The sequence below is a fragment of the Shewanella sp. A32 genome, assembly GCF_029167175.1.
In the GTDB taxonomy this organism is placed as follows: Bacteria; Pseudomonadota; Gammaproteobacteria; order Enterobacterales; family Shewanellaceae; genus Shewanella; species Shewanella yunxiaonensis.
On sequence record NZ_JARFTS010000017.1, the window covers coordinates 1 to 57671 of the forward strand.

Annotated in this window: 49 protein-coding genes and 2 pseudogenes (1 of these 51 running past the window's edge); 33 read left to right on the top strand and 18 right to left on the bottom strand. The window is 49.3% G+C overall.

Annotation, left to right across the window (positions count from 1 at the left end; all coding sequences use genetic code 11):
- Nucleotides 1-107 precede the first annotated feature (107 nt).
- The gene (locus PY479_RS12350) at nucleotides 108-872 is read right to left on the bottom strand and encodes an SDR family NAD(P)-dependent oxidoreductase (protein WP_275483951.1); all 765 of its coding nucleotides are present in this window, start codon (nucleotides 870-872) and stop codon (nucleotides 108-110) included.
- Between the two features lie 233 nt (nucleotides 873-1105).
- Here PY479_RS12350 and metA point away from each other — a divergent pair, with 233 nt between their 5' ends.
- From metA to PY479_RS12400, 10 genes are all read left to right on the top strand, one after another.
- Entirely contained in the window at nucleotides 1106-2053 is a 948-nt protein-coding gene (gene metA, locus PY479_RS12355) for a homoserine O-succinyltransferase (protein ID WP_275483990.1), read from the top strand.
- Between the two features lie 232 nt (nucleotides 2054-2285).
- Nucleotides 2286-3473, top strand: coding sequence for a thiolase family protein (locus PY479_RS12360; RefSeq protein ID WP_275483952.1), 1188 nt, complete (start codon nucleotides 2286-2288; stop codon nucleotides 3471-3473).
- 27 nt (nucleotides 3474-3500) lie between these two features.
- Nucleotides 3501-4994: a CoA-acylating methylmalonate-semialdehyde dehydrogenase gene (locus PY479_RS12365; protein ID WP_275483953.1), complete on the top strand. Its 1494-nt coding sequence runs from the start codon at nucleotides 3501-3503 to the stop codon at nucleotides 4992-4994.
- Nucleotides 4995-5058: 64 nt separating this feature from the next.
- Nucleotides 5059-6216 carry an acyl-CoA dehydrogenase family protein gene (locus tag PY479_RS12370; RefSeq protein ID WP_275483954.1) on the top strand — a complete coding sequence of 386 codons (1158 nt, stop codon included), beginning with the start codon at nucleotides 5059-5061 and terminating at the stop codon, nucleotides 6214-6216.
- 11 nt (nucleotides 6217-6227) lie between these two features.
- Nucleotides 6228-7001: an enoyl-CoA hydratase gene (locus PY479_RS12375; RefSeq protein WP_212593783.1), complete on the top strand. Its 774-nt coding sequence runs from the start codon at nucleotides 6228-6230 to the stop codon at nucleotides 6999-7001.
- 11 nt (nucleotides 7002-7012) lie between these two features.
- On the top strand, nucleotides 7013-8122 hold the full coding sequence (locus tag PY479_RS12380) for an enoyl-CoA hydratase/isomerase family protein (RefSeq protein ID WP_275483955.1): 1110 nt from the start codon (nucleotides 7013-7015) through the stop codon (nucleotides 8120-8122).
- Nucleotides 8123-8150: 28 nt separating this feature from the next.
- Nucleotides 8151-9053, top strand: coding sequence for a 3-hydroxyisobutyrate dehydrogenase (gene mmsB, locus PY479_RS12385; protein WP_212593782.1), 903 nt, complete (start codon nucleotides 8151-8153; stop codon nucleotides 9051-9053).
- Nucleotides 9054-9069: 16 nt separating this feature from the next.
- A complete protein-coding gene (locus tag PY479_RS12390; protein WP_275483956.1) occupies nucleotides 9070-9825 on the top strand; it encodes an SDR family oxidoreductase in 756 nt (251 codons plus the stop codon).
- 205 nt (nucleotides 9826-10030) lie between these two features.
- Nucleotides 10031-10261 (top strand): hypothetical protein, encoded by a 231-nt coding sequence (locus tag PY479_RS12395; protein ID WP_212593780.1) that lies wholly within the window; start codon nucleotides 10031-10033, stop codon nucleotides 10259-10261.
- A 40-nt stretch (nucleotides 10262-10301) separates the two neighbouring features.
- The gene (locus tag PY479_RS12400; protein ID WP_275483957.1) at nucleotides 10302-12365 is read left to right on the top strand and encodes a S9 family peptidase; all 2064 of its coding nucleotides are present in this window, start codon (nucleotides 10302-10304) and stop codon (nucleotides 12363-12365) included.
- A gap of 2 nt (nucleotides 12366-12367) precedes the next feature.
- Here the strand turns inward: PY479_RS12400 and cueR are convergent, their stop codons facing one another.
- Nucleotides 12368-12769: a Cu(I)-responsive transcriptional regulator gene (gene cueR, locus PY479_RS12405; RefSeq protein WP_275483958.1), complete on the bottom strand. Its 402-nt coding sequence runs from the start codon at nucleotides 12767-12769 to the stop codon at nucleotides 12368-12370.
- Between the two features lie 141 nt (nucleotides 12770-12910).
- Between cueR and PY479_RS12410 the strand changes: the two are divergent.
- From PY479_RS12410 to PY479_RS12420, 3 genes and pseudogenes are all read left to right on the top strand, one after another.
- Nucleotides 12911-13696 (top strand): annotated as a pseudogene (locus PY479_RS12410) (cation transporter); the annotation flags it as partial.
- Between the two features lie 168 nt (nucleotides 13697-13864).
- The gene (locus PY479_RS12415) at nucleotides 13865-16072 is read left to right on the top strand and encodes a heavy metal translocating P-type ATPase (RefSeq protein ID WP_275483991.1); all 2208 of its coding nucleotides are present in this window, start codon (nucleotides 13865-13867) and stop codon (nucleotides 16070-16072) included.
- Between the two features lie 169 nt (nucleotides 16073-16241).
- Complete coding sequence (locus PY479_RS12420) at nucleotides 16242-17834, top strand: ABC-F family ATPase (RefSeq protein WP_212593776.1); 1593 nt, start codon at nucleotides 16242-16244, stop codon at nucleotides 17832-17834.
- A 57-nt stretch (nucleotides 17835-17891) separates the two neighbouring features.
- Here PY479_RS12420 and PY479_RS12425 read toward each other — a convergent pair whose 3' ends face one another.
- The 5 genes from PY479_RS12425 to PY479_RS12445 form a co-directional block, all read right to left on the bottom strand.
- Complete coding sequence (locus PY479_RS12425; RefSeq protein WP_275483959.1) at nucleotides 17892-18899, bottom strand: ArsA family ATPase; 1008 nt, start codon at nucleotides 18897-18899, stop codon at nucleotides 17892-17894.
- A gap of 20 nt (nucleotides 18900-18919) precedes the next feature.
- Nucleotides 18920-19192 (bottom strand): cory-CC-star protein, encoded by a 273-nt coding sequence (locus PY479_RS12430; RefSeq protein WP_275483960.1) that lies wholly within the window; start codon nucleotides 19190-19192, stop codon nucleotides 18920-18922.
- A 3-nt stretch (nucleotides 19193-19195) separates the two neighbouring features.
- The gene (locus PY479_RS12435) at nucleotides 19196-20875 is read right to left on the bottom strand and encodes a carbon starvation protein A (protein ID WP_275483961.1); all 1680 of its coding nucleotides are present in this window, start codon (nucleotides 20873-20875) and stop codon (nucleotides 19196-19198) included.
- A gap of 203 nt (nucleotides 20876-21078) precedes the next feature.
- The gene (locus PY479_RS12440; RefSeq protein WP_275483992.1) at nucleotides 21079-21894 is read right to left on the bottom strand and encodes a DUF2797 domain-containing protein; all 816 of its coding nucleotides are present in this window, start codon (nucleotides 21892-21894) and stop codon (nucleotides 21079-21081) included.
- Between the two features lie 85 nt (nucleotides 21895-21979).
- Nucleotides 21980-22483 (bottom strand): ACT domain-containing protein, encoded by a 504-nt coding sequence (locus PY479_RS12445; RefSeq protein WP_275483962.1) that lies wholly within the window; start codon nucleotides 22481-22483, stop codon nucleotides 21980-21982.
- A 188-nt stretch (nucleotides 22484-22671) separates the two neighbouring features.
- On the opposite strand from PY479_RS12445, the gene PY479_RS12450 reads away from it, so the two are divergent.
- The 14 genes and pseudogenes from PY479_RS12450 (at nucleotide 22672) to PY479_RS12515 (ending at nucleotide 39780) form a co-directional block, all read left to right on the top strand.
- Entirely contained in the window at nucleotides 22672-24924 is a 2253-nt protein-coding gene (locus PY479_RS12450) for an ABC transporter permease subunit (protein WP_275483963.1), read from the top strand.
- Nucleotides 24925-24968: 44 nt separating this feature from the next.
- Entirely contained in the window at nucleotides 24969-26624 is a 1656-nt protein-coding gene (gene pstA, locus PY479_RS12455; RefSeq protein WP_212593769.1) for a phosphate ABC transporter permease PstA, read from the top strand.
- Nucleotides 26625-26660: 36 nt separating this feature from the next.
- Complete coding sequence (pstB, locus tag PY479_RS12460) at nucleotides 26661-27482, top strand: phosphate ABC transporter ATP-binding protein PstB (RefSeq protein ID WP_212593768.1); 822 nt, start codon at nucleotides 26661-26663, stop codon at nucleotides 27480-27482.
- 28 nt (nucleotides 27483-27510) lie between these two features.
- Entirely contained in the window at nucleotides 27511-28212 is a 702-nt protein-coding gene (gene phoU, locus PY479_RS12465; protein WP_212593767.1) for a phosphate signaling complex protein PhoU, read from the top strand.
- Between the two features lie 200 nt (nucleotides 28213-28412).
- Entirely contained in the window at nucleotides 28413-29027 is a 615-nt protein-coding gene (locus PY479_RS12470; RefSeq protein WP_275483964.1) for a DUF502 domain-containing protein, read from the top strand.
- Nucleotides 29028-29342: 315 nt separating this feature from the next.
- Entirely contained in the window at nucleotides 29343-31307 is a 1965-nt protein-coding gene (gene betT, locus PY479_RS12475; RefSeq protein WP_275483965.1) for a choline BCCT transporter BetT, read from the top strand.
- Nucleotides 31308-31339: 32 nt separating this feature from the next.
- Entirely contained in the window at nucleotides 31340-31705 is a 366-nt protein-coding gene (locus PY479_RS12480; RefSeq protein ID WP_212593763.1) for a YajD family HNH nuclease, read from the top strand.
- A gap of 217 nt (nucleotides 31706-31922) precedes the next feature.
- The gene (locus PY479_RS12485) at nucleotides 31923-33479 is read left to right on the top strand and encodes an oligopeptide:H+ symporter (protein ID WP_275483966.1); all 1557 of its coding nucleotides are present in this window, start codon (nucleotides 31923-31925) and stop codon (nucleotides 33477-33479) included.
- Nucleotides 33480-33656: 177 nt separating this feature from the next.
- A pseudogene (locus PY479_RS12490) lies at nucleotides 33657-33839 on the top strand (transposase); the annotation flags it as partial.
- A gap of 211 nt (nucleotides 33840-34050) precedes the next feature.
- On the top strand, nucleotides 34051-35958 hold the full coding sequence (locus tag PY479_RS12495; RefSeq protein ID WP_275483967.1) for a TonB-dependent receptor: 1908 nt from the start codon (nucleotides 34051-34053) through the stop codon (nucleotides 35956-35958).
- 160 nt (nucleotides 35959-36118) lie between these two features.
- Nucleotides 36119-36775, top strand: a complete 657-nt coding sequence (locus PY479_RS12500) for a TetR/AcrR family transcriptional regulator (protein ID WP_275483968.1) — start codon at nucleotides 36119-36121, stop codon at nucleotides 36773-36775.
- Nucleotides 36772-37713 carry an HlyD family efflux transporter periplasmic adaptor subunit gene (locus PY479_RS12505; RefSeq protein WP_275483969.1) on the top strand — a complete coding sequence of 314 codons (942 nt, stop codon included), beginning with the start codon at nucleotides 36772-36774 and terminating at the stop codon, nucleotides 37711-37713. Before PY479_RS12500 ends, PY479_RS12505 begins: the two co-directional genes overlap by 4 nt.
- Nucleotides 37710-38660 (top strand): ABC transporter ATP-binding protein, encoded by a 951-nt coding sequence (locus PY479_RS12510; protein ID WP_275483970.1) that lies wholly within the window; start codon nucleotides 37710-37712, stop codon nucleotides 38658-38660. The genes PY479_RS12505 and PY479_RS12510 overlap by 4 nt, the downstream gene beginning before the upstream one ends.
- The gene (locus PY479_RS12515) at nucleotides 38650-39780 is read left to right on the top strand and encodes an ABC transporter permease (RefSeq protein ID WP_275483971.1); all 1131 of its coding nucleotides are present in this window, start codon (nucleotides 38650-38652) and stop codon (nucleotides 39778-39780) included. Before PY479_RS12510 ends, PY479_RS12515 begins: the two co-directional genes overlap by 11 nt.
- 111 nt (nucleotides 39781-39891) lie before the next feature.
- On the opposite strand, the gene PY479_RS12520 is transcribed toward PY479_RS12515, so the two are convergent.
- From PY479_RS12520 to PY479_RS12560, 9 genes are all read right to left on the bottom strand, one after another.
- Nucleotides 39892-40284, bottom strand: coding sequence for a hypothetical protein (locus PY479_RS12520; protein WP_275483972.1), 393 nt, complete (start codon nucleotides 40282-40284; stop codon nucleotides 39892-39894).
- Nucleotides 40285-40601: 317 nt separating this feature from the next.
- On the bottom strand, nucleotides 40602-42287 hold the full coding sequence (locus PY479_RS12525) for a glucan biosynthesis protein D (RefSeq protein ID WP_212596160.1): 1686 nt from the start codon (nucleotides 42285-42287) through the stop codon (nucleotides 40602-40604).
- Nucleotides 42288-42613: 326 nt separating this feature from the next.
- Complete coding sequence (locus tag PY479_RS12530) at nucleotides 42614-43039, bottom strand: Hsp20/alpha crystallin family protein (protein ID WP_275483973.1); 426 nt, start codon at nucleotides 43037-43039, stop codon at nucleotides 42614-42616.
- Nucleotides 43040-43252: 213 nt separating this feature from the next.
- Entirely contained in the window at nucleotides 43253-44056 is an 804-nt protein-coding gene (trpA, locus tag PY479_RS12535; RefSeq protein ID WP_212596162.1) for a tryptophan synthase subunit alpha, read from the bottom strand.
- 1 nt (nucleotide 44057) lies between these two features.
- Nucleotides 44058-45260, bottom strand: a complete 1203-nt coding sequence (trpB, locus tag PY479_RS12540) for a tryptophan synthase subunit beta (protein WP_275483974.1) — start codon at nucleotides 45258-45260, stop codon at nucleotides 44058-44060.
- A gap of 45 nt (nucleotides 45261-45305) precedes the next feature.
- A complete protein-coding gene (trpCF, locus tag PY479_RS12545; RefSeq protein ID WP_275483975.1) occupies nucleotides 45306-46700 on the bottom strand; it encodes a bifunctional indole-3-glycerol-phosphate synthase TrpC/phosphoribosylanthranilate isomerase TrpF in 1395 nt (464 codons plus the stop codon).
- Complete coding sequence (trpD, locus tag PY479_RS12550) at nucleotides 46693-47724, bottom strand: anthranilate phosphoribosyltransferase (RefSeq protein ID WP_212596165.1); 1032 nt, start codon at nucleotides 47722-47724, stop codon at nucleotides 46693-46695. Before trpD ends, trpCF begins: the two co-directional genes overlap by 8 nt.
- On the bottom strand, nucleotides 47717-48319 hold the full coding sequence (locus PY479_RS12555; protein ID WP_275483976.1) for an aminodeoxychorismate/anthranilate synthase component II: 603 nt from the start codon (nucleotides 48317-48319) through the stop codon (nucleotides 47717-47719). Before PY479_RS12555 ends, trpD begins: the two co-directional genes overlap by 8 nt.
- Nucleotides 48316-49875, bottom strand: coding sequence for an anthranilate synthase component 1 (locus PY479_RS12560; RefSeq protein WP_212596167.1), 1560 nt, complete (start codon nucleotides 49873-49875; stop codon nucleotides 48316-48318). Before PY479_RS12560 ends, PY479_RS12555 begins: the two co-directional genes overlap by 4 nt.
- Nucleotides 49876-50212: 337 nt before the next feature.
- Between PY479_RS12560 and PY479_RS12565 the strand changes: the two genes are divergently transcribed.
- Genes PY479_RS12565 through rluB form a run of 5 tightly spaced genes read left to right on the top strand, consistent with a single transcriptional unit; the run spans nucleotide 50213 to nucleotide 54007 of the window.
- Entirely contained in the window at nucleotides 50213-51073 is an 861-nt protein-coding gene (locus PY479_RS12565; protein WP_275483977.1) for a PHP domain-containing protein, read from the top strand.
- Nucleotides 51070-51690, top strand: a complete 621-nt coding sequence (locus PY479_RS12570; protein ID WP_212596169.1) for an L-threonylcarbamoyladenylate synthase — start codon at nucleotides 51070-51072, stop codon at nucleotides 51688-51690. The genes PY479_RS12565 and PY479_RS12570 overlap by 4 nt, the downstream gene beginning before the upstream one ends.
- 57 nt (nucleotides 51691-51747) lie before the next feature.
- On the top strand, nucleotides 51748-52539 hold the full coding sequence (locus PY479_RS12575) for a ScpA family protein (protein ID WP_275483978.1): 792 nt from the start codon (nucleotides 51748-51750) through the stop codon (nucleotides 52537-52539).
- 18 nt (nucleotides 52540-52557) lie between these two features.
- The gene (gene scpB, locus PY479_RS12580) at nucleotides 52558-53154 is read left to right on the top strand and encodes an SMC-Scp complex subunit ScpB (protein ID WP_275483979.1); all 597 of its coding nucleotides are present in this window, start codon (nucleotides 52558-52560) and stop codon (nucleotides 53152-53154) included.
- The gene (rluB, locus tag PY479_RS12585; RefSeq protein WP_212596172.1) at nucleotides 53147-54007 is read left to right on the top strand and encodes a 23S rRNA pseudouridine(2605) synthase RluB; all 861 of its coding nucleotides are present in this window, start codon (nucleotides 53147-53149) and stop codon (nucleotides 54005-54007) included. Before scpB ends, rluB begins: the two co-directional genes overlap by 8 nt.
- A 56-nt stretch (nucleotides 54008-54063) precedes the next feature.
- Here rluB and PY479_RS12590 read toward each other — a convergent pair whose 3' ends face one another.
- Both PY479_RS12590 and PY479_RS12595 read right to left on the bottom strand, forming a co-directional pair.
- Nucleotides 54064-54984, bottom strand: a complete 921-nt coding sequence (locus PY479_RS12590) for a M14 family metallocarboxypeptidase (RefSeq protein ID WP_275483980.1) — start codon at nucleotides 54982-54984, stop codon at nucleotides 54064-54066.
- Nucleotides 54985-55013: 29 nt separating this feature from the next.
- Entirely contained in the window at nucleotides 55014-55772 is a 759-nt protein-coding gene (locus PY479_RS12595) for a YciK family oxidoreductase (RefSeq protein ID WP_212596174.1), read from the bottom strand.
- Nucleotides 55773-56033: 261 nt separating this feature from the next.
- Here PY479_RS12595 and PY479_RS12600 point away from each other — a divergent pair, with 261 nt between their 5' ends.
- Nucleotides 56034-57671, top strand: partial view of a VolA/Pla-1 family phospholipase gene (locus PY479_RS12600; RefSeq protein WP_275483981.1) — the 5' portion only. Its footprint extends 828 nt past the window's final position; 1638 of the gene's 2466 nt are visible here — the first part of the coding sequence; the start codon lies at nucleotides 56034-56036; its stop codon lies off the right edge, out of view.

Genomic DNA, 57671 nt, shown 5'->3' on the forward strand with positions numbered 1-57671 from the left:
CCCAATCAGGTGCACAATAGAAAAGGCCAGCTACGGGAGCTGGCCTAAAAACTGTCAACCTATCTTAGGACGGGACATTAAACCACCTCCTAACGAGGTGGTGGTCGTTAATGTTGTTCTGTTGAAGAGACTTCTTTCGATTTTTTCTTTTTCCAGTGGCGCGTGTTGTAGATATATTCTGGTAGCAGCTTGGTGAGCCATGCCACCAGACGCCAACGCTTGGTGACATAAACACGGCGCTTACCCTTAAGCAGTGCATCCACCACTTGGCGTGCAACTTCATCGACGGGTGATAGCCATAGTCGGCTGCGTTGTAATGCAGCCTTGTCTAATAGTCCCAGTTGAATATCTGTGATGGTAATAGGGAGTTTTAACCGTTGGGCATGCATAGATAGCCCTTCCAGGTAATTTTGAGCGAAGGCTTTTGCAGCATGAAACGCTACACTGGGACCACCTCGCAGACCCGCAATGGAATTGATCGCCGCAATCTGTCCAACACCTTGCTTTTGGAATAACCGAAACGCGGTATTGCAGACGGCTGCAAACCCTCGAACATCGACCTCAATGATTTCCTGCTCTAACGCCCAAGGTAATTCAGGGTGATAGGAATTGAGTCCAGTGTTAACCAGAATTAGCCGCACGTCCGTCATCTCCCGCCATACGGCTTCAAGCTGCGGGATCAATATCTGTGGGTCTTCAATGGTGAAATCATACACTTTGGCCGGTGTCGGTAATTCCTCAGCGAATTCCCTTATAGATTCAGCGTCATGAGCCAATAACGCCAGTGCAACTCCTTCGGCGGATAATTGCCTGGCAATCTCTTTACTTAACATGGAACTGGCGCCAACAATAATGGCTGAAGTAGCGGACATAATGTGACTCTGCGGCAGAAAATGGGCTTTATGATAGGATGATAGTGACGCCTTCTCAAGATTTAATCATGGAAGTGTAGACATCCAGATGTCTTTATGTATGATCCTAATCATCAGTCCGTATTGCAGTTTCTCCATTCAGCGTTAGCTTTGCAGAAGAAAGTCAGCCAGTACGAATAATCAAGCGTAAACCAGAGAACCGAGAGTCTCTATCAAACAGTAAGAGGCGGATGATGCCCGTAAGAATTCCTGATAATTTACCTGCTGCCGATGTGCTTGAGTCTGAGAATATCTTTGTGATGTCTGAGAGCCGGGCGGCCATGCAGGACATCCGGCCAATGAAGGTGTTGATCCTCAACCTGATGCCCAACAAAATCGAAACTGAGACGCAACTGTTGCGTTTGCTCAGTAATACACCGCTGCAAGTTGATATCGATTTATTGCGTATCCATGATAAAGAGTCCAAACACACGCCAATGGATCACCTTAACACTTTCTATCGCGATTTTGAGGAAGTGAAAGAGCGTAACTTTGACGGTTTGATCATCACCGGTGCGCCACTGGGGAAATTGGACTTTGAAGAGGTCACTTACTGGGATCATATCAAAGAGGTGATCGATTGGTCACAGACGCATGTGACCTCCGTGTTGTTTCTGTGCTGGGCGGCTCATGCCGGATTATTTCATCTGTACGGGCTGAAACGTAAAATTCTCGATGTTAAGTGTTCCGGCGTGTTTGAACATTCTCGGGTAAAAGACCATATACCGTTACTGCGTGGGTTTGATGATGTGTTTTATGCGCCACATTCCCGCTATGCACAGATGGACGTGGCAGAATTAAAGGCCCATCCGCAATTGTCAGTCCTGGCGGAGTCTGAACAGGCCGGTGCTTATCTAGTGATCAGCAATGACCACCGTAATCTGTTTGTGACAGGGCATCCGGAATACCGTAAAGGCACTTTGCGCGACGAGTATTTCCGAGATTTAGCCGCCGGCATCAATCCGCAGATCCCGCAAAACTACTTCCGCAACGATGATCCCAATGCCGAACCCGTTGCTCGCTGGTTTGGTCACGGTAACCTGCTCATCAGTAATTGGCTCAACTATTACGTCTATCAGCTGACACCGTATGACTTGAGCGATCTCAGTGCGAAAACCCCCTGGGAACAGCGCAAAGCCTAAACGAAGCATGAGGCCACCGTTAACGGTGGCCTTTTGTTTATGTTGTCCACTCTCATCAATTGGTTCGCCATTGTCGGCTTTCCTGCGGCGATCCTCTCGCAAATTTTTCAGCGTGACCTAATATTAGACCAACGGCTAGTTGCTTTACGTTCGCGTAAACGTAATCTTGTAGCGTCGCTTAACGAAGAAGGCTTCTTTTGGGGAGAAGCCCATAATTATCAAGGGGGCGAAGATGGGCGTAGCAATCACTGATGAAGTAGTGATCGTCGCCGCACGGCGGACACCGATGGGCGGATTTTTGGGGAGCCTGGCATCGGTGCCCGCCCCACAGCTGGCTGCCACAGTGATAAGGGAATTATTACACAACACTCAGGTGCCACCTGAGCGAGTGGATGAAGTGTTGCTGGGGTGTGTGTTGCCGGCTGGCATCGGTCAGGCACCCGCTCGTCAGGCCGCTTTGGGGGCTGGGTTGCCGATGTCGGTCGGGGCAACCACTTTGAACAAAGTGTGTGGCTCGGGTATGAAGTCGGTGATGCTGGCGCACGATATGATCCGTGCAGGTAGCGCCAATATTATTATCGCTGGTGGCATGGAGAGCATGAGCCGGGCGCCTTATATGCTGGATAAAGCCCGTACCGGTCAACGAATGGGGCATGGTCGATTGGTTGATCACATGTTTATCGACGGCCTGGAAGATGCCTACACCGGCGGTTCAATGGGCAGTTTTGCGCAAAAAACAGCCGATGAATTTGGTTTGAGTCGCCGTGATATGGATAGTTGGGCGTTAACCTCGCTGGAACGCGCCAATTCCGCCACCGCCAGTGGGGCATTTGATGACGAAATGGTGCCAGTGACCATCAATGATCGTCGTGGAGATTATCAGGTTAATCTTGATGAGCAGCCGGGAAATGCTAAACCAGAAAAAATTCCCGCACTAAAACCGGCATTTGCACTGGATGGTACCATCACCGCCGCAAATTCCAGTTCTATCTCTGATGGTGCCGCTGCACTGATGTTGACAAGTCGCGCTCAGGCTCTGGCACTGGACTTACCGATTCTGGCAACCATTAAAGGACACTGTAGCCACGCCCAAGCGCCTGCACAGTTTACAACGGCACCGATCGGTGCGGTTAACAAGTTACTGCAAAAGCTGGATTGGTCATCTGCTGATGTTGACCTTTATGAAATCAATGAAGCCTTCGCCATGGTCACCATGTTGGCAATCAGTCAGTTAGGGTTGGACCCTGCAACAGTCAATGTCAATGGTGGTGCTTGTGCACTCGGTCACCCGATTGGCTGTTCCGGTGCCCGTATTCTGGTCACGCTGATTCACGCCCTGAAACACCGAGGTCTCAAGCGCGGCGTCGCCACTTTGTGTATCGGTGGTGGTGAGGCAACTGCTATTGCTGTCGAAGTTTAATGGCAGCTACCACAGGACTTATTTCTTATGACAACGCACGTAAAACATTTAATTGCCGGCGAGTTTACGGCTGGTAACGGTTCTCGTTGTATCAGTATTACTAATCCCGCCAATAATCAGGAGCTTGCTCAGCTAAACTGTGCAACCTACGCCGAGATTGAACAGGCGATTACCAGTGCTGCGGAGGCGTTTACCGCGTGGCGAAAAGTGGCAGTACCAGAGCGGGCTCGCTTGATGCTGCGTTATCAGCATCTGCTTAAGCAACACCATGATGAGCTGGCAACCATCCTGGCAAAGGAAACCGGTAAAACTTTTGCTGATGCGCGTGGTGATGTCTGGCGTGGCATTGAGGTTGTGGAACATGCCTGCAATATCCCATCGTTGCTGATGGGGGAGACGGTAGAGAATGTGGCGGGTGGTATCGACACCTATAGCATGATCCAGCCGTTGGGCGTTTGTGTAGGGATCACTCCATTTAACTTTCCGGCAATGATCCCATTGTGGATGTTCCCGCTTGCGATTGCTTGCGGTAATACCTTCATACTAAAACCTTCTGAACAGGACCCGATGACGGCTCAGCGCCTGGCGGAGTTGTTTGAGCAGGCCGGGGCTCCCAAAGGCGTGCTGCAATTGCTGCATGGCGATCGTGAGGTGGTGGATGCTTTGCTTTGTCATCCACATATTAAAGCAATTTCTTTTGTGGGCTCTGTGGCTGTTGGTCGTCATGTTTATCAGACCGGTACTCAACATCTGAAACGTGTTCAGGCGTTTGCGGGGGCCAAAAATCACTGCGTCATCATGCCTGATGCCAACAAGCAGCAGGTGATCAATCAGCTGGTAGGTGCGTCAGTCGGTGCTGCGGGTCAGCGCTGTATGGCAATTTCCGTGGCAGTATTTGTCGGCGCCGCCAAAGCCTGGTTACCAGAGCTTCGAGACGCTATGGCGAAAGTGCGGCCAGGACTGTGGGACGATACTGACGCCGGATTTGGACCACTGATCAGTCCGCAGGCCAAACAGCGGGTGCTGGGATTGATTGCGCAGGGCAAGGCCGAGGGGGCTGCGTGTCTGTTGGATGGCGCTGATGCCAGTGTCGCTGGTTATGAACAAGGTAACTGGGTTGGCCCGACACTCTTCAGCGGTGTTACCGAAGAGATGACGCTCTATCGGGAAGAAATCTTTGGACCAGTACTCAGCTGTATGGAGGCTGATTCTCTTGAACAGGCAATAGCCCTGGTAAATCGAAATCCCTATGGCAATGGCACCTCATTGTTTACTGCCAGCGGTGCGGCGGCGCGTAAATTTCAGCATGAAATTGAAGTGGGGCAAGTCGGCATCAATATTCCGATCCCCGTACCATTACCCTTTTTCTCATTCACTGGTTGGAAAGGTAGCTTTTTGGGCGACCAGCATGCATATGGCAAACAGGCCGTGCGCTTTTATACCGAAACCAAGACCATCACCAGTCGCTGGTTTGAAGATGACATTTCACACGCACCGAACATGACCATCAATCTTGGTTGATAGGTTTCGCGTAGCGATTATTCCTTGATACAGGGCGGTATTAAGTTGCCGCCGGGAGTTACCAATGGATTTTAATCTGAACGAAGATCAGCGCCAGTTTGTGGAATTGGCTCGGCAATTTGCCGCAGAGGAGCTGGCACCACACGCGGCACAATGGGATGCAGAACATTCTTTCCCCAAAGCCGTGATCCAGCGTGCCGGTGCGCTGGGTTTTTGTGGCTTATATGCTGCAGAAGAGTGTGGTGGCCTTGGTTTATCACGTCTGGATGCTGCATTGATCTTTGAACAACTGGCGCAGGGGTGTACCACCACTACCGCCATGATCACCATCCACAATATGGCGACCTGGATGCTCTGTTACTGGGGTAGCGCTGAACTGAAAAATCGTTGGGCGGAAAGTCTTACCTCGGGACAGCAGTTGGCCTCATATTGCCTTACAGAACCCGGCGCTGGCAGTGATGCCGCGTCTCTTACCTCCAGCGCCAAACGCGAAGGGAATGAGTATGTGTTGGATGGCACTAAATGCTTTATCTCTGGTGCCGGAGCGACAGAGTTACTGATCGTGATGGCTCGCACCGGTGATGCAGGCCCTAAAGGTATATCAGCTTTTGCCGTGCCTGCTGATGCTCAAGGCATCAGTTATGGTAAAGCTGAAGATAAACTGGGATGGAATGCGCAGCCAACGCGACAGATCAGTTTCGACCACGTTCGGATCCCGGCCAGTTATCTTTTAGGTGAGGAAGGTCAAGGCTTCACCATGGCGATGAAAGGCCTTGATGGCGGGCGGATCAATATTGCTGCTTGCTCGGTTGGCACTGCTGAAGCCGCACTGCAACAGGCGCTCAACTATATGCAGGAACGTCAGCAGTTCGGTAAACCGCTGGCAGCATTTCAGGCACTGCAATTCAAACTCGCCGATATGGCCACGGAACTGGTTGCCGCGCGGCAGATGATGTATCTCGCCGCGGTCAAATTGGATGAACAGGCAGTGGAAGCGACAACTTATTGCGCCATGGCAAAACGCTTTGCAACAGACGCCGGATTTGCCATTTGTGATAGTGCGCTGCAGATCCACGGTGGCTATGGTTATATCCGCGAATATCCGTTAGAGCGATATTTTCGTGATGTTCGTGTGCACCAGATCTTGGAAGGCACCAACGAAATTATGCGACTGATTATTGCCCGGCGTTTGCTGGAACAAAACAGTGTATTGGCTTTGTAACCGGAGAGCTTATGTTACCGTCAATTGTAGAAATTGAAGGCCATTGCGCCATTTTGACTATCAATAATCCGCCCGCAAACACCTGGACCTTAACCAGCTTGCGGCAACTGCGGGATACTATCGAACAGTTAAACCTCAAGCCGGAGATCCGTGCGCTGATTATTACCGGCGCTGGCACCAAATTTTTCTCCGCCGGCGCGGATCTGAAACAGTTTGCTGAGGGTGACAAAGCGCTGGCAGCAACAGTCGCTGCGGCGTTCGGGGCCGCCTTTGAAACCCTCAGCCAATTTCGCGGGGTGTCGATTGCTGCTATCAATGGTTATGCCATGGGCGGCGGTCTCGAAGTCGCTCTCGCCTGTGACATTCGCATTGCTGAAGAACAGGCACAACTGGCGTTACCTGAAGCCAGTGTGGGCTTGTTACCCTGTGCTGGCGGCACACAAAATCTGACCGCTTTGGTAGGCGAAGGCTGGGCCAAACGGATGATCCTTTGTGGTGAACGGCTCACTGCGGCGAAAGCGTTAGCAATCGGTTTGATTGAAGAAGTTGTTGCCAGCGGCAGTGCATTACAGCAGGCGCTCAAACTGGCCAGCCTGGTGGAGCATCAAAGTCCTGCCAGTGTTACTGCTTGCAAAAGGTTAATCCAATCAGGTCGTCATATGCCCAGAAGTCAGGCATTACCGTTGGAACGAGAACTGTTTGTGGCGCTGTTTGATACTGAAGATCAACAGGAGGGTGTCAACGCCTTCATAGAGAAGCGTCCGGCTCATTGGCACAATCAATAGGGAGAGTATTTGTGGAACAGGTGCTGTTTACCACCCTGAAAACTGTCAGTGGCAAGCTGCTTGGTATTGCCACATTAAATGCGGAGAAGTCACTTAATGCATTGACGCTCGCCATGGTGCGACTACTCGCCCAGCAATTGCGCCAATGGCAACAGCACTCGCAGATCGCTGCCGTCATTCTTGAGGCAAAAGGCGATAAAGCCTTTTGCGCCGGGGGTGATGTGCGGGCGATCTATTATGCCCAACAATGCCATCCCGGTAGTTTTACCTGCGAAGCTGAACGTTTTTTTGAAGAAGAATATCGACTGGACTATTTGATCCACACCTACGGCAAACCGGTGCTGCTGTGGGGCGATGGTATTGTGATGGGCGGTGGATTAGGACTGATGATGGGGGCAAGTCACCGCATTGTTACTGAGCGCTCGCGCATCGCCATGCCTGAAGTCACTATCGGTCTTTACCCGGATGTGGGCGCTAGTTATTTTCTGAGGCGGTTACCGGGTAAAACCGGACTGTTCCTTGGCCTCACAGCTTACAATCTTAATGCGGCCGATGCGCGATATTGCGGATTTGCTAATCATTTCCTGGCCTCCTCGGATAAACAGCGCTTGTTTGATGCCATGACGACTCTGAATTGGGGCGGCAATCACACACTCAATCATCAGAAACTTCACGATTTACTCACGATGTTAGCGGCAAATTGCAGTGAGCACTCCGGGAACAGTCGCCTGAAGGCTCATCAGTCGCTGCTTGATGAGCTGATGTCCGGAGAACTGCCGCAGATAGTGGAAAAAATGCAGCGGTTGGTGTCCGAGCTCACATGGCTAGATAAGGCTCGCAACACTATGCTCAGTGGCAGCCCTCTGAGCTGGGCATTGGCCTGGGAGCAAGCTCATCTCGGCAAATCGTTGACGTTGGCGGATTGTTTCCGGATGGAATTAGGTTGGAGCCTGAACTGCTGTGCTATCGGTGATTTTTGCGAAGGTGTAAGAGCACTGTTAGTCGACAAAGATCGCTCGCCACAATGGCGTTATGGCAAAGGTCAATTAGCACCGCCGGATGTGCTAGCCGCGCTGTTAGCCGATCCTTTTTCACACGATCATCCTCTTGCTGATCTTTAACTAATCTCTTTGAACAGGAGCACGCAATATGAGCACTGTAGCATTTGTCGGACTTGGCAACATGGGCCTGCCGATGGCTATCAATCTACTGCACAAGGGCTTTAAGGTCAGGGCGTTTGATTTGATTACCGAAGCGACGGAGGCTTTGGCAGAAAAAGGCGCAACGGCTTGCCACAGTGCCGTTGCGGCGGCGACTGGTGCCGATGTCGTGGTGTCAATGTTACCTGCGGGAAAGCATACGCGTGCATTGTATCTGGGGGATGGTGATAGCAAAGGGCTATTACAGACAGTCTCAGAAGACACCTTGCTGATTGACTGCTCAACCATTGATGCCGCGACGGCCAAGGAAGTTTCGCTGCAGGCAGAAGAACAGGGTTTTGATTTCGTGGATGCGCCGGTGTCCGGTGGAACGGCAGGTGCCGCCGCCGGGACCCTGACGTTTATCTGTGGGGGGAATGTTGGCGCTGTTGACCGCGCCAGACCAATTCTGGAAGCCATGGGTCGCAATATTTTTCATGCGGGTGGGCCAGGTAGTGGGCAGTTAGCGAAGATCTGTAACAATATGTTGCTGTCAGTGCTCATGGTCGGTACCAGTGAGGCCTTGAGTATGGGCATCGACAATGGTTTGGATCCCAAAGTGCTGTCGGATATTATGAAGGCGAGTAGTGGTGGTAACTGGACGCTGGAAAAGTACAATCCTTGCCCCGGTGTTATGCCTGATGTTCCGGCATCTAAAGACTATCAAGGCGGCTTTATGGTCGATCTGATGGTTAAAGATCTGGGATTAAGTCAGGAAACTGCGTTAAAAAGTTTATCGAGCACACCCATGGGGGCACTGGCACGTGCTCTGTTTGTTGCCCATGCTCGCAAGGGGAATGGTCGTCGCGATTTTTCCAGTATTTTTGAACAGTTCAACGATAAAAAAGCATAATCACAAGGAATTTTTGATGGAGATAAAAGGTAAGGTGGTGGCGATTACCGGAGGTGCGGGTGGCCTCGGATTTGCGATGGCACAACAACTGGCCGCCGCCGGTGCCAAGTTAGCCCTGATTGATGTGGACCAACAGAAACTGGAACAAGCATGCGCCATGTTGGGCGATACTGAAGTTCAGGGGTACGCGGTGGATATCACTGACGAAGAGGATGTGATTGCGACTTTTCGATTTATTCTGGAAGACTTTGGTCAGCTCAACGTATTGGTCAACAACGCTGGCATACTGCTGGACGGCATGCTACTCAAAGCAAAAGAAGGGCAGGTGACTGAGCGTATGTCTCTGGCGCAGTTTCAGGCGGTAATTAATGTTAACCTCAGCGGCAGTTTTTTATGTGGCCGGGAAGCCGCAGCTGCCATGATTGAATCCGCACAACCAGGACTCATTATCAATATCTCCAGCTTGGCTCGGCACGGTAATATCGGCCAGAGCAACTACGCTGCATCCAAAGCCGGTGTCGCATCCTTGGCGGTGGGGTGGGCGAAAGAGCTAGCACGTTATCAGATCAGAGCCGTAGCGATTGCCCCAGGTGTGATTGCGACTGAGATGACGGCAGCGATGAAACCAGACGCGCTGGCGCGATTGGAAAAAGCCGTGCCGGTAGGTCGCTTAGGTCTGGCCGATGAAGTCGCAGCCACCGTAAAATTTGTGATTGAAAATGACTATGTTAATGGCCGGGTCATTGAAATTGATGGCGGTCTGACGTTGTAAGTTTTAGTGCGCTGACGCCAGTCAAAATCCTGACTATTCCCATTCGTTACAGAATGTTCTAACGTGGGGAGTAATCAGGATTTTTTGTTGTTGTAAACTGTTTATTCCCAGCGAAGTAGCCGTCGCCGAAGTTGACATAAAGCCTGTCACACTGAACAATCTGCGCTTGTTCTAAGAACGGTTACTTTAGAGGTTAGGCTGGTCAATGCACAGGCTGGAAACTGGAATAAAGCGCTTCATGCTGGTGTTGGGCGGCTTAGGTGTGGTGGTGATTTATGGGGGCTTTTTTTACTTGCTTTTCAGCGGGCGTTCAACCGCTCCCATCAACTGGTACTACTTGTTATCGCCTTGGTTATGTGTGTTCTTTGGCTTATCGAAAGAACAGCAACATCGGGTGCTACAGTGGTTTTTAAATAAATTTAAAGGCAAAAAATAATTCTATCTATGCTGCTTTGCGGCAACATAAGGAAAGGGCAATGATGACCTTTGGCTCTGCGGTGAGAATTCTGAGTATGGCGGCATTATTGGCGTTACAGATATCTTGTAGCCCTCAGCCAGCGGTAGAAGTAAACACCAGTGCCCCAGAAGAACAACATACGATGAAAACTGCGGCCTATGGTACTTGGGAATCCCCGTTAACTGCTGATGATGTGTTTGGACAATCGGTGGTGCTTGGGCAAATGCAAAGTGTCGATGGTGCAATTTATTTCAGTGAGTCTGATCCTGCGCAAGCTGGGCAGATAGGCATTAAACGTCTTGACGATAATGATAAAGTTGTTGATGTCGTTCCGGCAGCATTTGGTGTCGGTTCACGGGTTCATGAATATGGCGGTGCGCCGTATTTGGCGATTGGTAATAGTGTGTTTGCCAGCAAAATGTCCGATCAGCTGTTTTATCGTATCGCGCCCGATCAACCTCCGTTAGCGTTGACACCTGCGGGTACTCGGCATGCAGACTGTATCTCCTATCCCAAAGGTTCCCGTATTATCTGTGTCCGTGAAGATCACCGTGGTGAAGGTGAAGCTAAGGCCAGTCTGGTCACTATCAATCTGAATTTCGCCGGTGACGGCGATACCTTCGTGGAGGGTCACGATTTTTTCAGCTCTCCGGCAATTAATGCGGATAACACACAGTTAGCGTGGGTAGCCTGGGACCATCCTAATATGCCATGGGATAACACACAGTTATGGGTAGGCGATCTCAACCGGAAAGGCCAGATTAGCAATATTCGACAAATTGCACCGCGACACCACGGGTCGCTGATGCAGCCAATGTATGCACCGGACGGCCAACTGTATTTTATTGCTGATTATGATAATTGGTGGAACCTCTATCGGGTAACTGCGGCGGGTGGCATTGAGCAAGTGACCCAACTCAAAGGTGAAATAGGGGGGCCTGCATGGCGCTTCGGTCAGCACGCTTATGCGTTTGAAAATGCCCATAGTGTCATTTTTAGTTATCACCAGGATGGCAAGGTCCATCTGATGCGTCAGGATCTGACCAGCGGTGTCAGCGAAGAGCTGGCGACTGATTTCGCCAGTGTTGGACAAGTCATCAGTGCTGACAAAGGTGTGTATTTTATGGGGGCAAAGTCGACACCGGAACATGGTATCTATAAGGTGTCTGGCCGTGGTACCGAATTAGTTTATGCCCCAGCTATCAAGGGATTAGAACCCGATTATATCTCGCGGCCGGTAGCGGTAAATTTTGATACCAACGAGCGACAGCAAGCTTACGGTTATTTCTATGCGCCGACTAATCCACAGTATGTCGCGCCCAAAGATACCAAACCGCCGTTGCTGATGATGTTACACGGCGGACCCACGGCAGCCGCCAGCAGTGCCTATAGCAGCGCTATTCAGTATTGGACAACGCGCGGATTTGCGGTGTTTGACCTCAACTATCGGGGCAGCACTGGGTATGGTCGGCAATACCGTAAAAGCCTTTACGGCAAATGGGGTGTGGCGGATGTCGATGATGCGGTCAATGCCGTGAAGTACCTGGTGGATGAAGGATGGGTTGACCCTGACAAGGTTGCGATTCGCGGTGGCAGTGCTGGAGGTTTCAGTGTGTTAGCAGCTCTGGCATTCCATGATACGTTTAAAGCTGGCACCAGTTACTTTGGTATCAGTGATATCGCGGTGCTGGCGCAGGAAACACATAAATTTGAATCCCATTATATTGATCAGTTAATCGGCCCGTATCCTGCTGCAAAGCAGATTTTTCATGATCGGTCACCGCTGTATCATCTCGAAGGGCTGAATGAGCCGCTGCTTTTATTGCAGGGACTGGATGACAAAGTCGTGCCTCCCAATCAATCTGAGCTGATATATCAGGCAGTGAAAGCCAAAGGGGTACCCACCGCGTTTATCGGGTTTGAGGGGGAAGGGCACGGCTTCCGTAAACCGGCAAATAACATTCGTTCATTGCAATCCGAATTATCTTTTTATGGGCAGGTGTTTGGTTTCACTCCGGCAGGCGGGTTACCCGTATTGCCTATAGATAATGCGGCTGCACTACCCAAAGCAACACAGCATTAATGTCAGTGGTGGCAACAAGATTTCCCAGAAAGTCCTTCAATGATGGGGCACTCCGGAGAATCGCCACCATGACATTGGTTCACCAACTCACTTAATTCTGCGTGCAGTGTTTGCAGGCTGGCCATTCGTTGCTCGAGTACTTTCAGATGTTCACTGGCGAGTCGTTTTACATCACTGGCACAGCGTTGTGGATCATGTTTCAGTAGTAGCAGATCTTTGCATTCTTCAATGCTAAAACCCAACTCGCGACAATGCTGCACAAACTGCAGCGATTCGATTTGCGCGTCACTGTATTCCCGGTAGCCATTGTCACCGCGTTCGGCCTGTACCAATCCGATATCGTGGTAATAACGGATGCTCTTGATACTTAATCCCGTCGCTTTGGCGACTTCACCGATTTTCATGGTATGACTCCTGTGATCCACTACTGAACTTTCGCAACATCTTTTGCTCGTCTGCTTGACTCTCCAGCTACTGGAGACTTTACCCTTTACAGTATCAGATTACCATGAGCAGTTTGCTGATGAGCTGCTTAGGAGAGGGACATGAAAGCTTATCAATTTCATATCGACAATATGCACTGTGGCGGTTGTGCCCGTAAAATCATGGCGTTATTCGCCGATGACATCGGCGTAAATGCGCAAACCGATGTTACGGAAAAATCACTGACATTAACGTTGGATGATAACGCTACGCTAACGGAGACCGAGGCAAAGCAACGTTTGCAGCAGGCAGAGTACCCGGCAGACACCGCCAGCAGCTGGCATGAATTTAAAGTTGCAGATATGACGTGTGGTCACTGTGAAGCCTCTATTCGGAAGGCATTAGCCGATGCTGATGAGGTAAAAGTTGATTTGCAAACCAAGCAGGTGTCGGTGCTAAGTCAACAGGATACACAGTTACTGATGGCAACCATATCCAATGCCGGTTTTACGCCCGAACCTTGGCAAAAATCAGAAAGCCATTGGCACGAGTTTAAGGTGGCGGATATGACCTGTGGCCATTGTGAAGCCACAATTCGCAAGGCGTTGGCCGATGCGGACGAGGTGAAGGTCGATTTACCTGCTAAGAAAGTGTCAGTGTTGAGTTCCCTGAACGAGCAAGCGCTAATGACACTCATCAGCGACGCAGGTTACACGCCTGATGTGTGGTCGGAACCGTGTACCAGCAGCTGGCATCAGTTTAAGGTGCCGGATATGACCTGCGGTCACTGTGAAGCCTCTATTCGCAAAGCGCTCGCAGATGCTGATGAGGTGAAAGTTGATCTGCAAACTAAGCAGGTGTCGGTACTGAGTCAACTTGATGATAGTAAGCTGTTAGCGGTCATTGAGGGGGCAGGTTACAACCCAGAACCATGGTCAATTGCGGAGGACCATGAGTCCCCAAAATCTGAAGGAGCCTCAGTCGTGGCTGCGGCTCCGCAGTCGAACCACAAAACTCAGGAAGAACCCTCTCACCAGTCAGCTGCCATTGCGCCGTCAGCCACTGAAGGTGTGTTGATGTTTGTGCCGGATATGAGCTGCGCCAGCTGCGTGGTAAAAATAGAAAAGGCATTTGCCAATGCGGGAGTTGACGCGCGTGTTAACCTGGCCGATAAACAGGTTAGCGCCGCAAAAGGTGTATCGGTTGCAGATGCCCAACAAATCCTGGCCAGTGCTGGCTACCGTGGTGAAGTGGTTGAAGACGCAGCCAACGCAATGGCGGATAAAGCCGCGCATGATGCCAAGGAATACCGTACGCGGATCATTCAGTCTGTCGTGACGCTTGGCGTCGGCATCCCGCTGATGATCTGGGGCATGAGCGGCGGCGACATGACAGTGCACAGCGATAGCTCGCGTTGGAACTGGGGCGCAGTATCGCTGTTGTGTTTACTGTTACTCATCAGTTGCGGTGGCCATTTTTACCAAGGCATGTGGCGTGCATTAAAAGCCAAAAGTGCCAATATGGATACCTTGATCGCGTTGGGAACCGGTTGCGCCTGGTTGTATTCTTCAGCGGTGGTGCTGTTCCCAAACTGGTTTCCTGAAGGGACTCGCCATGTTTATTTTGAAGCCAGCGTGATGATCATTGGTCTGATAAACCTGGGACATTCACTGGAATTGCGTGCCCGCGGAAAAACCAGTGAGGCGGTACAAAAATTGATTGGTCTGCAAGCCAATACCGCATTACTGATCACCGATGCGGGAGACCAGCAGACGCCGATAGCTGACCTAAAGCCCGGCGATGTATTGCGCTTGCGCCCCGGTGATCGGGTGGCATTAGATGGTGAAGTCGTTAGTGGTGAGTCACTGCTGGACGAATCAATGCTGACTGGCGAGCCCATGCCGGTAAGAAAAACGCGTGAGGATACTGTTAGTGCCGGTACTATTAATGGTGATGGCACATTAACTTACCGTGTGACGGTTGGACCGAAAGATACCCGTCTAGCGAAAATTATCGCCTTAGTACAGGAAGCACAAACCTCGAAGATGCCCATCGGCCGTCTGACAGACAAAATCGCCGGGGTGTTTGTGCCGGTGGTCGTTGTTATCGCCCTATTGGCCGCGGTGCTTTGGTACTTTTTCGGACCAGCACCTCAGCTGTCACATGCCTTAGTGGTCCTTACTAGTGTCCTCATCATTGCCTGTCCCTGCGCATTAGGTTTGGCAACGCCAATGTCAATTATGGTGGCAGTTGGCCGTGCGGCGCAGATGGGCGTATTGATCAAAAATGGCGAAGCATTGCAAACCGCCAGTAATGTCAGCTGTGTAGTGCTGGATAAAACGGGCACCATCACCGAAGGTAAACCGCAACTAGTTGCTATTCATGCCATAGATACTGATGAACTTGATGAAGCCCGTTTGCTTCAAGCAGTAGCAAGTTTAGAGCTGCAATCCGGTCATCCCCTGGCTCAGGCATTTCTCAACGCCGCGAAAGCCCGTGGGGTAGATGTGGTAGCGCCAGCAGCATTTGAATATCGTCAGGGACAGGGCATAGTCGGCACTATTGGTGATGATCATTGGCTGTTGGGTAACCGTAAACTGCTAACCGCCATGGATGTCACTGTCGATCAGACTGCTCAGCAGCAACTGGATAATGCTGCTACGTTAGGACAAACACCGGTGCTGGCGGCCAAAAATGGCAAGCTGGAGGCCATTTTGGCCATCAGTGACCCAATTCGGGGTGATGCCAAGGCGGCGTTAGCGGCTTTGCAACAGCAAGGTAAAAAACTGGTGTTGTTGTCGGGGGATAATCAACATACGGCCAACGCGGTAGCCAAACAGTTAGGTATTGAGCAGGTTATCGCGGGTGTTATGCCGGATGAAAAGCAGGCGTGGGTAAAAAAACTGCAACAGCAAGGTGAAGTGGTTGCCATGGTGGGCGATGGCATCAATGATGCGCCGGCGTTGGCGGCAGCCGATGTCGGTGTGGCGCTGGGAACCGGTACCGAAGTCGCGATTGAAAGTGCCGATCTGACATTGTTGACCCCACGACTGGAAAATTTAGCGCAGGCGTTTGCTTTATCTAAAGCGACCCTTAGCAACATCAAACAGAATCTGTTTGGTGCGTTTATTTACAACAGCTGTGGCATCCCTATTGCCGCAGGCGTGCTATATCCATTTTTTGGCGTGTTACTCAGTCCGGTAATCGCTGGTGCTGCCATGGCATTGTCGTCATTGACCGTCGTTACCAACGCTAATCGCTTACGCCATCAACGCCTGCAATAGCATAAAGCCCGCTGTCTAATTGGCGCAGCGGGCTTGCATTTCAAGCTAAACGTCATTGCACTGCGGTTGATAAATCTGCGAATGCTGTTTATAGTGACGCGCTTTATCCGGCTGTCCTCGAACAGTCTGGAATTTTTGTCCACTCAGCTACAGATTTGGAATTTCTGACGTGATCACAACCGCGAATATCACCATGCAGTTTGGCGTTAAGCCACTGTTTGAAAACATCTCCGTCAAATTCGGCGAAGGCAACCGCTATGGCCTGATTGGCGCCAATGGGTGCGGTAAGTCCACCTTCATGAAAATCCTTTCCGGTGAGCTGGAGCCAACGTCGGGCAACGTATCGCTGGACGCCAATGAACGTCTGGGCAAACTGAATCAGGATCAATTCGCTTACGAAGAATTCAGCGTCATTGATACAGTGATCATGGGCCATAAAGAATTATGGCAGGTGAAACAGGAGCGTGACCGCATCTATTCTTTGCCGGAAATGAGCGAAGAAGATGGCATTAAGGTCGCTGAACTGGAAATGGAGTTTGCTGAGATGGATGGTTACACCGCCGAGTCTCGTGCCGGCGAGTTGTTGCTAGGGGTTGGCATTCCGCTGGAACAGCATTTCGGCTTGATGAGTGCTGTGGCGCCCGGCTGGAAATTACGTGTGTTGTTGGCGCAGGCACTGTTTGCTGACCCAGATATTCTGTTGCTCGACGAACCGACCAACAACTTGGATATCGATACTATCCGCTGGTTGCAGGAAACGCTGAGTCAGCGTAACAGCACCATGATCATCATTTCTCACGACCGTTACTTCCTGAACTCGGTGTGTACTCACATGGCGGATTTGGACTACGGTGAGCTGCGGCTTTATCCGGGCAACTATGATGAGTATATGACGGCTGCATCCCAAGCCCGTGAGCGTTTGTTGGCGGAAAATGCCAAGAAAAAGACACAGATTGCTGAGTTGCAGACCTTCGTGGCCCGCTTCTCTGCTAACGCATCTAAGGCTAAACAAGCTACCTCTCGCGCCCGCCAGATCGATAAAATTAAGCTGGATGAAGTCAAGGCGTCTAGCCGTGTTAACCCCTATATCCGTTTTGAACAGGATAAGAAACTGTTCCGCAATGCATTGATCGTCGAAAACCTCAGTAATGGTTACGATCATCCATTGTTTAAAGATGTTAATTTGATTGCTGAAGTGGGTGAGCGCATCGCCATCCTAGGTGAAAACGGTGCGGGTAAAACTACCCTGGTGCGCACCCTGATCCATGAATTGCCACAAAAAGAGGGCACTATTCAGTGGTCTGAAAACAGCAGTATTGGCTATTACGCGCAGGATCATGCGGATGATTTCGAAAACGAGATGAATCTGTTTGACTGGATGAGTCAGTGGCGCCGTGAAGGTGATGATGACCAGGCAGTACGTGCCGTGTTAGGGCGTATGTTATTCAGTGCTGATGATATTAAAAAGTCAGTGAAAGTGTTGTCCGGTGGTGAGCAGGGCCGTATGTTGTTCGGCAAGCTGATGCTGCAGAAACCGAATATTCTGGTAATGGACGAACCGACCAACCACCTGGATATGGAATCCATCGAGTCACTTAACAACGCCTTGGAAATGTACGAAGGTACGCTGTTCTTCGTCTCCCATGACCGTGCATTTGTATCATCATTGGCAAACCGTATCATTGAAATTTCTGGCCGTGGTGTGACCGATTTTAAAGGTACTTACGATGAGTTCCTGGCGAGCAAAGGCATCGAAAACTGATAGATAATGTCATTAAAAAGCCCTCATCAGCGGGCTTTTTAATGCGTGAATCTCCCTTTACAAGCCGGATAGTTCCAGCCATTTGGCCATCTGTTCCAGACCTTTCAGTCCTTCGATATCTGTCGGTTGCAGTTGCAGTTTAAATAGCGGCAGCTGACTGAAGCGTTGATCAATTTCCTGTAGATGTTTACGTTCCTGTGCCCGTCGCTGTGCCAGGAAACTGCCATCAGCACTATCAGGCAAGATACGGTTAACCACCAACCCCGCTAATGGCAGCTTTTCAGCGAGTAAACTCTCTACTGCACGACTGGTTTCTAGAATTGGCAGCTTTTCTGGTGTCAGCACAAACAGCAGCGCAGTACGCTTTTTATCCTGCAAAATTTCCCGGGTACGTTGCAATAATCGTTGCCGGGTTAACAGCGTTTCCGCAATCTCTTTGTTACGCGGGTCCATGCCAGCTGTGGCATATTCAGCCGGATCTTCAAAAGGATTATCGATATCGCGGCCAGCTTTTGGCGTAAGGTGTTCCAGCACGGCGCCGAGCTTTTCCGAGCGTTCATTGGCTTTCAGCAGTCCTTGTGTCCAGGCGGCCATGGCTTCCGGAAGACTCAGCAACCGTAGCGTATGCCCGGTTGGCGCCGTATCAAATATCACTAAGTCGTACTGTCGCTGCCCCAGTTCAATGGTGTTGGCTATTCGTTCCAACAGTGCTGCTTCCTGAGCCCCTGGCGACTGTCGAGTAAGCCGCATCTGTCGTTCAATTTCGCCGTACATCTCGGGGCGGGTAAAACGTTTGAGTTGGCTGGTGACCTGGTCCAGATGACGCTGCACTTCCTGATCAGGGTCAATTTCCAAGGCATCCAGATTGGGTGCCATGCGGGTAATGCTATCGCCAATGTGTCTGGCAAAGGCATCAGACAGACTATGTGCCGGATCGGTGGAGACCAGTAGCACTTTTTTGTTGCGACTGGCGGCCAGCAAAGCCAAGGCAGAAGACACGGTAGTTTTACCCACGCCACCTTTGCCACCTACCCAGATAACTTGTTTATCAGTAAGAACGTCCATATTAGGTACCGCCGTTCTGCTTAACAGCATTTAAACTGGTCAAGCGGCGAATGGGGCATGCCCATTCGCAGATGCCAGTCGTGAAATTTCTCCAGCATGATGGGCTGCAGTTCCAACATGTAATAACTGGCTGGATTGGGCACGCCCATCATTTCGGAGAAAATCAGCAGCATGAAAAGATCGTCCTGGTCCCGCCTGGCTCGTGCAATTGCCGAACGAAATGGCGCGTTATAGGCTTCTTCAGCCATCAGGCTGAAGTCTCGAAACAGACGACGGATCTTTTCCAGTTTCATCAGTTAGTCTCCTTGGGCCTGTGCTTTACGCTCTTTAATGGTTGTGGTTAATGTCGCAACACATTCCAGCGTAATGATGATTGCCGCAATCAACACAATCAGGTCCAACGTGAACAGGAACCAGTCAGCTTTGACATAGAAGCCCTTGAGCTGGATCACCAGACCAGAGATCGTCATGACTAACAAGAACACCAGTGGTGCCAGGGTGTAAATCATCGGCCGCCCCAGTTTCACCAGCATCACGGTGATCACCAGCAGTGTCAGACCGCCCAGCAACTGGTTAGTGGTACCGAATAAGGGCCAAATCAACAGGCCGCCTGCACCATCACCGCCTGCACCAAATGCCAGTAACAGACAGGAACCTACCGCCAGGAACGTGGCGATGGAGCCTTTACTCATCCAGCCAATTTTGTAAATGACACCCCATTCCTGGAAGATGTAACGCTGTAAACGCAAGCCAGTATCCATGGTGGTTCCTGCAAACAGAACCACCATTACGGTGAGCAGCGTTTGTGCCATGGTTTCGTCTAGGCCCAGACCTGATTCCAGAATATTTGCACCACCACGGATAAATGCACCAACCCCGCCTTGACCAAATGAATGGTAGACATTCTGCCAGTCAGCCAAGGTGGCAAAGCCGGCGGTAGATGCAATAATTGCGGCCAATGCCAGTGAGCCTTCACCGATAGCACCAAAGTACCCCACGAAACGCAGATCAGGTTCTTTATCCAACTGTTTTGACGTCGTGCCGCTGGCTACCAGACCATGGAAGCCGGAAATGGCGCCACAAGCGATGGTCACGAACAGCAGCGGTACAATCGATGGTGTTCCTTCCGGTACATTTGTGTTAAACGCAGGCGCTACCACATCGGGACCAGAAATAATGACGGCACCGTACAGCAGACCCAGACCGATAAACAACTGGATGCCATTAATGTAGTCACGAGGTTGCAGCAACATCCATACGGGCAGTAGAGAAGCGATTGCCGCGTAGATGAATAATAAGATAATCCAGCTTTCGTTATCAGTCAGTGGCCCCACCATTTCAGGCAATGAAATCGGGATCATCGGGCCGACATAGATCATCGCATACAGCGCGATAACCCCAACAACCGACACAACCAGCAGATTGATGTGCTTTCGATAGATAAGCTGACCCACAATCAACGCTACCGCGATTGCCCCCCATACCGGGACTGTCGCACTAGGGAAGTTAATCAGCTGCTTGGCAATTACCACCGCAAATACGGCGTTTACCATCAGCAGCACCAGGAAAATAACCACCATGAAGATAGCGCGCGCGCGGGAACCGATGACATCTCCGGTAACGGCACCAATAGACTTGGCTTTATTGCGGTTACTGGCCCAGATAGCACCGGCATCATGAACGCCAGCAAAGAAAATTGTCCCCAGCGTCACCCATAAAAACGCCGGTACCCAACCCCAAATTACCGCAATAGCGGGACCAATAATCGGCGCCGCACCTGCGACAGAGGTAAAGTGGTGCCCCCATAACACATATTTGTTGGTCGGTACGTAATCCACCCCATCCTGCATGGCATGGGAAGGTGTGACGAAATTAGGATCAACCTTAAAGATTTTTTCACAGATGAATTTAGAGTAGACGAAATAGCCAATCGCCATCGCCCCTAAACCCATTAACATCAAAAAGATAGCATTCATGCATCACCTCTGGGTGTGTAGTTATATATGTAACTTATTGATGTTAATGGATACAACTTTTGGCTAATATCCGACCAAGGTCTAAATTGAAACTGTTTAGCAACAATTTGAAAACATTTGCAGAATGCGGTAGACGGGCTTTTTGGCGGTAACTGGGCGGTCACTACAATTTAGTGAGCCCAGTTGCCGTGACTATTAATGGCTTACAAACTTACGTCGACTTCATAGGCAGTAAATTTACGGATATTGATAACACCATTATCAAATATCAGATATTGGCCTTTGATCCCCATCAGGGTGCCACTGACGCACGGATCTTTATCAAAATTGAGCGATTTAATTTTGCTGGGGTATGCCGTGACCGGATAACGGATGTCAGTAATAGCACTGTTGAGCGGTTCAATAATAAATTGCTTTGAACCATCCAGTTCAGTCAGCTTGGCACTGATCTGCGGCAGCAATATCTCAGCTTCTGCTTTTAAATCCAGTGGGTCATTATCGCTTTTAAGCATCGCCTGCCAATTGGTTTTATCGGCGATGAGTTGCGCCAGTGCGACTTCAATCAGACCTGACAAATAACGCGAATTAACCCGAAACAATGGCATTCCCTGCGTCGCACCCTGATCCAGCCATCGGGTTGGCAGTTGAGTATGACGGGTGATGCCGACTTTAATTCCAGAAGTATTCGCCAGATAAACATAATGCGGTACAAAGCAATGCTCCAGTCCCCACTGTGGCTCACGACAGGTGCCTTGGGCGTAATGGCAGGTTTCGGGTTTCATCACACACATATCGCAACTGGCCAATTTCTGCATACAGACAAAGCAGTGACCTTGAGCGTAACTTTTCTTGGTGCGGTTACCACAATTGCAACAGAGGATGCGGCCAGTAAAGTTTAACGAAAGGTTTTTTCCGATAAGCGTATTCAGGGGCAGTTGCTGCGCACCCACGCGCAGCGAATATTGTGCAAGGCCATTGTCATCCAGGGTGACGGCCATTTTATCCAGCGTACCTAACATAAAATGTGGTGTTTTATTAAGAAGTTTCCGGCAGTGTATCAGTTGGAATGCCATGATACCGACCGGAAAATTCGATTGACCTATGTTAACGGCTTCGCACTTTGTCGATTACGACATCATCACCAATTTCATATAGCGCTTCCGTGAGTAAATCTTCCTGATGCGGATCGCTAAGACCCAGACTGATCGTGGCGCGAAACAGGGCGATACCGGTATGGCTGGCACTTTCATATTTACTGCTAAATCGTTCGATATTTATCCCTAAGCTGCTAAGCTTGTTGGATATTTCCTTAACCAGACCCGGACGGTCATAAGCTACCAGATTATAGGTCAGGCGTAGACGCGGTTGGTTAAAGTGAGCCGCTGGCGCGGCAGTCATCATCAGTCCGTCGATAGATTCCAGAGCCTCCTGCAATTCATCCCAATGTTGCTCGTCGATTTCCAGCAACAAGATGGCGGCAAAAATACCGTCAATATGACGCAGCTCAGAATCGAGCCAGTTTCCCCCGTGGTGGCTGACAGCGTTGGCGATCTGCTCGACCAACCCTTTGCGATCAGGCAGCTGTAATGTAATCAGATATCGGCGCATATTGGGACGGCTCCTGTATGCTGTTAAAAACAGACGGTGTAACATTACTGTCATTTTTGCGTCATATAATTCAGAACATGCCACCTGAGTGGAAATGAACCGGTTTGGCAGGTTGTAATTTATGATAATTACCGCCTACAAGACAATAATTGTGACACGCCTTATAGTTTAAATAATAGAGGTTTTCGATGGAAAGTCAGGTCTCTAAGCCTGCTCCTGAATCCCATGATTTTTTGATGGAAAAACGTGGCAATCGGCGTGCATTGAAAGATCAGCTGGCCAGAGCCGGTGTCACCATTGGTGGCATCATGGTTTTTGTGGCGTTATTGCTGATATTTTTCTATCTGTTATATGTCATTAAGCCGGTGTTTGACGCTGCTAAGGTGATTCCGCTCAGCAGTGTGCCCGTCGCTACCGATGGTAAGACCTTGATGGTCGGTGCCGATGAACAGAATGAGCTGATTTATCGGGTAAATGAACAAGGCCAGGTAGATTTCTTCAGAGTCGCAGATAGCTCAAAAAAAGTCCTGTCATTACCTGTGCCTGAAGGTACGAAAGTCGTGAGCAGTGCGGCTTCAGTACCCAATCAGCAGCTATTTGCCCTGGGTTTGGACAACGGCCAGGCATTATTAGCAGGCATCGATTTCAGCGTCAGTTATCCCAATAATCAACGTTTGATTACCCCGGGAATTCGATACCCCATGGGTCAGCCATTAGTGACAGTCGATGACCATGGCTCGCCATTGCAGCAACTGGTGTTTGCCTACAATAGTGACAAAATCAGTTTCGCTTACCGCGGCAAAGATCAGCACTGGTTCCTGACTCGACTGGATGGCGAGCAAAACATGCTCACCGAGGAAGTTGAATGGCAACGACACACTGTCGCGTTGCCAAATACTCCGCCAGTTGTAGAGCATCAGCTACTGACACCTGATCAGCGCCAGTTGATGTTACAATCCGGTAATAAAGTATTCATATACAACATTAATGATGTCGATGGTATCAGCTTGCTACAGGTATTGGATCTTGAGCGTGCCAAAGCAAAGGTTAGCAATATCAGTTTGTTGGCGGGGGCAAGCTCATTATTAGTGAGTTATAACTCTGGCGTGGTCGCGCAATATTTTCAGGTGGCTGGTGAGCATGGTCGGCTGTATCAGTACATACGAGAGTTCAAGGGCTTAGGTAATATTGGTGCATTGGCCAGCGAATATTATCGTAAGAGTTTTGCTACTGTCAGTGAAGATGGCCGTTTAGAACTGTTGTATACCACCAGTGAACGCGAGTTATTCTCGAAGAAATTCGATTTGGCTAACCCTGTCGCGATGGGTTTTAGTCCTCGCTCCAATGCGCTGGTTGTGCAAGCTGGCGACAAATTGCAGTTATTTAGTGTGAGCAATGAACACCCGGAAGTTTCCTGGAGCGCTCTCTGGAATAAGGTGTGGTATGAAGGTTATCCGGATCCGCAATATGTATGGCAATCCACCTCTGGCTCGGATGATTTTGAAGCCAAACTGAGCCTGATGCCGTTGGCATTTGGCACGTTAAAAGCAGCATTTTATGCAATGATTTTTGCAGTTCCGCTGGCAATCGCTGGTGCTATCTACACCGCATATTTCATGTCTGCAAAAGTGCGGTCACTGGTCAAGCCGACCATCGAGATTATGGAAGCGCTGCCCACTGTGATCCTGGGATTTTTGGCAGGTTTGTGGTTAGCACCGTTGATTGAAGATCATTTGCCTGGCTTGCTTCTGCTGTTACTCCTGTTGCCAGTGACCATACTACTCACGGCTTTTGCCTGGTCTAAGCTTCCTGTTCGCATCAAAGCGTTGTTGCCAGAAACTTATCAGGAGCTATTGCTGATCCCGGTCATCTGCTTCTTTGGGTGGTTTTCATTTGCGATTAGTCCCACCATTGAGCTGTGGCTGTTTCATGGTGATACCCGTCAGTTCATTACTAATACCTTGGGTATGAGCTTTGATCAGCGCAATGCGCTGGTAGTGGGTATTGCCATGGGCTTTGCGGTGATCCCGACAATATTTTCCATTGCTGAAGATGCCATTTTCTCAGTGCCTCGGCATCTATCCAATGGCAGCCTGGCACTAGGCGCAACGCGTTGGCAAACACTCACTCGGGTAGTGTTGTTGACCGCCAGTCCCGGGATCTTCTCCGCGGTCATGATGGGGCTTGGCCGTGCCGTAGGCGAAACCATGATCGTGCTGATGGCGACCGGTAATACTGCCATCATGGATTGGAGTATTTTTCAGGGCATGCGCACACTCGCGGCGAACATTGCCGTGGAAATGCCGGAGTCCGCCATTGGCAGTTCCCATTATCGGGTGCTGTTCTTAGCCGCATTTGTGCTGTTTATTTTCACGTTTTTCTTTAACACGATTGCCGAAGTGGTGCGCCAGCGGCTGCGTGAACGTTACAGCTCGCTGTAAAGGTATTGGCAGATGAAGCGTTTATATGAGCAAGGGGCAGTTTGATGGGCAAATGGTTTAAATCCGGAGCACCTTGGATTTGGATGACAGGCGGCGCTGTCAGTCTGAGCCTGATTGCGGTGTTGGGCTTGTTGCTGCTGATCGCCTGGCGTGGACTCAGTTATTTTTGGCCGGCGACCATTTATCAGTGGCAGATGCAGGATGAAAACGGCAAACCCTACACCTTGATTGGAGAGATCCACGACCGCGAACAGGTGCCGACCGAACGCTTGCGTGCTGCCGGTCATCAGTTTGCCAATGATCCTGGTGAATTTGTGAATCGGTATCTGGTGAAAACAGGTAACCGCGAATTTGTGAGTCTGGATTTTCGCTGGATACTGCAAACGGATATTAAAAGTCGCACTACGCCAGAGGGGCTGGCAATGCTGGAGCGCAGTAAAAACGGTAATTTCTATGGTTATCCGGTTGCCATCCTTGAGTCCGGGAAGCGTTTGCCCTCGCAGGGTGATATTGCCGATACACTGCATCAGTATATTCAGCGAGCCGTTACGCTCAACGAGCAGGCCGATGCTTTGCAGAAGCAGGATATTGGTTCAGTCAATTATGATTTGGAACGGTTACGTCTCAAAGGGCGTAAGTATGAGTTGGACAATGAGCTGACGGCTGAACGTCAGGCAGATCTGGCGCAGCAGCGTCAGCAGTTGCAGGCCAAATATCAGGTACTGGAAAAGCAGTTGTTCTCATTGCGTGAACAAGCAGGGCGTGATGCGGTAGTCGTTAAAGATATGCGTGGTCAGGAAGTGACACTGCCATTAGATACGGTATTGGATGTCAGTTATGTCAATCGCATGGGCTTCTGGCAGAAGTTGGGCACCTGGTGTGTCCGTGTCGGCCGGTTTGTCAGTGAAGATCCTCGTGAAGCCAATACCGAAGGTGGGGTGTTCCCGGCGATATTCGGTACCGTATTTATGGTGTTGTTGATGGCAATCATTGTCACGCCATTTGGCGTGATTGCGGCTATCTATCTGCACGAATATGCTCGAAAAGGCGCGTTGACCAAGATTATTCGGATTGCAGTGATAAACCTTGCCGGGGTTCCCTCAATTGTGTACGGGGTTTTTGGCCTAGGCTTTTTCGTCTATATGGTGGGTGGTTCCATCGATAAGTTGTTTTATCCAGAAGCGCTGCCATCGCCCACTTTCGGGTCGCCTGGTGTGATTTGGTCGGCCTTGACCTTGGCCATTCTGACCTTACCCGTGGTGATTGTCTCCACTGAGGAAGGGTTGTCGCGTATCCCGAGCGCGGTTCGGCAAGGCAGTTTGGCGTTAGGTGCCACCAAGGCAGAAACTCTGTGGCGGATTGTGATCCCAATGGCCAGCCCGGCCATTATGACGGGGTTGATTTTGGCGGTGGCACGCGCTGCTGGCGAAGTTGCGCCACTGATGCTGGTCGGCGTGGTGAAATTAGCACCTAATCTGCCAGTGGATATGAATTTCCCCTTTGTGCATCTGGAACGCAAGTTTATGCACCTCGGGTTCCATATTTATGATGTGGGCTTCCAAAGCCCCAATGTAGAGGCCGCTCGGCCCTTGGTATACGCCACGTCGTTCCTGCTGGTAACTGTGATTGTGGCGCTTAACCTGACGGCTATCAGCGTGCGTAACCATCTGCGTGAAAAGTATCGTTCGCTGGAAAACTGATAACAGCCAGTGCAAGAGACAGGACAGAAACAACCTATGATTTCGATAGATGCCTCACTAATGACCGCTTCTGCCAAAGTAGATTTGAAGAATCTGCCACCGGAACAGACGGCGCTGGAGATCCGCGACCTTAATCTGCACTACGGTGATAAGCAGGCACTGTTTAACGTGTCGATGAAAATCCCCAAGAAAAAGGTCACTGCCTTCATTGGCCCCAGTGGTTGTGGTAAATCCACGCTGCTTCGTTGTATCAACCGTATGAATGATCTGGTAGACAACTGTCATATCGACGGTGAAATTCTACTTAATGGTCACAACATCTATGATAAAAAAGTGGATGTTGCCAAATTGCGCCGCAACGTCGGCATGGTATTTCAGCGTCCCAATCCATTTCCGAAATCTATTTATGAAAACGTAGTTTATGGTTTGCGATTACAGGGGATTAATAATCGGCGTGAACTGGATGAAGCCTGTGAGCGTTCACTTCGCGGTGCCGCTATTTGGGATGAAGTCAAAGACCGTTTACACGATAACGCCTTTGGCTTGTCTGGTGGTCAGCAGCAGCGGCTGGTGATTGCCCGCGCCATTGCCATCGAGCCCGAAGTGTTATTGCTGGACGAACCGACCTCTGCGCTGGACCCAATCTCAACCCTGACGATTGAAGAGCTGATCACTGAGCTGAAAACCCGGTTTACCGTGGTGATTGTGACGCACAACATGCAGCAAGCCGCGCGGGTCTCTGATCAGACGGCATTCATGTATATGGGCGAGTTGGTGGAATATGGCGATACCAATACCATTTTTACTACGCCACGGCAGAGTAAAACCGAAGATTATATTACCGGGCGTTACGGTTAACGCCTCCCACTGAACAAAGGCAGATTTTATGGAAAACAAAAATCTTAATAAGCATATTTCCGGTCAGTTCAGTGCCGAACTGGAAGATATTCGCAATAAAGTGTTGGCGATGGGCGGATTGGTTGAACGCCAGTTGGAACAGGCGTTGGATGCTTTAGGTGCTTTAGATATAGAACTGGCACAGCAGGTGATTGACGGCGATCACCGTGTTAATGGCATGGAAGTGGACATTGACGAAGAATGCACCCGTATTATTGCCAAGCGTCAGCCTGCTGCCAGCGATCTGCGTTTGGTCATTGCGATTTCTAAGACCATTGCTGACCTGGAACGTATCGGTGACGCTTGTGTGCGTATTGCCAAGGCAGCATTGGAAAAACGTAACAATAATCAGCAACCGTTGTTGGTGAGTATTGAGAGCATGGGACGCCATGCCACCCGTTTATTGCACGCAACTTTGGACTCGTTGGCGCGGATGGATGCGGAATCGGCGATAGAACTGCATAAGGAAGACGCCAAGCTCGATAAAGAATATGAAGGCATCATTCGCCAATTGATGACTTACATGATGGAAGACCCACGCTCTATCCCCGGCATTCTTGATGTGCTGTGGGCTGCGCGCGCGGTCGAGCGGGTAGGGGATCGCTGTAAAAACATCTGTGAGTATGTGATTTATTACGTGAAAGGCCGCGATGTCCGCCACGTTTCTTATGAAGAGATGGAAAAAGACTGATTGCACTTATGTGTACTGAACGCCAGCGATTGCTGGCGTTTTTTATGGATACCATGTTATTTCAGGTGTTATGTCAGTAGGTGTTCCACTTATGCTGCTGAAATAAGCGGCAGATAATCTTCGCCCGTAGAGGTGCGGAGTGTCGTAGTGCTAAGATAACCATCGCACCGTCATGTCGTCGGTGTTGCTGTGAGGACATCATGAAACAAACCCTGATCCGAGGTCTGCTCAATTTATTGCCGATGGCGCTCAGCCTGTGGTTGTTCTGGTCGCTATTTGCATCATTGGATGAACTTGGAAAATTGTTGCTAACGATAGTGCACGCTCCATCCCCATTCCCTGGCGCGGGTTTTCTGCTGGTGGTGGCGCTGGTGTTTATTGCAGGGTTACTGTTTTCAGTCAGTCCAGTGGTGTGGCTGTGGAGCTGGGTTGAACGACAGTTGATGCGGTTCCCTCTGTTTAAGTCTGTGTATGGCAGTATTCGCGATATTGCCTCGTTGATGAATCGCGACCCTTCTAAACCGAAGTCACAACAGACAGTGTTAGTGCGCCAGGCTAATGGTGGCTACGTTGTGGGGTTCATCATGACTGACCGCCCGCCACAACCGTTGGTGGATGCGTTACCTGAAGGCGACTGGGTTCCGGTGCTGTTTCAGTTGTCTTATCAGATGGCTGGGATCACCAGCCTGGTGAAACGGGAAGACTTAATCAAAGTCGACTGGTCATTTGAAGAAGCCATGCGTTTTAACCTGACCGCAGGAATTTCGCAGTCAGCGGTGACCGATCACGATCATCACCACAAACTGAGTGATTAACCGTACAAACGTCCTTTATGCTCCCCAATCTGGCTGATTTTGTGTATAATCGGTGCGAATTGTTGCCAAAAGAGTAGTAATCTCAGCGGGTTTGCCGGTCTCATTTTGCTCCGGTTCCCGTAATTCCCGCCCCATGAGCCGGCGGGAATGTTGCTCCATTATCAAAGGTTTCCTGGCCTTGCCGCGGAGCAACAATGTCGCTGAATTACCCTTGCTGTCGCCCATTGGCAATGTGTTGGCTGCTGCAGTCTGCAAGTACACAACGACTGAGAAACGGTTTACCAAGCAGTAGCCTGTCATCTGATGGGAGCGTTTATGTCGATAAAATCGAGTATCAATCCACCGGTGTTTTTTTCATCAGTAATTTGTCTGGTGGCGCTGGTATTGATTGCGGCAGTATGGCCGCAACAGTCACAGGCGCTATTCAATAGCGTACAAACCTGGTTACAGTTAAAAGCAGGTTGGCTTTATGTGCTGGCGGTGGCGATTTTCCTGGTGTTCGTCGTGTTTATTATGCTGAGCCGTTACGGCGATATTAAGTTAGGTCCTGACCATTCCGAACCTGATTTCAGCTATAAAACTTGGATCGCCATGTTGTTTTCTGCCGGGATGGGGATTGGTTTGATGTTTTTTGGTATCGGTGAACCGGTCATGCATTTTTTAGCACCGCCAGATGCCGATCCACAGACGATGGAAGCTGCTAAAGAAGCGCTGAAAATTACCTTTTTCCACTGGGGATTACATGCCTGGGCCATTTACGCCATTGTAGCCCTGAGTCTCGCTTATTTTAGTTATCGCCATAATTTACCTTTATTACCCCGTAGTGCTTTATATCCGCTGATTGGTAATCGCATTTATGGCCCGATTGGTCACTGTGTCGATACCTTAGCCGTTCTTGGCACAGTGTTAGGCGTAGCAACTTCCTTGGGTTTTGGTGTGGCGCAGGTTAATTCAGGCCTGCATTTTTTAATGGGAGATGCTTTTCCCATCTCCCCAGCCGTACAAGTAGGTCTTATCTGTGTGATCACGCTGATGGCAACTGCTTCGGTGGTCTCCGGTGTCAACAAAGGCATTAAGATCCTCAGCGAACTCAATATGGGCTTGGCGTTTCTGCTGATGATGTTTGTGTTGCTCGTTGGTCCAACGGTGGATCTGTTACAACATTTTGTGCAGAACACTGGGGCTTATTTCAGTGACATCGTTAATAAGACTTTTAATCTCTACGCTTACCAGCAGAAAAATGATTGGTTGGGCGGCTGGACGCTCTTTTATTGGGGCTGGTGGATCTCTTGGTCACCTTTTGTCGGTACCTTTATTGCCAGAGTTTCCCGTGGTCGCACAATTCGTGAGTTTTTGGTGGGGGTGTTGTTTGTGCCAACCGGTTTTACATTTTTATGGATGACTGTTTTTGGCAATTCGGCAATTGACGCCATCATGAATCACGGCGCTCAGTATCTGGCTGATGCAGTGTCTTCAGATGTCTCAGTGGCGCTGTTTACTTTCTTTAAACACCTGCCATGGTCAGGATTTTTGGACATTCTAGGTGTGTGTCTGGTGGTAACGTTTTTCGTGACCTCTTCAGATTCAGGCTCACTGGTGGTGGATAATCTGACGTCTGGTGGTGATGAAAATGCGCCGGTGTGGCAGCGAATTTTCTGGGCCTTGCTTGAGGGCGTTGTCGCCTCGGTATTATTACTGGCCGGTGGACTGAAAGCCTTGCAGACGGCATCAATCGCCAGCGCCATGCCGTTTCTGGTGGTGATGTTGCTGATGTGTATCGGTTTATTCAAAGCGTTAAAGGATGATCGTTTGAAGCTAATGAGTGTGCGCTTACATAACACTAGTGTGCAGTATTCGCAGACCAGTGTTCCTTGGCAAAAACACCTCGAAGTGTTGGTTTCGCATCCGAGTTATAAGGACGCCCGGCAGTATTTAGATGACATTGCCGAACCGGCTTTGTCGATGGTAGCGCGTGAATTTGTCGAACGAGGCATTGATACCAAACTGCAATATGAGCAAGACCGGGTGCGTTTGCTGATTGAGGAACTCCAGGTGCAAACCTTTGTATACGCCTTGCGGATCCGCAGTTTTACCTTACCAACATTGCTTGAGACCGGTGATAGACACTATTATCGCGTCGAAGTATTTCTCGAACATGGCGGGCAGTATTATGATGTTATGGGGTATACGCCAGAGCAGCTGCAGGCGGATGTAGTAACTCAGTACGAGAAATATCTGCATTATCTGCATCTTTCTAATGCAGAATATGTGAGTAATTAAGGTCGTAGCGTCGTTAGACGTAGGAATCAGGTATGACAACACCAAGCAAATTGGACCGGGTACTGGCGGAGGCCAGGGAATATCGGGCCAACCGTGAGAAAGGGTATCGGGAACAGGCGTTAAAACTGTATCCCTGGGTTTGTGGTCGCTGTGCCAGAGAATTTACTCATAAAAATCTGAGTGAACTCACGGTGCATCATCGCGATCACAATCATGATAACAACCCATCGGACGGCTCTAATTGGGAGCTGTTATGCCTGTATTGTCATGACAATGAACATGCTCGCTTTGAAGAATTAGTGTCCTATGGTGATACTTCGGAAACTAAGCAAGCACCTGCGACCTTTAATCCATTTGCTGATCTCAAGGCAATGATGGCTAAAAAAGGTCAGAAATGACAAAAAGCACCTATTTTTGAGGTGCTTTTTTAAGTGGTGAACATATCTGACTGGTGAAGGAAGTGGCAGCGGATGTGATACACCCTTTTTGGCAGCAACAATATCGAGGCTTTTGTAACAAAGTCTATTTTGCCGGGGTTCAACATTGGTTTACCCCGGCACTCGACTTATACTCTTGGCCTTAAACATTACTACAACAATGATGGAAGCAAGCAATATGACTCTTGGCTCAGCTAAGGTAAGCAAAACTCAGTCATTTATGACGGTCTCCCTAATCGAATTGTGGGAACGCTTTGGTTATTACGGCATGCAGGCGCTGATCATTTATTTTATGGTGCAGCGTTTAGGTTTTGCTGATGACAGAGCAAACTTGGTATGGAGTGCTTGTGCAGCACTGATTTATGTATCTCCAGCAATTGGTGGTTGGGTTGGGGATAAAATACTCGGGACTAAACGTACCATGTTGCTGGGTGCCGGGGTGCTGTCTGTAGGTTACGCATTGATGACCGTCCCGACAGAAAATACCTGGTTCCTGTTCGCCGCGCTGGGCGTTATCGTCGTCGGTAACGGCCTGTTTAAGCCAAATGCTGGCAACTTAGTGCGTAAAATCTATGATGGTGATGACGCTAAAATTGATAGTGCCTTCACCATTTATTACATGGCGGTCAACGTTGGTTCAACCATTTCAATGATCTTGACTCCATGGATTAAAGATTATGTGAATGCCACTTATGGTAATGATTTTGGTTGGCATGCAGCGTTTGCGGTTTGCTGTGTGGGCTTGTTAGTCGGTTTAGGTAATTATTCTGTCATGCGTCACGCTGTTGCCGAATATGGTTCTGAGCCCGATCGTCATCCAGTCAACAAATCTAAACTGGCTATGGTATTGATTGCTGCAGCTGCTTCAGTGGTGTTATCCGCCATTATTCTCGAATATCAAACTGTGGCTCGTATCTTCGTGTACGCTGCTGGTGTTGCTGTTCTCGGTATCTTTGCCCACTTGATCCGCAACAGTGAAGTCAGTGAACGTGCCGGTTTGATTGCGGCGTTAGTATTAACCGTTCAGACCGTATTTTTCTTCGTGTTCTATCAACAGATGTCTACGTCCCTGAACTTGTTCGCATTGCGTAATGTTGACTGGGATTTCAAGGTATTTGGTGTGCATCTGTGGACTTGGGCGCCTGCACAGTTCCAGGCACTCAATCCTATCTGGATCATGTTGCTGAGCCCGGTATTGGCCTGGACTTACTCTTGGGCTGGTCGTAACAATAAAGACTTTTCTATCGCAGGAAAATTTGCGTTGGGATTTGCTGTTGTTGCGATTGGGTTCTTCATCTACGGTGTCGCTGGTCAGTTTGCGGTGGATGGTAAAACTTCATCCTGGATCATGATCTGGGGCTATGGTTCCTATTCACTGGGTGAATTGCTGGTGAGTGGTTTAGGCTTGGCGATGATTGCCCGTTATGTGCCTGCTCGTATGGGCGGCTTTATGATGGGAGCTTATTTCGTCGCGTCCGGTATTTCTCAGTATTTAGGTGGCGTGGTGGCAAACTTCGCAAGTGTGCCTAGAGATATTACCGATCCACTACAGACATTGCCTATTTATACCAGCCTGTTCAATAAGTTGGGGATCGCAGCGGTGGTTTGTACTTTGATTGCGTTGGCAGTTTTACCACTGATGCGCCGCCTGACCGAGACTCATCATTCTCACAACGGCAACAGTGATGGTGACAGTGCGGCTGCTTCACTTACCGATGTGAAAACAGAGCAGTAAAATAACATTGTCATTCTCATGAAATGAAAAAACGGAGGCAATATGCTTCCGTTTTTTATTATCAATTTTAAACCACCTCCTATGGAGGTGGTGACCGTTCATGTTGGGCTTTGTCCGCAGAATGCTCATGCTAAATACTGCCTCGGTTTGTTACCAGCAAATCAAGGCGTAAATAGCATGAGCAGATATGAATCGGCTTCGCACCTATTCTATCGCGGTCAGTAGCATCTCGTATGGACACCCAAGTACAGACACAAAATCCTCAAAGGTAATCTCGGTGAAGAGCTTTACCGCAGTATCTACGTTTACTGTAACATGAAGAAATGCACTGCAGTTGAGCTAAATGTGCAGATAGATCATAGGTAATCTCTCAGATTGGTCACTATGGGCTATTCAAGCCATGCCGATATGAGATTTGTCACACTTAAAAGATAGAAATGCAAATGATAATAAATATCATTTAAAATATTTATTCGCTGTGGTAATGTCCCCTGCAATGAAATAGCTGAACTGTTGAAACTCCAAATTATTATGGGATTCAACGCGATAATTATTATGTTGGGGAACAAACATGCAGAAATGTGTTATGGCGCAGTTGTTGAGTGTTTTGGCGTTATCCATAAGCCACCAGTTATGGGCCGATGATGGTGAGATGGAGCGAATGGTAGTCACGGCCAGCGCCAAAGACCAACAGCTAAGCACCGCACCCGCATCCATTTCAGTCATCGACGCCGAAGAAATCAAACAGATGCCGGTAAAGGATTTAGGTGACGTATTACGTTCAAGTGTCGGTGTCAGTGTCAACACCGGTACGGGGGGGCGTAATGATATTTATATTCGTGGGATGGGCCAGGGTTACGTGTTGATGCTAATTAACGGCAAACGCGTGTCTTCCTCTAATGGCTTATGGCGTGGTGGCAATTTTGATGTCACGGCCATTCCGGTTGATGCTATTGCGCGAGTGGAGGTGGTGCGTGGCCCTATGTCTGCGTTGTACGGTTCTGACGCCGTAGGTGGGGTAATCAACGTCATTACCAAACAGCCGGATGAACACTGGGAGCTGACACTCGATACCGAATATAGTGCCATGACCGATGGTGATGGTGGTGATCGTACCCGCAGCAACTTGTTTGGTACCGGTAAGCTAACGGATACGTTAGGCGTGATGTTTACCGCTGAAACGGCGGACCAAGATACATGGAATAATGAGGAACTGACTCCGGCATACGATTCTATTGAAGAACGCAATACCAAAAAGCTTTATACCGCGTTTAACTGGCAGGTAGCAGATAATCAGACGCTCGACCTCGATTATCAATATGACAATGACAAGGTCCCGCTGACTAACTATTCAGCCACGGCCCAGCGTGAACAAAAAATCGAACGTAATACCTTAAGTCTGACCCACAAAGGTGAATGGGGCTGGGGCGGCACAGAACTGATGGCGTATCGTGAAAAGTCAGCCATGTATGATTACAACACGCAATATCGCCTGCAACCGCCCTTAGGTCGTGACATTGATGAAATCAACACCATTTATCGCGGCACGGCCTTTGTCCCTGCTTTTTCGCAGGACTTGACCATCGGTGGCGAATACCACAAGACAGAAGTGGCGGATGTCGTCCAGTACCCGACTACCGGTGGCGATAGCTCGGAACAGTATTCGCTCTTCGTTCAGGATCAGTTTGATTTGCTGCAACAGTTTAGTCTGACGCTTGGTGGTCGCTATGATGACAATCAAGATTATGGTGAGCGGTTTAGTCCGCGGGCATATTTGGTATATAACGCAGATAATGGCTTAGTTGTGAAAGGCGGCGTGGGTACTGCGTTTCGGGCACCATCACTATACGAGTCTTCTGCGACCTTTGCTTCGGTCAGTTGTGGTGGAGCGTGTAATCTTACGGGTAACCCCAATCTCCAACCTGAGACCAGTGTTAACTATGAGCTGTCCGCTATGTGGCACCAGCCAACCTATGAACTCTCGGCTACGGTATATCACAATCGGGTAAAGGATCTGATCACCGTTGAAACTTGGGACCGTGTCAGTGCGACTCGTACGTATTACAACGAAGATGAAGTGACTTTGCAGGGGATTGAGTTCACTGGCAACGTGGATTTAACCGCAGATATTAGTCTGAATGGCAACTACAGTTATCTCGATACGGAAACCGGAACAGGCGAAGAACTGACGGGACGTCCTCGTCAGACGGCTAATCTGAAACTCGATTGGCACTTGACCGATGCGTTTATGTTGTATGCGTCTGGCAATTACTATGGCTCACATCTTAATAGCAGTGCCGAGCGTAAAAGTGGTTATACGCTGTTAGATTTTGGTGGTAATTATCAGGTTAATGACCATGTGAAATTGCGTGCCGGTCTAACTAATATCACTAATCAGGAACCTGCAAAAGATGATGAAGATACTGAAATTATTTTGCCTGGTCGGGCGGTATTCGTCGGACTTACATTAAGTCTTTAACCGGGATTCGTATCCCAAACGGTCATCTGCAGCGTTACTGCCGGTGGCCGTTTTTGTTTACGGCAATTCTACATCGTAATTGTTTTTATTGAATTAAACTCCCTGCGATTAACGGTGTTGTTGGTTATATTCATCAGTAGATGAATTTTAGGAGTTAACGATGCCAGCAAAACCAGGAAGACCTAAGGGCGATCCGCAAACTCGCGCGGCGCTGGTGGACGCTGCCAGAGCGTGTTTTTTGCATAATGCCTATGAACGAGTATCAATTCGTGAACTTGCGCGTAGGGCAAATGTTGATGCAGCGATGATCCGATATTACTTTGGTTCAAAGGCCGGACTGTTTGAAACAATGGTGCGTGAAACCATTGCCCCTGTCGTCCAAATTCTCAAACATAATTTGAGTTGTGAACTGCACTCCCCGGAAGAGCTCATGCAGGCCTACTATCAGATGATGTCGGCCAATCCTGCGCTGCCACGGTTGATTTTTCAGGTGTTGAACAATCAGGGGGATAATGAGGCATTCACTATTCTCTCCACTGTTTTTCGGGAAATGTTGGGCAACGCCAGTGACTGGGTACGGCAGCTCGCCGCAAGACAACAACTTAACACTTCGCTTGACCCTCAATTGATCCGCCTTAGCTTTATCAGCCTCATGGTTTTTCCTTTAATTGCACCAAGAGTATTGATGCAGGAATTTGGCATGGAACTTACGGATGTATGGCTAACTAAGTTACTAAATCATAACCGTATTGTGATGCGCGAAGGGTTATTTAATCCTGATAATATGCCGCCCTCAGGGCTTGGAGAACACAAATGAAATACAAGCACATCTGCGGGCTATGGCTGCTGTTATTGACTGGGTGTTCCGGTGCGGATGAGGAACGTGCGATGGGAACCTTGGAGCGTGATCGCATGATCCTATCGGCACCGATAGCAGAACAGATCAGCAATATTGCGGTAACGGAAGGTCAACAGGTTAAGGCTGGTCAGCTGCTGTTGCAGTTAGACAGCCGTAATGCCAAAGCTACGGTTGCACAACGTCAGGCGGCTCTGGATCAGGTGACAGCTCAACTGCAACAGCTAGAAACGGGAGCCCGGGCAGAACAACTCGCGGCGGCTGAGGCAGCAATGCAGGCCGCTAAAGCGCAAGCCGAAGATGCCAATAAACAATTCCGTCGTGCCCAGGCGTTGTACCAGAAAAAGATGATAGGTAAGGCCGATCTGGATTCCGCCACCGCGCTAAAAAAACAGACACAAGCATTGACCGAGCAGGCGCAACAACAGTGGCTGGAACTAAAAAATGGTACTCGCAGCGAAGAGATTGCGCAGGCAAAAGCACAGGTTGATGAAGCAACCGCTGCACTTGCCTCGGCAGAAAAATCTCTGGCAGATCTGAGTTTAAAAGCGCCTAAAGCCGGTGAAGTCGATATCTTGCCCTGGAAAACCGGCGATAGAGTGGCTGCAGGCGTGCAGCTCGTGACCTTACTCGCTGCTGACCGAGCCTATGCGCGGGTTTATTTACCGCAAACGGCGTTGGGCAAAGTCCATAAGGGTGAGCAACTGCAAGTGTGGGTAGATGGCCGTCAACAACCGCTCATCGGTACCGTGAGTAATATCCGCAGCCAACCTGCATTTACCCCTTATTTTGCCTTAAATGAACGAGATCGCGCGCGGCTGATGTATCTCACCGATATCGATTTACCTGATGCTGCAAATTTGCCAGTAGGGATCGCGCTTGAGGTACGCTTACCATGAATGCTATGGACGCAGGTGAAGCGCTAACTGACGAGATAGCGATTAGCACCAAAGGGCTAACACGCCGATTTGGTGACCTGGTTGCCGTTAACCAGCTGGATCTGACCATTCCGAAAGGTACCATTTATGGATTCCTCGGACCCAATGGCAGTGGTAAATCCACGGTGATTCGTTTATTGACTGGATTGCTTGAGCCCAGTGACGGTGAAATCGCTATCTTGGGGCAGACGCTTAAAGGGCATGAGGAGCAACTCAAGAGTCGTATTGGCTATATGACGCAGAAATTTTCGCTGTATGAAAATCTGTCAGTGTTAGAAAACTTGCGATTTGTGGCTGCGATCTATGGCGTCCGCGGTAAATCCAGTCGAAGTCGCATTGATGAGTTATTGCAACAATATGGACTGGCTAACAGGCAACAGCAGTTAGCGGGCACCATGAGTGGTGGGCAGAAACAACGGTTAGCGCTAGCTTGTGCCACCTTACATCGTCCGGAACTATTGTTCCTGGATGAACCGACGTCGGCCGTCGATCCTCAGAACCGTCGGGACTTTTGGGAGCAACTTTTTGATCTTAGCGCTGCCGGGACCACTATTTTGGTGTCTACCCATTATATGGATGAAGCCGAGCGTTGCCATAAATTGGCGATTATGGAACACGGCATCAAACGTGCGGATGATACGCCAAGGCAATTGATGCAATCCATGGGCGCTAAAGTGATAGAGGTGAGTGGTGAGGGATTGCGTCAACTAAAGCAGCAGTTATCCACGCTGAAAGACGTTATTTCTGCCTCTCAGGCTGGCAGTCGTTTGCGGGTATTGGTGAATGATGCCCAACAGGATCCATTGGGCTTACTGCAACCGCTCTGCGGCAACCATCAACTTGAGGTGGTCAGGCCGAGCCTGGAAGATGTGTTTGTTACTTGTACCGGAGGCCGGCATGTGGGCTAGATTGCTCGCGATTATCACCAAAGAGTTGAAGCAGTTGGCGCGTGATCGCATGACATTTGGCATGATTGTGATGATCCCGTTATTACAGCTAATGCTCTTTGGCTATGCCATTAACACCGATGTTCGGCATGTGCCAGCCGGTATTGTAGATCTAAGTCAAAACAGCTACAGCAGAGCGTTATTACAGGCGCTGACCGCTTCGCAAGTAATAGATTTTAAACATCATTATTCATCTGCTGCCGCGGCGGAAAAAGCCATTACCAATGGTGAAGTGAAGGCGGTGTTGTATCTGCCTGCGGATTTTGGTGAACGTTTAGTTAATCATCCAGCCTTTGACAGCAAGCGTGAACGTTCTGCTGTGACGCGCCCGGTGGCGCAATGGCTGGTAGATGGTTCAGATACTATGGTGGCGGCCACCATTCGGGCATTGCGTACCATGCCATTGGACGAGTTGGCAAATCGCAGCGTGACTGCCGTGGTACCGACTTTTGAGGTGGTCGAGTATTTCAACCCAGAGCAGCGCTCGGTAGTGAACATTGTGCCAGGATTACTGGCGGTCATTCTGACCATGACCATGATTATGTTTACTTCGGCGGCCATTGTCCGGGAGCGGGAGCAGGGCAATATGGAGTTCTTGATTGCCACGCCAGTAAAACCGCTGGAACTGATGCTCGGCAAAATTATTCCCTATGTGTTAGTCGGGCTTATTCAGGTGACCATTATTCTTAGTGTGGGACATTGGGTGTTTGCGGTACCTGTGCGCGGGGGGCTGGACTCGTTGTTGCTGGCTTCTCTGCTGTTTATCTGTGCCAGTCTCACGTTGGGGTTAGTGATCAGTACGATTGCACAAACACAGTTACAGGCCATGCAGATGACCGTTTTTGTGCTGATGCCCTCTATTTTGCTATCAGGCTTTATGTTCCCTTACGAGGCCATGCCAGTGGCCGCACAGTGGATTGCTGAAGCGTTTCCGGCGACCCATTTTATACGGATGGTTCGTGGTGTGGTTTTACGGCAAGCTGAAGTGCTATCGCTTGGGAAAGATGCGCTATGGTTACTGGGATTCACTTGTGTCGGGGTATTGATCGCATCCAAACGTTTTCATAAACGTCTGGGATAAAAAAGATTGCTTTGTGTTTGGTAGGAGTCACAGTGGTTGACTCCTACTGGTGCTGATCACAAGCGTTATCACCCGGCGATGATTAACTACAGGATTATCATCACTATTTTTTTAAAAACGAAAGGCCAGATTTAAACCGAAGTAACGGCCTGTTTCACCATCTTTACCGACGGTTGGCGTCAGCAAAAAGTGGTTGGTGCTGTAACTGCCAATGAAAGCCCCCACGGCAAAACAACTGGCATCGAGTAATGCTTCGCCAGCCGTATTATCGCCTACGGCAAATTCACGTAACTCTTCCAGTGAACTCACTGCTGTTGGCACCCAAAATCCGTTCCATGCTCGGTTTTGTTCTGGCGCAATGTAATTGCTAAGCGCAGTGACGGCACTAGAGGTAAATACGCCGCCAGCGAAATGTCCTAACTCACTGTTTAAACTGGAATTACCGTTAGCAAAAGCGGGAGTTGAACACAGGAGCAAGCCGCAGACGACTAAACATGCTTTCATTGCTGCCTCACAGACGAACAGATGCTGTTCGCGGTAACTGGGTTTGGGACAGGATTGACGGCCGCGTGAACTGGTGGTTTACAACTGCGTCAATGGCTATGCAAAACCGAATTTACCCTTGGCATTCTTAACGAAATATTAAGATAAAAGAACAGTACTGTAAGATGTGACCCGACGCTGCAGTTTCGATAGTTCCGATCATTTGAGGACGCGAGCCTAAGCCAGTTAACGCTGACTCGGTTGGGGTACTGGCTGCGCGATCCTGTGACATTACGTAACAGATATAAAAACGCCGGCATAAACCGGCGTTCATATTGTTACTTCAGGTGCCCCGCGTTATGTAGCTGGCGCTGCGCCGCTGGCGGTGGGTTCCACTGATACATCCAGGTTTCAGACAGTGGTTGTCCGTCAGACTCCAAATACAGACGGATATTAATCGGGTCAGTACTTTCATCGGGTGGCACCAAATCAAACATCGCCCGGTAGCCATCAATCTCATGTAATGGTCTGGCAGATTCAATTTCTGTGCGACCTCGAGACACCGAAATAACGGCTTTCACCTCGGCATCTTTACTGAGCATTGGCAATGAACCGCCAGCAAAATCCACGACGAAACGTTTGCTGTAGTAAGGACGTTTTTTTCCAATGAGCCCGCCAATACCGGTAAAGGTGTCTACCACCTTAGCTTTGGGGGACTGCTGAGGTGGAATGCCGCCCCAATACATGTTGTAGCTAAACAGTAATTCTTGTCCGGCTTCTATAGGTTGCGCAGGATTCCAGAACGCCACGATGTTATCAAAGGTCTCATCCAGGGTTGGGATCTCTACCAACTGTACTGAACCTTTTCCCCAGTCACTGGTGGGCTCAATCCACAGACTTGGCCGCTTTTCATAAAACACGCCGTCGTCCTGATAATGGTCAAAATTACGGTCGCGTTGTAATAGACCAAAGCCCTTGGGATTATTGTCGCTGTAGGCGTTAAAACGCAATTCGGCGGGGTTATTCAAAGGTCGCCAAATCCACTCACCGTTACCTGTGTGCATCGCGAGACCATCTGAATCATGGATTTCTGGGCGCCAGTCATAGTCTGTGCGACGGTCATTCTCACCCACCATGTACATACTGGTTAATGGGGCGACACCAAGACGCGCGATGGCTTTACGTGGATAAATTGCCGCATCAACCTTCACTTTTAATCGGGCACCTGGCTGAATATCAAAACGATAGGCGCCAGTGACACTAGGCGAATCCATCAGCGCGTACACAGTGGTGACATCTGAATTGTTGGTGGGATGTTCCAGCCAGAAGTCGGTAAAGATTGGAAATTCTTCAGGATGATCCATGGCAGTATCGACTGCCAACCCTCTAGCCGATAGGCCATATTGCATTTCCTGCCCAACTGCGCGGAAATAACTGGCACCAAGAAAGGCTATAACGTCACGCTGCCAGTCGGTGTGGAATTGCATGCGAAATCCTGCAAATCCCAGATCTTTAGGTAAGGCTTTGCCATCCACTTTCGACTTGCCATAGTCAAACAAGGAAGGGGAATACTTGATGGGAGTAGCTTTGCCATTTTGCAGTTCATACATTTGCACCGGCGTGTCAAAATATAACCCTAAATGGAACAGCTCTGCCCGAAAGTTTACGTCGTCATTACGCCATAACGCGGCTTTTTTCTTGAAGTGCAGCTGTTGGTAATCATCCCAGTCAAGATGTTGCAGGCTGCTGGGTAATTCCCCTTTATGACTGACGTAGGGTTCGGTAGCCAAGTTACGGGCAAAACCCTTTAGCCAAGCATAATCGAAGGTTTCACCCTCTTTGGGTGTTACCTGCAGCCCGACAGCACATGCTGACAGACTTAATAGCAAACTGCAGGAAATCAGCAAGCCACGACTCAAATTGCGCAAGCGAAGCTTTACTTTGCGAACTGCCGAGGCGTCCTTAAAGGTATTAAAGGATGAATTGTTAAAAGTTTCTGTCGCAGACAATAAATTGAATGGCATAAGCAGACTCTGGGTTATGTGACTTTCCGGTATCTCCCGTAACAACGGGGTTCCTTACAAATTATTTTACAGGTAATGACAAAACCTGTAGAGGTGCAGAGACGTTAACATTAGTTGTAATCTGCATATATTCAGTACGCCAGAAATCTAGCACAAATTTGACAGAATGGAATGGTCTATCTGATTGAGATTCAGCAAAAAGCAGTTTTCTAACAGTGTTGTAAATAACAAAAGCTAATTGTTTTCTTTATGTTAAACACATTGAGAGACAAAAATATAAAAGCCACCTCAAGCGGAGGTGGCTTTTAGGTGAGTAACATCAACAATTAGTGAATATCGATCTGATGTTTTACGTCAGCTTTCACTTCAATTTTGGGCAGTGTTAAATACAACATGCCGTTGTCGAATTTTGCATCAATAGCATTGTCATCGACATTATCTGGTAACTGGAAACGACGAACAAACTGACCGTAAAATCTCTCGGTCATATGCTGTTTATCATCTGTGTGTTCATGTTTACGTTCGCCGGAGATCACTAAGCAGCCATCTTCTATATTGAGGCTGATATCTTCTTTTTTCATTTCCGGCAGTTCTACCTTCAACAGGTAGTTATCAGCATTTTCGCTGATATCGGTGGCCGGCAACCAGTGACGTTCTCCGGCCATAAACGGATTTGTCCAGTTAGCCAGTGAACCAAAACGACTGAACAGATTGTCGAATTCTTCTGCAGGATTCCAAGGACGTAATTTCATATTGACCTCCTTATGTGATGTCATCCCAAGGTGATTCAACCTTTCGGTAATCCCTCGATTACCTGATTGTAATATGGTACCAAACACTATTTTTTCAAGGTAAAGACCATGATTTTTTTATGGTATTTTTCCATAAAAAGCGATTACTTATAAAAAATTAAAGGCAGGATTATTCCTGCCTTTAATCAGTAACTTAATCTATATGATTCAGGCCTATGCCGCCCCTTTCATTGCTTTGACAAAAGCGCCTAGTTGTTCCAGCATCAGCGCCGGATTATCCAGATTCGCGGCAATAATTTTTACTACCGCAGAACCCGAGATGGCTCCGGCTGCACCGGCTTCGATAGCCGCCTTGACCTGGGCGGGTTCCGCAATGCCGAAACCTAACAGCGGCGGCGGAGCATCAAATTGTTTTAGTGAATCAAGAATTTCATGAACTGGCATCCCCGCTTTGTTTTCAGCTCCGGTGACACCGGCACGTGATAGCAGATAGGTATATCCTTCCGCCGTTCTGGCAACCAACGCCAACGTATCATGATCTGCATTTGGCGGTGCGATAAAAATGGGCGCGATCCCCACGCTTTTAGCTGCCGTAACAAATGGCGCAGATTCTTCTACAGGAACATCTGCAACCAGGACGGAGTCAACGCCTGCGGCTTTAGCTCGTTGGTAGAAATTGAGTATGCCGTTGGCGTACACCAGATTGGCATATAGCAGCAGACCAATTGGAAGTTCGGGATATTTAGCGCGGATCTGCGCAATCATCTCAAAGCAAAGAGTAGGGGTCGTGCCACTGTGTAATGCCCGAAGATTGGCTCCCTGGATCACGGGGCCATCTGCCAGTGGGTCGGAAAAAGGAAAGCCCAGTTCCAGACAATCGGCGCCATTAGCAACCAAAGTATCCACAATCGCCAGGGACTGCTCAGGATTAGGATCTCCCAGCGTTACAAAGGGAACAAATGCTCCGCGTTTTTCCGCAGCAAGACGGGAAAAACACGCTTGGTAACGTGTACTCATGTTAAACCTCCTGGCTGGCTTCGCGGGCAGCCAGTATGTCTGAAACAGTAAAAATGTCTTTGTCGCCACGACCAGAAAGGTTCACTACCAGAATGGTGTCTTCGGTGCATTCTTTGGCATAACGCAACGCATAAGCGACTGCGTGAGCGGATTCCAGTGCCGGAATGATACCTTCATGGCGCGCTAGCAGCTGGAACGCTTCCAATGCTTCATCATCGGTGGCTGATTCATAATTGGCACGACCGGATGCATAAAGATAGGCGTGTTGAGGTCCTACAGATGGGAAGTCTAGCCCGGCAGAGATGGAGTAGGATTCTTCAATCTGTCCTTCGTTATCCTGCATCAACGGCGATTTCATCCCAAGATAAATCCCCAGTTTGCCATGGCGTAATGGTGCACCATGCATGCCGCTTTCGATGCCTTTTCCGGCTGGCTCAACGCCGATAAGTTTGACAGAAGGCTCATCGATGAAATCAGCAAACATGCCAATAGCGTTGGAACCACCCCCAACACAGGCAATAACGGCATCAGGCAATCTGCCTTCGCGTTCTTGCAACTGGCGTTTGGTTTCTTCACCAATCATCTTTTGAAATTCTCTGACGATGGTCGGGAAGGGATGCGGACCGGCGGCTGTTCCTAAAAGATAATGGGCACGCTCATAGCTACCTGACCAGTCACGCATGGCTTCGTTACAGGCATCTTTCAAGGTGGATGAGCCAGAATGTACGGGGATTACGTCTGCCCCCATCAGTCGCATCCGGAATACGTTAGGGCTTTGGCGGTCAACGTCTTTTGCGCCCATATAGATCCGGCATTTCAGACCGAGTAATGCACAGACCAGCGCGGTAGCCACACCATGTTGTCCTGCACCGGTTTCTGCGATAATTTCAGTTTTGCCCATGCGTTTAGCCAGCAATGCCTGACCGATCACCTGATTGGTTTTATGAGCACCGCCATGCAGCAGGTCTTCACGCTTGAGGTAAATTTTTACTTTAGGATTTGGTGACAGATTGCGGGTCAGCGTTAATGCAGTGGGTCGCCCAGCATAGTTTTTCAGCAGATCCTGAAATTCTTCCTGAAATGCTGGGTCCTGGCGCGCTTCTACAAATGCCCGCTCCAGCTGTTTGAGGGCTGGCATCAGAATTTGCGGTACGTACATACCGCCGAATTCCCCAAAGTAGGGGTTGAGTATCGTCTCGCTCATGATTTTAATTCCTTCGCCGCGGCGTACCGCAGTCAATCTTTTGGTTTACGCCCTGACGGCTGCCAGTACGTCGTAAATTTTGTCACTGTCTTTGATACCGGGAGCCACTTCCACACCCGAATTAAAGTCCAGTCCGAAGAATCCTTGTTCTGCCGCTTCAGCGGCATTATCCGGTCCCAAACCACCGGCCAACATCGCATCTGCTTTACTAGGCAGTGGTTGCTGCCAGTTAAACGCTTTACCGGTACCACCAAAACTGGCCCCGGTTTTACTGTCGTAAAGAACACGGTCAGCATGAGCGGGGATACTGATGGCTGCCGTTTCTCCCTCGGCGTTTACCGGAATGGCTTTCCAAATTTCAGTGGCACTCATGCCAGCGTTGTCGAGGCCCTCACGCAGTCTGGCAAGCGCCGTGTCATCCTCTTTTCCATGCAGTTGCACGGCATCTAGTTTAAGTGCTACGGCAACGGTAACGATTTCACTTGTCGGGGCATCAACGAATACGCCTACCAGCAACAAGTGTTGTTTCTGTTCGCGATTACTTTTTGCTAACTCAAGAGCCTGTTCCAGCGTAACTTTTCTGGAAGATTGTGGGGCAAAAATCAATCCGCCATAAACGGCACCGGCATCAGCCGCAGCGTGCAGGTCGCTACTGCGGGTAATGCCGCAGACTTTGTTGTGACCAAAAATAAGTTTGCGGCAGGCTAAATCTAAATCATCCTCTGCCATCAGCGAGCTCCCTACCAGAAAACCGTTCACCAAAGGTGCCAGTTGTCTGACATCGGCATGGGTGTAGATCCCCGACTCACTGATCACCAGCATGTCTTTAGGTAATTTGGGGGCTAGTCGCTCAGTATTGACAATATTCGTAGTCAAATCTCGCAGATTACGGTTGTTGATCCCTACCAGTGGTGCATTTAGCGCAATGGCACGATGTAGTTCTTCCTCGTTGGAGACTTCAGTAAGAATATCCAGTCTGTATTTGGCAGCTTCGGCCGCCAATTGCCGGTATTGCACGTTATCTAAAACTGACAACATCAGCAGAATTGCATCAGCGCCCTGATGTGCCGCTAGTTTTATCTGGTAAGGCGAAATAAAGAAGTCCTTGCACAGGATCGGTTGGTCCACCTGGCTGCGTACCAACGGGATAAAATCAAAATCCCCCTGGAAAAATTGCTCATCAGTCAACACTGATACGGCGCTGGCATAATGGCTGTATGTCGCCGCAATTGACTGTGGATCAAAATCATCACGAATAAGCCCTTTAGAAGGACTGGCCTTTTTGCATTCCAGAATAAAACTGGCCTTTGGACCACTAAGCGCGCGGTAAAGACTGCGATGTGATATTTGTGGTCGCAGACTTTCTTCTGGAAAGCGTTTTTTCAGACTAGCGATATGTTCAGTTTTGGTGTCGACAATGCGAGTTAACACATTACTCATTGATCGTCTCCAGTTGACTCCCTGTTGCCAGTTGCTGCACGAGAATGGCGGCGCGGCCGGAATCGATTGTTTGCAGAGCCAGCAAGGTTGCTGCACGTAAATTGTCTGCGAGGCCACTGATATACAGGGCGCAGGCGGCGTTGATTGCAACTGCATTTCGCTGGGCAGTTGTACCTTTACCGTTGAGAACCGCCAAAGTGATAGCCGCGTTATCTGCTGGCGTACCGCCTTCCAGCGCGTCAATCGTCGCGGTGGCGACGCCAAAATCCGCGGGTGTCAGGCGATATTCGGTTATCTTGTCGTCCTTTAGTTCAGCGACCAAGGTTTCACCATGCAGTGCTACTTCATCCAGTCCGGCACCATGGACGACCATGGCACGTTTTACACCCAGCGCTTGTAACACTCCGGCAATCGGAGCGACCAACGCTGGACTATAAACACCCAGCAACATGTAATCTGGGCGTGCAGGATTAATAAGCGGGCCCAATACGTTAAATACGGTGCGGGTCTTTAGTGCCTGACGCACAGGTACTGCGTGACGAACACCACCATGATAGTGAGGTGCAAACAGAAAACAGATCCCCATGTCACTAAGACAATGGGCGGCAGTCTCAGGCGACATAGTGAGCTTAATTCCCAGCTCTGACAATAGATCGGATGCACCGGATTTACTCGATACGCCACGATTTCCATGCTTGGCAACTTTGGCACCGGCGGCGGCAGCCACGAAACAGGCGGTCGTGGAAATATTAATGGTGTTATGTCCATCGCCACCAGTACCGACGATATCAATAACGCCCTTGCCACTCATCGGGAAAGGCTTTGCTGCTGCCAGCAGTGCATCGGCAGCACCGCTGATTTCGTCAATGGTTTCACCTTTGATTTTTAACGCTATCAATAACGCTGAAATAGCGGCTTCACTGAGTTCTCCCGCGATCAGCGGTGCGAATAGCGCTTTTGACTGACTGCGACTAAGTGACTGTCCCGCATATAGTTGCTCCATTAAAGGTTGGATATCAGGCATTACGACTCTCCCTGCGATCAAACGTTAAATATTGCAGGGTCTGCACCAGCAAAGTACTGCCCTGGGTGGTGAGAATAGATTCTGGGTGGAACTGAAAGCCGACAGATGCATGTTGTTTATGTTGCACTGCCATGGGCATACCATCATAACTGGCGATCACTTCTAGGCATTCTGGCACTTCAGTGGCTACCAGAGAGTGATAACGGGCAACCGGCAGCGGAGATGGCAACCCGTCAAAGACCCCCTTCGTGCTGTGTTCAACCGGGCTGGATTTTCCATGAACAATCTGACCCGCACGGCCTACCTTCCCGCCGTAATATTCGACCAATGCCTGATGTCCAAGGCAGATCCCTAAAATCGGGAGTTTGCCAGCGACTTTATCTATTAACTGTAACATGCAGCCAGCTTCCGATGGGGCGCCTGGACCGGGCGACAATACCAAGGCTGCTTGTACTGGTTCAGTCAACATCTTTTCCGCGATGGTATCGGCGCTGATGTCGTTACGATAAATGACCACTTCGAACCCGAGACTACGAAACTGATCAACGAGGTTATAGGTAAATGAGTCAAAGTTATCGAGCAGATAGATTTTCATAGGCCACCTCCCAACTTAATGGCACTGATAACGGCCTGAGCTTTCTGCCGGGTTTCTTCTGCTTCGGCTAAAGGTTCAGAATCATAAACGACACCCGCCCCCGCTTGGATGTATGCGGTATCTTCGCTGACAAAGGCAGAACGAATCACAATACAGGTATCGATGTCGCCCAGTCCGTTGATATATCCTACGGCCCCGCCATAACTGCCTCGACGCTTTTGTTCGACACTCCGGACAAGTTGTGCGGCACGTACTTTGGGGGCACCTACGAGTGTGCCCATATTCATACACGCCTGATAAGCGTGCAGGGCATCAAGGTCACTGCGTAATTGCCCGGTAACGCGACTGACCAAATGCATCACGTGAGAATATCTGTCAACTTTAAGTAAATCCGACACTTTACGAGTACCACTTTCACTGATCCTGGCAATGTCATTACGAGCCAAGTCAACCAGCATAATGTGTTCTGCTAATTCCTTTTTATCGAGCCGTAATTCCAGTTCTATACGACCATCGAGGTCAGCATCAATGTTACCGTCAGCATCTTTGCCGCGTTTACGAGTCCCGGCAATTGGGTACATCTCTACCTGATTAGTGTGAGTCTCGTATTTCACGGCACTTTCTGGCGATGCGCCGAAGAGCGTGAAGTCAGCGGTGCGTAAATAAAACATGTATGGGCTGGGATTGGTGAGTCTCAGTGCCCGATAAGCCCCCAGCGTGTTGGGGCAGGGCAGTTGAAAACAACGAGAGGGCACTACCTGAAAAATATCACCCGCGCGGATATGTTCTTTAAGTTGCTCTACTTGGGCACCATATTCAGCGTCACTGATGTTAGCTGACACTTCAGTACGGACACCTCGCAATGGTGGAACTTCTGACGGCTGTTGGCACAGTTCTATAATCTCAGCGACTCGCTGGTCTAGCTTCTTGGTGATTTTGTTATCCTGGCTGAACGCATGGGTAACAATCTCGGCATCCTGCCGTTGATGATCTACTACGATAAGCGTTTCAGCGAGATAGAATAGATAATCAGGGCAGTGATTATCACTATTAGCGACTTCTTGTAATGGTTCAACAGTGGCAATCAGGTCGTAACCAAGCACACCGCCTAAAAACAAGCCTTCAAAACAATCCTCACCGGCCATGCGGATACCTTGCTGCAGCACACGCAATCCTTCAAGGGGAGACAGCGCTTTAAGGCGAGCATCTTCATCAAGTTCACCAACTGCTTTAGCGAAGGTGACAATCAACAAGCGGTTGCTTTCACTGATGTTGGCCAGTGGTTTGAAGTATTGTGCAATGGCAGGTAACAAGGTTGCGCCATTTTCGGTGAGAGCACTGAAGCTGACGGTTTGTCCCATGCAGGTAATGCTCAAGGCGGCGTCAGTGATAATAAAGCTCTTTAGGTGGTCTTTACTTTCAATTTCAGCAGATTCCAGCAACATAGTGTGTGGTTTGTCATTGGTAATCTGTTTGTAAAGTCGCAGCGGATCATCCTGGTAGGGAAGCGGTTGCTTACGATAGTTGACCGTGGCAATTTGCTTAAATCTGCTCATTTTTCCGTCCTGTGTTGCATTGCGTTTTACCCTTTCTGCAGCTCTTCTTGGGTTAAAAACGAAAGAAGCCCGCAATTTTGCGGGCTTCTTTGTTGAATCTTGCTGTCTCGTTTGAATACAGCGCTTCACACCACCCGCGTTAAGGGGAGTGCCACCACCATACGATGTTAAGAGAAGCGATGTTATACATGACGAAATAATCCAGCTCAGTAATTGGCTTATAGAAAACCGCAGACAGCAGGTAATGTCAACGACTTATTACTAACTTTTTGAAAATATTGTGCGCTGTAAACAAGATAAATCGCATTTGTACAACAAACTCAAGTACAATAAGCAGATGATTACTGAACAATCTTGTATCGATCTGCACTGCCATAGCACAGCCTCCGACGGAGCGTTGTCTCCTGCCGAACTTATCACCCGGGCAAAAACTAACGGTGTAGATGTATTAGCCATTACCGACCACGATACGGTCGCGGGCTTAACTATTGCCAAGCAGTTTAATCTTGGCTTGTCTCAACCAATAACGCTGGTCAATGGCGTAGAGATCTCAACCCATTGGCATGCTTATGATATCCATATTGTGGGCCTGGCATTTGATTGCCATTATCCGCCGTTATTAGCGTTTCTTGAGCGGCAACGTTGTTTGCGTAACGAACGGGCGCAAGAGATTGGTCATCGGCTTGAGAAAGCTGGGATTATGGGCGCTTATCAAGGAGCCCAGGCATTAGCGGGGGACGCAGCATTGAGTCGCGGACACTATGCCCGTTATCTGGTGCAGGCGGGGATTGTTGATGACATTGGTAAAGTGTTTAAACGTTATTTAGCCCGCGGTAAAACCGGTTATGTGCCTAATAACTGGGGCGATATGCGAAGTGCGATCGACGTGATCCATGCCGCTGGTGGCATCGCGGTGCTAGCGCATGCGAGTGGTTACCAGCTTAAGGGGAAGTGGTTAAAGAAACTTGTCAGAGAGTTTAAAGAAGCCGGTGGTGATGCCATGGAAGTGGTCTTAGGGCAACAATCACCTGAAGATTTAGTGCAGTTGGCTCAGTTGGCAAACCTGAATGGTTTGAAAGCGTCAGTTGGCAGCGATTTTCATTTTCCAGGCCGCTGGCTGGAACTTGGAAAAAATTTACGTCGGCCCAAGGGGTTAGAATGGGTTTGGCAGAGTGAGCAATGGACAGTTAAACAATGAGTCAGTTTTTTTATGTACATGAGGTGAATCCTCAGCCGCGTCTGATCAATCAGACCGTGAATATACTCAAAAATGGGGGGGTTATCGTTTATCCCACCGATTCCGGTTATGCCTTGGGTTGTATGATTGGCAACAAAGACGCAATGACTCGCATTGCCCGGATCCGTCAGCTAGGTGATAACCATGAGTTTACCTTGGTGTGCCGTGATCTTTCTGAATTATCCACTTATGCGCGAGTAGATAATCAGGCGTTTCGAGTGTTAAAAAACAACACCCCTGGTCCCTACACCTTCATTTTTAAAGCCACTAAAGAAGTACCTCGGCGGTTGCAGAACGAGAAAAAGCGCACCATCGGTATCCGTGTACCGGACAACGTGATCGCGCTGGCGTTACTGGAGGTGCTTGGTGAGCCTTTAATGTCGACGACCTTGGTACTTCCCGGCAATGATGTCGCGGAATCCGATCCGGAAATAATCCGCGATGAGCTAGAGCATCAAGTCGATGCCATTGTCGCTGGTGGTTATCTTGGCGAAAAGCCCACTACGGTTATCGACATGTCCGAAGACGGTATGGAAATCGTCCGTGAAGGCGCGGGGGATATTTCGCCGTTTCTTTAACCATGATTACCCGCTATAATCGCGCGCTCGTCAGCGCCCTGACAAAGAGGAAAATGGATGACTGAAGGTGTGCAACAGAGCTTACCCTTGGTTGTAGTGCGTGGTGAAGTCTTACAAGAACTTCCCGCCGATCTGTTTATTCCTCCTGAAGCGCTGGCGGTATTTCTCGAAGCCTTTGAAGGACCGTTGGATCTGTTGCTGTACCTGATCCGCAAACAAAAGCTGGATGTGGTTGATCTGCCGATTACGCAGATCACGTCTCAGTACCTGGAATACATTGAGATGTTACAGGGGGCCAGAGTCGAGTTGGCTGCCGATTATTTGGTGATGGCAGCAACCCTGGCGGAGATTAAATCTCGCTTGCTGTTACCTAAACCGGAACTGGAAGCTGACGAAGAAGATGATCCGCGGGCAGCGCTGATCAGGCAGTTGAAGGCTTATGAGAGCATCAAAGATGCTGCTATGCGGTTGGATAATTTGCCAAGGTTAGAGCGAGATGTATTCCAGGCTAGCGCTGCACCCTCCCCAGAAATTCGACCTCGGTTGGTGCCTCCTGACGTGAGCCTGCTGGAATTGGCGCGTGCTTTTGGCGACGTGTTAAAGCGGGTAGAAGCCTACGGTGATCATCAAGTACGAAAAGAGCAATTGTCGACGCGTGAACGTATGAGTCAGATATTGGCACAGCTTTCAAGTGAGCGTTACACGCCGTTTGAAGCGCTGTTCAGTATTAGTGAAGGCCGTGCCGGAGTCGTAGTTAGTTTTCTGGCATTGATGGAACTGGTGAAAGGCTTGCTGGTGGAATTGGTGCAAAGTGAACCGTTTGCGCCAATATATCTGAAGGCATTTTAACTGGAACGGAGGCTGTCCTTGGCGCAAATCAATGATTCTCAGCTAAAGCAACTGGTGGAAGCCACCTTGTTTGTGTTGGGCAAGCCAGTATCAGTGAAAGTTTTACGGGAAACGGTGTTAGCGGATTTCAGTGTATCTGTGCCACGGCTGAAATCATTGTTGGATGAACTGGTAATGGAATATCAGGAACGTGGCGTGCAATTGGTGAATGTTGCGGGTGGCTATCGATTCCAGACTCGCGACAGTCTGAGTGAAATATTGCAGACGCTGTGGCAGGAGCAGGCACCAAAATATTCACGTGCCACGTTAGAAACCTTGGCGGTTATTGCCTATCAGCAGCCAGTAACCCGAGGGGAAATTGAAGCTGTGCGAGGTGTGGCTGTCAGCAGTCAGATCATCAAAAATTTAACTGATCGCGGCTGGGTCCGTGTCGTGGGGCATAAAGAGGTGCCGGGACGGCCTTCATTGTTTGCTACGACAGCGGAGTTCCTGGCCTATTTCGGCCTCGATAAATTGGCAGACTTGCCACCGTTAACGGATGCCGAATCATTAGAGGCAGTGTTTTCAGGAATGAAGACCATGCCGGAAACCATAGAAGAGTCTATTAATGAGTGAAAAATTGCAGAAAATCTTGGCCCGTGCTGGCCATGGCTCCCGTCGTGAGATGGAGGCATGGATAGCTGCAGGCCGGGTGAGTGTCGATGGAGAAATTGCTAATCTTGGCGACCGCATTGAAGCAGATGCCAAGGTCCGTATCGATGGTCGCCAGGTATCGCTCAAGTCAGCGGAAGATGTGATTTGTCGGGTGCTGGCTTACCACAAACCGGAAGGTGAGATCTGTTCTCGCAAAGATCCGGAAGGTCGGCCAACGGTTTTTGATCGACTACCGCGTACCCGCGATAGTCGTTGGGTTGCTGTCGGGCGTTTGGATATCAACACCTCAGGTTTGTTGCTGTTTACCTCTGATGGTGAACTCGCTAACCGGCTGATGCATCCGTCAAATGAAGTGGAACGTGAATATGCGGTGCGTACCTTTGGTGAAGTCAACGATCTGGTGGTGCAAAAGCTGCGTACTGGCGTGATGCTGGAAGATGGTCCGGCACAGTTTGATCAAATCAAAGCGGCGGGTGGTGAAGGCATTAACCAGTGGTGGCACGTGGCATTACATGAAGGCCGTAACCGAGAAGTGCGGCGTTTGTGGGAAGCGGTAGAAGTGCAGGTCAGTCGCTTGATCCGAGTCCGCTATGGCATGATTGAATTGCCTAAGACGTTGCCTCGTGGTGGCTGGATGGAGTTGCCGCTGGAGCAAGTGAACTATCTACGACAGCTCGCTGGACTAGAACCTGAAACCCGCTCCATGTTGGGAATGGATAAGCACAGCGTGGCACGAGCCAAAGTGCGCAGTGCTAAAGTGCGGCGTGCGGTACGTAAACAGAAAACGTCACAGGGAAAGACAACCCGCCAGTAATTATTTCAACATAAAAGGCCACGAATAGTGGCCTTTATCTTTAGCGTTGTTAGGGGTTAGCCGTTTTGAAGCAGGAATTTGAGCGCACCACAAACTGCGGCAACCTGCGCCTGATTACAGATGTCATCGGTGGCCTTAGGGCTGTCAGGATAAACCTCCGTCGTGCAAGTATAAGGCGCCCCTGTAACACTGGCGCATAAGCCTAGCTCCTTAAGTGCATATTCAATAACCCCGGGTTGCACTACCTTTGACCCAATGATATTGCCGTCTTTATCGGCTGGCGCAATGTGGGTGACTTTTGCAACAGCCGCAATAATCGCTTTTTGAAAAGCCGGTTGTGGATGGGCGCTATCATCAACTACATAAAAGCCATCGGGAATTTCGCCAGGCTGATATGCTTTGCCATCTCTTGCCGATAGCGCAGGCCGAAATTCACTTTCATCGGTATCGGTTGTTTCATGAAGATCAATATGCGCTAAAAATTCACAAGGTTGTTCAGCAACTAAGGCCATCAATGAAGCAGACTCTTCGGCAGGACTGTTTACATAAAACGAGCGGTTTGGGTCTATCGCCAATGGATTCCAGCGGTTGATCACTTCGTAGCCCCAGGGGCTAACACAGGGCGCTATGAGCAGATTAAAATCGTTGGTAAAAAGCTGCGCTTGGGATTGGGCAAAAAGTAATGCCCCCTGAACCCCACTGGTCTCATAGCCGTGGACGCCTCCGGTGATTAATACCCCAGGCTTGGCTGCATCCCAGTTTTTTGATTTGAGTGCCAGTAGCGGATAACGTTTGGTATCGTAGCTCAGTGCTCCGTATTGAATGATGTCAAACGTTGCCGCTAATGCAGAGATTTTGTCTAATACTTCTGCTTGATAACTGCGTTGGATTGCACGTGATTGGCGCCATTGAGTTTTTTCGCTATCGCCCCAAGGCACACCCGGTGTCCCAATTGGATAAGTGGATGACTGATCCATATTCATTTCCTTGTCGTTTTTATCGTTAATCATTTTGAAATAGTAGGTTTAAGTTGTGCACTGAAAGCCTGGCCATTTTCATGGAGACTGTCATCGCCCATCAGGTATAGATATAGCGGCATAATTTCTTGCGGTGTTTTCAGCGTGAGAGGATCTTCTGCCGGATAGGCACTGGCACGCATAGTCGTACGGGTGCCCCCGGGATTAATACTGTTAGCTCTTACTGAACTGCCATCAATCTCATCGGCTAACACCTGCATCATGCCTTCAGTGGCAAATTTTGAGATAGCATACGCTCCCCAATAAGCACGTCCTTTGCGTCCGACACCACTACTGGTAAAAAGGATAGAAGCCGTACTTGCTTGTCTAAGCAAGGGTAACAACGCTTGTGTCATGGCAAGTTCTGCCACCACATTGACCTTGAGCAGTAGTTCCAGCTCCTGGAGCGGAAGTTGTTCCAGTAATGTCAGAGTCCCCAGTAAACTGGCATTGTGCAGCAAGCCATCCAGCCGCCCGAATTGTGCATCGATTAGCGCTGCCATATGTTGGTAATCACCAACTGTGGCACTTGCCAAATCCAGTGGCATGATTGCAGGTTGGGGGTAGCCTTGGGCGACTATCTGATCATATACCGCTTCCAGTTTTCTTTGGGTGCGTCCCAGTAAAATAACCGTAGCACCATGTGCGGCATAAGTTATGGCTGCTGTACGACCTATGCCATCACCAGCCCCAGTCACCAGAATAATTTTATTTGTTAATAAATCTTTTTTCGCTTGATAGTCCAACATCAGCACAATTCCCGTAATTTCAGTAACCCGCAACCTTATTGCTGTTGGCAGGCGTTTCCCTCGTTGTTTAAAACAAATGGCTGATTAGTGCCGTAATACATTGGTTTCATTTGTTTCTGTTCTGTAGCTAAAACACCAAATATGCATTAACTTGTTAAAGATTGAGACATAGGTCTCATTCCTGCAGTCACAAGCATTGGGGTATTGTGGCCAATTTGTCAGGGAAACAAAACTACTACAACAAGACTTGGGGTTACAAATATGAACAGACTGATAGTGGTCACCACAACCATTGTGGCATTGGGACTTACAGCCTGCGGTGGGGACAGTTACGACGAACTGAAGAACAGTACCGAACCATTAGTGCCAGAGACGCATCTTGTGTTCGATCCGGCTAATTCTGCGATACCTGTGCCAAACGACTTGCTGCTCAGCGGCACGCTTGATGGCACACTCAATATGCCGGGAGAGAGTGCGGGCGATTATACCGATCCGCAGTTAGCGTTGGGGGCGCTAGATGGCTGGTCGACAACACAGCCTATCACTATTGGTTTTGCACCATCGACTGATAGTAATGGTAACGAGATTGGACTGTTGGCGTCTTCTGTAACTCAGCCAGGGGCCATACGTCTGTTTGAAGCGGTAAGCGGTGGACCATTATCAACGCTAGCAGCGTGTCAGGTTGAAGCAGCTGTTAGTGCTTGTGAGGTGAGTGATGAATTGACGTGGGGAGAGGATTTTATCACTCAGGTATCAGGTAACAATATCATCGTTGTGCCACTAAAACCGTTGAAGCCCGCGCACTCCTACCTGTATGTGGCAACGACGTTAATTAAGGATACAGAAGGTCGCAGTGTTGCACCGTCTACTACGTATGCGTTGTTGAAAATGGATATTGAAACCCATCCACTGGAAACAGCAGAACAACTGATGTTACAGACATTAGTCAATAGCTATGAAAAAGTTCTCACAGACACTTATGGCATTGATAGTGCTAGCATTATCTATGCTGGACTCTTCACAACTCAGTCTGTCAGCAATGTATATGAAGCCGTTAAATTGATGATGTTACAAAGCAATTCTGCTTATGCCCCGAGCTGGGTGCAAGCCCCTGTTGCTACGGGCTATACCGCCGCAACCACAGCAGGATTAACGGTGGCGGATGGTACCGCTTATGTTCTAGCGGATATGGCCGACGTTTATACTGCTTCCATTAAGTTACCGATTTATGGTGATTGTTCTTCTGCCAGCTGTAGCACTATCGATGGTCATTGGGTAGCTCTGGGCGATAGTCCGGTCACAGTATTGCAGGCATTACAGAATGGTAGCTTGAGCCAAAGTCATTTTGCAGAGCAAGCTATGGCTTACGGCATTGATCCGAGTGCAGCGTTAGCTGATCTGTCTTTACTTGTTGGTAAAACCTGGACATTGGATGATGGCAGTAATGCTGATCTAACCCGAAACCTTACGCGCTTTAATCCTATCCCAGCCATTAAAGGCTATGAAACCGTACCGTTGCTCATTACGGTACCCAACGCGACCAAACTGGCCGCATTTTATGCTAGTCAGGGAAAAACCTTTAGCGCACCGACCACAGGTTGGCCTGCCACGATAGCCATGCATGGACTTGGGGGCGGTAAGGAGATGGCTTTAGCTTATGCGGGGAGTTATGCCGCAGCAGGGGTGGCTGTTGTTGCGATGGATATGCCATTACACGGTGCACGATCGTTTGATGCTAATGGCGATGGGACCTATGAGGTTTCTGCTACCGACCCATCGTTTGGTGCTGTTATTGGTAAGCCCAATGCTTTTACTAATGGCAGCGCGTTAGTGTTTGTGAATATCGCCAGTACACTGTCAGTGCGTGATAACTTCCGCCAGGCGACTGTTGACCATCTA

Coding starts and splice junctions, on each gene's coding strand:
- PY479_RS12415 (WP_275483991.1), top strand. CDS start 13,865: ATGTTTGTGCCGGATATGAGCTGCGCCAGCTGCGTGGTAAAAATAGAA.
- cueR (WP_275483958.1), bottom strand. CDS start 12,769: ATGAAAATCGGTGAAGTCGCCAAAGCGACGGGATTAAGTATCAAGAGC.
- PY479_RS12375 (WP_212593783.1), top strand. CDS start 6,228: ATGTTACCGTCAATTGTAGAAATTGAAGGCCATTGCGCCATTTTGACT.
- trpB (WP_275483974.1), bottom strand. CDS start 45,260: ATGAGCGAGACGATACTCAACCCCTACTTTGGGGAATTCGGCGGTATG.
- PY479_RS12595 (WP_212596174.1), bottom strand. CDS start 55,772: ATGTTGGACTATCAAGCGAAAAAAGATTTATTAACAAATAAAATTATT.
- PY479_RS12505 (WP_275483969.1), top strand. CDS start 36,772: ATGAAATACAAGCACATCTGCGGGCTATGGCTGCTGTTATTGACTGGG.
- PY479_RS12555 (WP_275483976.1), bottom strand. CDS start 48,319: ATGAAAATCTATCTGCTCGATAACTTTGACTCATTTACCTATAACCTC.
- pstA (WP_212593769.1), top strand. CDS start 24,969: ATGGGCAAATGGTTTAAATCCGGAGCACCTTGGATTTGGATGACAGGC.
- PY479_RS12510 (WP_275483970.1), top strand. CDS start 37,710: ATGAATGCTATGGACGCAGGTGAAGCGCTAACTGACGAGATAGCGATT.
- phoU (WP_212593767.1), top strand. CDS start 27,511: ATGGAAAACAAAAATCTTAATAAGCATATTTCCGGTCAGTTCAGTGCC.
- PY479_RS12365 (WP_275483953.1), top strand. CDS start 3,501: ATGACAACGCACGTAAAACATTTAATTGCCGGCGAGTTTACGGCTGGT.
- PY479_RS12565 (WP_275483977.1), top strand. CDS start 50,213: ATGATTACTGAACAATCTTGTATCGATCTGCACTGCCATAGCACAGCC.
- mmsB (WP_212593782.1), top strand. CDS start 8,151: ATGAGCACTGTAGCATTTGTCGGACTTGGCAACATGGGCCTGCCGATG.
- PY479_RS12440 (WP_275483992.1), bottom strand. CDS start 21,894: ATGTTAGGTACGCTGGATAAAATGGCCGTCACCCTGGATGACAATGGC.
- PY479_RS12350 (WP_275483951.1), bottom strand. CDS start 872: ATGTCCGCTACTTCAGCCATTATTGTTGGCGCCAGTTCCATGTTAAGT.
- PY479_RS12530 (WP_275483973.1), bottom strand. CDS start 43,039: ATGAAATTACGTCCTTGGAATCCTGCAGAAGAATTCGACAATCTGTTC.
- metA (WP_275483990.1), top strand. CDS start 1,106: ATGCCCGTAAGAATTCCTGATAATTTACCTGCTGCCGATGTGCTTGAG.
- rluB (WP_212596172.1), top strand. CDS start 53,147: ATGAGTGAAAAATTGCAGAAAATCTTGGCCCGTGCTGGCCATGGCTCC.
- PY479_RS12485 (WP_275483966.1), top strand. CDS start 31,923: ATGACTCTTGGCTCAGCTAAGGTAAGCAAAACTCAGTCATTTATGACG.
- betT (WP_275483965.1), top strand. CDS start 29,343: ATGTCGATAAAATCGAGTATCAATCCACCGGTGTTTTTTTCATCAGTA.
- PY479_RS12445 (WP_275483962.1), bottom strand. CDS start 22,483: ATGCGCCGATATCTGATTACATTACAGCTGCCTGATCGCAAAGGGTTG.
- PY479_RS12500 (WP_275483968.1), top strand. CDS start 36,119: ATGCCAGCAAAACCAGGAAGACCTAAGGGCGATCCGCAAACTCGCGCG.
- PY479_RS12520 (WP_275483972.1), bottom strand. CDS start 40,284: ATGAAAGCATGTTTAGTCGTCTGCGGCTTGCTCCTGTGTTCAACTCCC.
- PY479_RS12590 (WP_275483980.1), bottom strand. CDS start 54,984: ATGGATCAGTCATCCACTTATCCAATTGGGACACCGGGTGTGCCTTGG.
- PY479_RS12425 (WP_275483959.1), bottom strand. CDS start 18,899: ATGGACGTTCTTACTGATAAACAAGTTATCTGGGTAGGTGGCAAAGGT.
- PY479_RS12430 (WP_275483960.1), bottom strand. CDS start 19,192: ATGAAACTGGAAAAGATCCGTCGTCTGTTTCGAGACTTCAGCCTGATG.
- PY479_RS12525 (WP_212596160.1), bottom strand. CDS start 42,287: ATGCCATTCAATTTATTGTCTGCGACAGAAACTTTTAACAATTCATCC.
- PY479_RS12390 (WP_275483956.1), top strand. CDS start 9,070: ATGGAGATAAAAGGTAAGGTGGTGGCGATTACCGGAGGTGCGGGTGGC.
- PY479_RS12495 (WP_275483967.1), top strand. CDS start 34,051: ATGCAGAAATGTGTTATGGCGCAGTTGTTGAGTGTTTTGGCGTTATCC.
- PY479_RS12515 (WP_275483971.1), top strand. CDS start 38,650: ATGTGGGCTAGATTGCTCGCGATTATCACCAAAGAGTTGAAGCAGTTG.
- PY479_RS12480 (WP_212593763.1), top strand. CDS start 31,340: ATGACAACACCAAGCAAATTGGACCGGGTACTGGCGGAGGCCAGGGAA.
- PY479_RS12560 (WP_212596167.1), bottom strand. CDS start 49,875: ATGAGCAGATTTAAGCAAATTGCCACGGTCAACTATCGTAAGCAACCG.
- trpD (WP_212596165.1), bottom strand. CDS start 47,724: ATGCCTGATATCCAACCTTTAATGGAGCAACTATATGCGGGACAGTCA.
- PY479_RS12360 (WP_275483952.1), top strand. CDS start 2,286: ATGGGCGTAGCAATCACTGATGAAGTAGTGATCGTCGCCGCACGGCGG.
- PY479_RS12575 (WP_275483978.1), top strand. CDS start 51,748: ATGACTGAAGGTGTGCAACAGAGCTTACCCTTGGTTGTAGTGCGTGGT.
- PY479_RS12470 (WP_275483964.1), top strand. CDS start 28,413: ATGAAACAAACCCTGATCCGAGGTCTGCTCAATTTATTGCCGATGGCG.
- PY479_RS12370 (WP_275483954.1), top strand. CDS start 5,059: ATGGATTTTAATCTGAACGAAGATCAGCGCCAGTTTGTGGAATTGGCT.
- trpA (WP_212596162.1), bottom strand. CDS start 44,056: ATGAGTACACGTTACCAAGCGTGTTTTTCCCGTCTTGCTGCGGAAAAA.
- PY479_RS12395 (WP_212593780.1), top strand. CDS start 10,031: ATGCACAGGCTGGAAACTGGAATAAAGCGCTTCATGCTGGTGTTGGGC.
- PY479_RS12400 (WP_275483957.1), top strand. CDS start 10,302: ATGATGACCTTTGGCTCTGCGGTGAGAATTCTGAGTATGGCGGCATTA.
- PY479_RS12570 (WP_212596169.1), top strand. CDS start 51,070: ATGAGTCAGTTTTTTTATGTACATGAGGTGAATCCTCAGCCGCGTCTG.
- PY479_RS12450 (WP_275483963.1), top strand. CDS start 22,672: ATGGAAAGTCAGGTCTCTAAGCCTGCTCCTGAATCCCATGATTTTTTG.
- pstB (WP_212593768.1), top strand. CDS start 26,661: ATGATTTCGATAGATGCCTCACTAATGACCGCTTCTGCCAAAGTAGAT.
- trpCF (WP_275483975.1), bottom strand. CDS start 46,700: ATGAGTAATGTGTTAACTCGCATTGTCGACACCAAAACTGAACATATC.
- PY479_RS12435 (WP_275483961.1), bottom strand. CDS start 20,875: ATGAATGCTATCTTTTTGATGTTAATGGGTTTAGGGGCGATGGCGATT.